The 56,733-nt window shown below is 64.9% G+C and carries 50 protein-coding genes, 2 tRNA genes and 2 pseudogenes (1 of these 54 cut by a window edge); 20 read left to right on the forward strand and 34 right to left on the reverse strand.

Annotated features, from left to right (window positions below; translation table 11 throughout):
• Positions 1-15: 15 nt before the first annotated feature.
• Positions 16-888 (forward strand): TIGR03619 family F420-dependent LLM class oxidoreductase, encoded by an 873-nt coding sequence (locus FJ039_00280; GenBank protein ID MBM4404613.1) that lies wholly within the window; start codon positions 16-18, stop codon positions 886-888.
• 366 nt (positions 889-1,254) lie between these two features.
• Here the strand turns inward: FJ039_00280 and FJ039_00285 are convergent, their stop codons facing one another.
• The 8 genes from FJ039_00285 to FJ039_00320 form a co-directional block, all read right to left on the reverse strand.
• Positions 1,255-2,022: a hypothetical protein gene (locus tag FJ039_00285; protein ID MBM4404614.1), complete on the reverse strand. Its 768-nt coding sequence runs from the start codon at positions 2,020-2,022 to the stop codon at positions 1,255-1,257.
• Between the two features lie 711 nt (positions 2,023-2,733).
• The gene (locus FJ039_00290; protein ID MBM4404615.1) at positions 2,734-3,966 is read right to left on the reverse strand and encodes an MFS transporter; all 1,233 of its coding nucleotides are present in this window, start codon (positions 3,964-3,966) and stop codon (positions 2,734-2,736) included.
• A gap of 12 nt (positions 3,967-3,978) precedes the next feature.
• Positions 3,979-5,379 carry a CoA transferase gene (locus FJ039_00295; protein MBM4404616.1) on the reverse strand — a complete coding sequence of 467 codons (1,401 nt, stop codon included), beginning with the start codon at positions 5,377-5,379 and terminating at the stop codon, positions 3,979-3,981.
• Positions 5,192-6,301, reverse strand: coding sequence for an amidohydrolase (locus FJ039_00300; protein ID MBM4404617.1), 1,110 nt, complete (start codon positions 6,299-6,301; stop codon positions 5,192-5,194). Before FJ039_00300 ends, FJ039_00295 begins: the two co-directional genes overlap by 188 nt.
• A 5-nt stretch (positions 6,302-6,306) precedes the next feature.
• Positions 6,307-6,864 (reverse strand): hypothetical protein, encoded by a 558-nt coding sequence (locus FJ039_00305; protein MBM4404618.1) that lies wholly within the window; start codon positions 6,862-6,864, stop codon positions 6,307-6,309.
• Between the two features lie 47 nt (positions 6,865-6,911).
• Entirely contained in the window at positions 6,912-7,568 is a 657-nt protein-coding gene (locus FJ039_00310; protein ID MBM4404619.1) for a TetR/AcrR family transcriptional regulator, read from the reverse strand.
• A 165-nt stretch (positions 7,569-7,733) separates the two neighbouring features.
• The gene (locus FJ039_00315; GenBank protein ID MBM4404620.1) at positions 7,734-8,969 is read right to left on the reverse strand and encodes an acyl-CoA dehydrogenase; all 1,236 of its coding nucleotides are present in this window, start codon (positions 8,967-8,969) and stop codon (positions 7,734-7,736) included.
• The gene (locus FJ039_00320) at positions 8,914-10,230 is read right to left on the reverse strand and encodes an acyl-CoA dehydrogenase (GenBank protein MBM4404621.1); all 1,317 of its coding nucleotides are present in this window, start codon (positions 10,228-10,230) and stop codon (positions 8,914-8,916) included. Before FJ039_00320 ends, FJ039_00315 begins: the two co-directional genes overlap by 56 nt.
• On the opposite strand from FJ039_00320, the gene FJ039_00325 reads away from it, so the two are divergent.
• Complete coding sequence (locus tag FJ039_00325) at positions 10,154-11,044, forward strand: SMP-30/gluconolactonase/LRE family protein (GenBank protein ID MBM4404622.1); 891 nt, start codon at positions 10,154-10,156, stop codon at positions 11,042-11,044. The two genes, FJ039_00320 and FJ039_00325, sit on opposite strands and share 77 nt — an antisense overlap.
• A gap of 265 nt (positions 11,045-11,309) precedes the next feature.
• On the opposite strand, the gene FJ039_00330 is transcribed toward FJ039_00325, so the two are convergent.
• Entirely contained in the window at positions 11,310-11,651 is a 342-nt protein-coding gene (locus FJ039_00330; GenBank protein ID MBM4404623.1) for a hypothetical protein, read from the reverse strand.
• Between FJ039_00330 and FJ039_00335 the strand changes: the two genes are divergently transcribed.
• Positions 11,607-13,118 (forward strand): ABC transporter substrate-binding protein, encoded by a 1,512-nt coding sequence (locus FJ039_00335; GenBank protein ID MBM4404624.1) that lies wholly within the window; start codon positions 11,607-11,609, stop codon positions 13,116-13,118. The two genes, FJ039_00330 and FJ039_00335, sit on opposite strands and share 45 nt — an antisense overlap.
• 234 nt (positions 13,119-13,352) lie before the next feature.
• Positions 13,353-15,179 carry an ABC transporter substrate-binding protein gene (locus FJ039_00340; GenBank protein MBM4404625.1) on the forward strand — a complete coding sequence of 609 codons (1,827 nt, stop codon included), beginning with the start codon at positions 13,353-13,355 and terminating at the stop codon, positions 15,177-15,179.
• Between the two features lie 641 nt (positions 15,180-15,820).
• Here FJ039_00340 and FJ039_00345 read toward each other — a convergent pair.
• Both FJ039_00345 and FJ039_00350 read right to left on the reverse strand, forming a co-directional pair.
• Positions 15,821-17,035: a CoA transferase gene (locus tag FJ039_00345; protein ID MBM4404626.1), complete on the reverse strand. Its 1,215-nt coding sequence runs from the start codon at positions 17,033-17,035 to the stop codon at positions 15,821-15,823.
• A complete protein-coding gene (locus FJ039_00350) occupies positions 17,032-18,276 on the reverse strand; it encodes a hypothetical protein (GenBank protein MBM4404627.1) in 1,245 nt (414 codons plus the stop codon). Before FJ039_00350 ends, FJ039_00345 begins: the two co-directional genes overlap by 4 nt.
• 121 nt (positions 18,277-18,397) lie before the next feature.
• On the opposite strand from FJ039_00350, the gene FJ039_00355 reads away from it, so the two are divergent.
• On the forward strand, positions 18,398-19,552 hold the full coding sequence (locus FJ039_00355; GenBank protein ID MBM4404628.1) for a hypothetical protein: 1,155 nt from the start codon (positions 18,398-18,400) through the stop codon (positions 19,550-19,552).
• Here the strand turns inward: FJ039_00355 and FJ039_00360 are convergent.
• The 4 genes from FJ039_00360 to FJ039_00375 form a co-directional block, all read right to left on the reverse strand.
• Positions 19,549-20,289, reverse strand: a complete 741-nt coding sequence (locus FJ039_00360; protein MBM4404629.1) for a tyrosine-protein phosphatase — start codon at positions 20,287-20,289, stop codon at positions 19,549-19,551. The genes FJ039_00355 and FJ039_00360 overlap by 4 nt on opposite strands.
• Complete coding sequence (gene hemH / locus FJ039_00365) at positions 20,286-21,239, reverse strand: ferrochelatase (GenBank protein MBM4404630.1); 954 nt, start codon at positions 21,237-21,239, stop codon at positions 20,286-20,288. Before hemH ends, FJ039_00360 begins: the two co-directional genes overlap by 4 nt.
• Before the next feature lie 12 nt (positions 21,240-21,251).
• Positions 21,252-22,304 carry a uroporphyrinogen decarboxylase gene (gene hemE, locus FJ039_00370; GenBank protein ID MBM4404631.1) on the reverse strand — a complete coding sequence of 351 codons (1,053 nt, stop codon included), beginning with the start codon at positions 22,302-22,304 and terminating at the stop codon, positions 21,252-21,254.
• Between the two features lie 142 nt (positions 22,305-22,446).
• Positions 22,447-24,054, reverse strand: a complete 1,608-nt coding sequence (locus FJ039_00375; protein MBM4404632.1) for an ABC transporter substrate-binding protein — start codon at positions 24,052-24,054, stop codon at positions 22,447-22,449.
• Between FJ039_00375 and FJ039_00380 the strand changes: the two genes are divergently transcribed.
• On the forward strand, positions 24,002-24,379 hold the full coding sequence (locus tag FJ039_00380) for a hypothetical protein (GenBank protein MBM4404633.1): 378 nt from the start codon (positions 24,002-24,004) through the stop codon (positions 24,377-24,379). The two genes, FJ039_00375 and FJ039_00380, sit on opposite strands and share 53 nt — an antisense overlap.
• A gap of 99 nt (positions 24,380-24,478) precedes the next feature.
• On the forward strand, positions 24,479-25,687 hold the full coding sequence (locus FJ039_00385) for a TCR/Tet family MFS transporter (protein ID MBM4404634.1): 1,209 nt from the start codon (positions 24,479-24,481) through the stop codon (positions 25,685-25,687).
• Here the strand turns inward: FJ039_00385 and FJ039_00390 are convergent.
• Entirely contained in the window at positions 25,684-26,451 is a 768-nt protein-coding gene (locus FJ039_00390; protein MBM4404635.1) for a glucose 1-dehydrogenase, read from the reverse strand. The genes FJ039_00385 and FJ039_00390 overlap by 4 nt on opposite strands.
• Positions 26,452-26,727: 276 nt before the next feature.
• Here FJ039_00390 and FJ039_00395 point away from each other — a divergent pair.
• The 4 genes and pseudogenes from FJ039_00395 (at position 26,728) to FJ039_00410 (ending at position 31,571) form a co-directional block, all read left to right on the forward strand.
• Positions 26,728-27,567 (forward strand): annotated as a pseudogene (locus FJ039_00395) (xanthine dehydrogenase family protein subunit M).
• A 13-nt stretch (positions 27,568-27,580) separates the two neighbouring features.
• Positions 27,581-28,054, forward strand: a complete 474-nt coding sequence (locus FJ039_00400) for a (2Fe-2S)-binding protein (protein ID MBM4404636.1) — start codon at positions 27,581-27,583, stop codon at positions 28,052-28,054.
• Positions 28,051-30,321, forward strand: a complete 2,271-nt coding sequence (locus tag FJ039_00405) for a xanthine dehydrogenase family protein molybdopterin-binding subunit (GenBank protein ID MBM4404637.1) — start codon at positions 28,051-28,053, stop codon at positions 30,319-30,321. The genes FJ039_00400 and FJ039_00405 overlap by 4 nt, the downstream gene beginning before the upstream one ends.
• A gap of 50 nt (positions 30,322-30,371) precedes the next feature.
• On the forward strand, positions 30,372-31,571 hold the full coding sequence (locus tag FJ039_00410; protein MBM4404638.1) for a hypothetical protein: 1,200 nt from the start codon (positions 30,372-30,374) through the stop codon (positions 31,569-31,571).
• Here the strand turns inward: FJ039_00410 and FJ039_00415 are convergent.
• From FJ039_00415 to FJ039_00425, 3 genes are read right to left on the reverse strand one after another with little or no spacing between them, the layout of a single operon-like run.
• On the reverse strand, positions 31,568-32,782 hold the full coding sequence (locus FJ039_00415) for a CoA transferase (GenBank protein MBM4404639.1): 1,215 nt from the start codon (positions 32,780-32,782) through the stop codon (positions 31,568-31,570). The two genes, FJ039_00410 and FJ039_00415, sit on opposite strands and share 4 nt — an antisense overlap.
• 1 nt (position 32,783) lies before the next feature.
• Entirely contained in the window at positions 32,784-34,001 is a 1,218-nt protein-coding gene (locus tag FJ039_00420) for a CoA transferase (GenBank protein MBM4404640.1), read from the reverse strand.
• Between the two features lie 4 nt (positions 34,002-34,005).
• Complete coding sequence (locus FJ039_00425; protein ID MBM4404641.1) at positions 34,006-34,821, reverse strand: SDR family oxidoreductase; 816 nt, start codon at positions 34,819-34,821, stop codon at positions 34,006-34,008.
• Positions 34,822-35,102: 281 nt separating this feature from the next.
• Between FJ039_00425 and FJ039_00430 the strand changes: the two genes are divergently transcribed.
• Positions 35,103-35,837 carry a hypothetical protein gene (locus FJ039_00430; protein MBM4404642.1) on the forward strand — a complete coding sequence of 245 codons (735 nt, stop codon included), beginning with the start codon at positions 35,103-35,105 and terminating at the stop codon, positions 35,835-35,837.
• A 10-nt stretch (positions 35,838-35,847) separates the two neighbouring features.
• Here the strand turns inward: FJ039_00430 and FJ039_00435 are convergent, their stop codons facing one another.
• From FJ039_00435 to FJ039_00475, 9 genes are all read right to left on the reverse strand, one after another.
• Entirely contained in the window at positions 35,848-36,600 is a 753-nt protein-coding gene (locus FJ039_00435) for an SDR family oxidoreductase (GenBank protein MBM4404643.1), read from the reverse strand.
• Between the two features lie 14 nt (positions 36,601-36,614).
• Positions 36,615-37,832 (reverse strand): CoA transferase, encoded by a 1,218-nt coding sequence (locus tag FJ039_00440; GenBank protein ID MBM4404644.1) that lies wholly within the window; start codon positions 37,830-37,832, stop codon positions 36,615-36,617.
• Positions 37,829-39,085: a CoA transferase gene (locus FJ039_00445; protein MBM4404645.1), complete on the reverse strand. Its 1,257-nt coding sequence runs from the start codon at positions 39,083-39,085 to the stop codon at positions 37,829-37,831. The genes FJ039_00440 and FJ039_00445 overlap by 4 nt, the downstream gene beginning before the upstream one ends.
• Complete coding sequence (locus tag FJ039_00450; protein ID MBM4404646.1) at positions 39,078-40,340, reverse strand: acyl dehydratase; 1,263 nt, start codon at positions 40,338-40,340, stop codon at positions 39,078-39,080. The genes FJ039_00445 and FJ039_00450 overlap by 8 nt, the downstream gene beginning before the upstream one ends.
• 100 nt (positions 40,341-40,440) lie before the next feature.
• A complete protein-coding gene (locus FJ039_00455; GenBank protein MBM4404647.1) occupies positions 40,441-42,528 on the reverse strand; it encodes a DUF4129 domain-containing protein in 2,088 nt (695 codons plus the stop codon).
• Positions 42,525-43,817 (reverse strand): DUF58 domain-containing protein, encoded by a 1,293-nt coding sequence (locus FJ039_00460; GenBank protein ID MBM4404648.1) that lies wholly within the window; start codon positions 43,815-43,817, stop codon positions 42,525-42,527. The genes FJ039_00455 and FJ039_00460 overlap by 4 nt, the downstream gene beginning before the upstream one ends.
• Positions 43,699-44,253: a MoxR family ATPase gene (locus tag FJ039_00465; protein MBM4404649.1), complete on the reverse strand. Its 555-nt coding sequence runs from the start codon at positions 44,251-44,253 to the stop codon at positions 43,699-43,701. Before FJ039_00465 ends, FJ039_00460 begins: the two co-directional genes overlap by 119 nt.
• 41 nt (positions 44,254-44,294) lie before the next feature.
• Positions 44,295-44,666: a hypothetical protein gene (locus tag FJ039_00470; GenBank protein MBM4404650.1), complete on the reverse strand. Its 372-nt coding sequence runs from the start codon at positions 44,664-44,666 to the stop codon at positions 44,295-44,297.
• Positions 44,667-44,839: 173 nt separating this feature from the next.
• Positions 44,840-45,562, reverse strand: a complete 723-nt coding sequence (locus tag FJ039_00475; protein MBM4404651.1) for a DNA repair exonuclease — start codon at positions 45,560-45,562, stop codon at positions 44,840-44,842.
• A gap of 119 nt (positions 45,563-45,681) precedes the next feature.
• On the opposite strand from FJ039_00475, the gene FJ039_00480 reads away from it, so the two are divergent.
• A complete protein-coding gene (locus FJ039_00480) occupies positions 45,682-46,461 on the forward strand; it encodes a dienelactone hydrolase family protein (GenBank protein ID MBM4404652.1) in 780 nt (259 codons plus the stop codon).
• Positions 46,462-46,518: 57 nt separating this feature from the next.
• Here FJ039_00480 and FJ039_00485 read toward each other — a convergent pair whose 3' ends face one another.
• The gene (locus FJ039_00485) at positions 46,519-47,451 is read right to left on the reverse strand and encodes a hypothetical protein (GenBank protein ID MBM4404653.1); all 933 of its coding nucleotides are present in this window, start codon (positions 47,449-47,451) and stop codon (positions 46,519-46,521) included.
• 154 nt (positions 47,452-47,605) lie between these two features.
• On the opposite strand from FJ039_00485, the gene FJ039_00490 reads away from it, so the two are divergent.
• The 4 genes from FJ039_00490 to FJ039_00505 all read left to right on the forward strand — a co-directional run bounded on the left by FJ039_00490 (position 47,606) and on the right by FJ039_00505 (position 51,335).
• Positions 47,606-47,682: transfer RNA gene (locus tag FJ039_00490), tRNA-Asp, on the forward strand.
• Positions 47,683-47,787: 105 nt separating this feature from the next.
• Entirely contained in the window at positions 47,788-48,738 is a 951-nt protein-coding gene (locus FJ039_00495; GenBank protein MBM4404654.1) for a TIGR03619 family F420-dependent LLM class oxidoreductase, read from the forward strand.
• 267 nt (positions 48,739-49,005) lie between these two features.
• Positions 49,006-50,214, forward strand: a complete 1,209-nt coding sequence (locus FJ039_00500) for a hypothetical protein (protein MBM4404655.1) — start codon at positions 49,006-49,008, stop codon at positions 50,212-50,214.
• A 23-nt stretch (positions 50,215-50,237) separates the two neighbouring features.
• A complete protein-coding gene (locus FJ039_00505) occupies positions 50,238-51,335 on the forward strand; it encodes a Zn-dependent alcohol dehydrogenase (protein MBM4404656.1) in 1,098 nt (365 codons plus the stop codon).
• Positions 51,336-51,401: 66 nt separating this feature from the next.
• On the opposite strand, the pseudogene FJ039_00510 reads toward FJ039_00505, so the two are convergent.
• A pseudogene (locus FJ039_00510) lies at positions 51,402-51,692 on the reverse strand (hypothetical protein).
• 6 nt (positions 51,693-51,698) lie between these two features.
• Positions 51,699-52,841, reverse strand: a complete 1,143-nt coding sequence (locus tag FJ039_00515; protein ID MBM4404657.1) for an amidohydrolase — start codon at positions 52,839-52,841, stop codon at positions 51,699-51,701.
• Between the two features lie 421 nt (positions 52,842-53,262).
• Here FJ039_00515 and rlmN point away from each other — a divergent pair, with 421 nt between their 5' ends.
• Positions 53,263-54,318 (forward strand): 23S rRNA (adenine(2503)-C(2))-methyltransferase RlmN, encoded by a 1,056-nt coding sequence (gene rlmN, locus FJ039_00520; GenBank protein ID MBM4404658.1) that lies wholly within the window; start codon positions 53,263-53,265, stop codon positions 54,316-54,318.
• Positions 54,319-54,416: 98 nt separating this feature from the next.
• Here rlmN and FJ039_00525 read toward each other — a convergent pair.
• The 3 genes from FJ039_00525 to FJ039_00535 all read right to left on the reverse strand — a co-directional run bounded on the left by FJ039_00525 (position 54,417) and on the right by FJ039_00535 (position 55,899).
• Positions 54,417-54,493, reverse strand: a tRNA-Ile gene (locus tag FJ039_00525).
• A 125-nt stretch (positions 54,494-54,618) separates the two neighbouring features.
• Positions 54,619-55,374: an HAD family hydrolase gene (locus tag FJ039_00530; protein ID MBM4404659.1), complete on the reverse strand. Its 756-nt coding sequence runs from the start codon at positions 55,372-55,374 to the stop codon at positions 54,619-54,621.
• A gap of 12 nt (positions 55,375-55,386) precedes the next feature.
• Entirely contained in the window at positions 55,387-55,899 is a 513-nt protein-coding gene (locus tag FJ039_00535) for an adenine phosphoribosyltransferase (GenBank protein MBM4404660.1), read from the reverse strand.
• A 127-nt stretch (positions 55,900-56,026) separates the two neighbouring features.
• On the opposite strand from FJ039_00535, the gene rsmD reads away from it, so the two are divergent.
• Together rsmD and coaD are read left to right on the forward strand one after the other, a co-directional pair.
• Complete coding sequence (gene rsmD, locus FJ039_00540; protein ID MBM4404661.1) at positions 56,027-56,581, forward strand: 16S rRNA (guanine(966)-N(2))-methyltransferase RsmD; 555 nt, start codon at positions 56,027-56,029, stop codon at positions 56,579-56,581.
• Positions 56,578-56,733, forward strand: partial view of a pantetheine-phosphate adenylyltransferase gene (gene coaD / locus FJ039_00545; protein MBM4404662.1) — the 5' end (the start) only. The gene runs 324 nt beyond the window's last position; only the first 156 of its 480 coding nucleotides appear in the window; its start codon is at positions 56,578-56,580; its stop codon lies beyond the right edge, outside the window. Before rsmD ends, coaD begins: the two co-directional genes overlap by 4 nt.

The following is a 56,733-nucleotide window of genomic DNA, read 5'->3' on the forward strand; positions in this document are numbered from 1 at the left end:
TCGGAGTAATTCTTTATGAAACTCGGCTTTTTCCTCGCAGGCGTCAACCCGCGGCACTACCTCACCATCGCCAAGCGGGCCGATGAGCTCGGCTACGAATCGGTCTGGATGCCGGAGCATCTCGTCTTCCCGGCCTCCATCGGCTCCAGCCATCCGTACGCAGGCCCCGGGGCGGAGAACTTCAACCCGGACACGCCGTCCTACGATCCCTTCGTGGTGATGGGGCATGTGGCCGCCGTGACCAAGCATGTGAAGCTCGGCACCGGCGTGTACATCCTGCCGCTGCGCAACCCCTTCGTCACCGCGCGCTCGGCCGTCACGGTGGACGTCCTTTCGGAGGGGCGCATGCTGCTGGGAGTCGGCATCGGCTGGCTCAAGAACGAGTTCCTGGCTGTAGGCGAAACGTGGGAGAACCGTGGCGCGCGCTCCGTGGAGATCGCGCAGATCCTCCGCAGGCTCTGGTCGGAGGAGACCATCGCCCACCAGGGGAAGTACTACAAGTTCGACGCGGTGAAGTTCCGCCCCAAGCCCAAGAACCCGAACGGCATCCCGCTCCTCTTCGGCGGCGTGACGCCCCCGGCCATCGAGCGCGCGGCGCAGGCCGGCGAAGGCTGGTTCGGCGTGCGCCACAGCCTGGAAGAGGCGACGGAGATCATCGGGCGGCTGAAGGCGCACCGGGCGAAGCTGGGCTTAGGCGATAGGCCCTTCGAGATCACGGTGGGCTGTCCGCCGCCCGTCACGGTGGAGCACATCCGCGCCTATGAGAAGGCGGGCGTGCACCGGATGATGGTGACGCCGTGGGGCCCGCCCCAGGGGCGGCTGACGCCGGAGCACTTGGTGAGCGGCCTGGAGCAGTTCGCCAACGACGTGCTGGCGAAGGTGAAGTAAACATCGGACGGGCGGGGCTTAGCCCTGGCGTCGCCATCCCGAGGACGGGCCGCCCGTACCTTGGTGGGAGATGGTTGCGGGGCAACCCGGAGGGCGTAGACCCGTTCGTCGTGGCGATGTGGCATCACCGCTTCTCAGGGTGACAGGGGGAGGGCGCGCGCCCCGCGTAGTTTTCAGGTTGGCGACCACCCTTCGCAGAGCCTCAGGGCGACAGAGGGAGGGCGCGTGCCCCGCGCCCCTACATGTATGTTGTCCTCAGCGGTTTGCTGAGGGGCGACTGAGCGGTCGCCGCAGCGTTTCGTTTTTTATTCTCCGTTGTTGTGTAGTTGTTGCATTTTGAGAAAAGAGGCGCAGACGGTCCCAGCGTTAGAAGCCCAGGGAGCGGTAGAGGCGCCACGTGGTGCGAGCTTCCTCGTCGGGGTCGTGGCGCTTCCTCTCCGGTTTGAATGCGTTCCATTCTTCTTCTTCGATCGTGCGACGGCGCACCTCATCGGCCAGTCGCTGCGCCTCGCGCTTGGCGAGGGACCCCAGGGCGCGGACCGCGGTGCGGAGTATCTCCGCGATGTCTTCCGCGAGCCACTCCTCGAAGAGGGGGTCGTGCGGGTCGTATCCAAGGGCGGCGACTTCCGTCTGCAGGAGCGTGATGAGGTTGTGGTGCAGCTCGTGCACTGGTGCGGACACGGAATCGGCGCCGTCCATGGCGTAACCGGCGAGCCCTTCCTGACCTGCAAGGCTTGACGCGCCGGGCGCGACGCGTTCCCTGGCACGCGCTGCTTTGTACCGATCTTCTGAACGCTTGATCTTTTCTTCAAGGAGGCGGACCGCTTGCGGAACGCCATCAGGCGGGAGGCGCTGCAGGAGCCTCTCCAGCTGGCGTTCGCGGAGCAGCCGGAGGAAGCGCTCCTGCTGCCAGAGGCGATGGCAGCGCGCCGCTTCGCGCCGCGCGTGGGCGGCGGGAGGGCGCGCTGTTGCGCCGGGCGAAGGAGCATGATCCGGCATAGGCAAGGAGGAGGCGCGATGGGGACGGGCTGCGCCTAGGTTGGAAGAAGCCGCCGTTCCAGGGGAAGGAACCGGGTTCTGACACTCAGCGTCTTGGGACGCCTGCGCCACGTTCGGCCCGAGGCCCGTATCCACCGCTCCACCTCCTCACATCCGCCTACCGAAGATTCCCGAAGCCGCGGTTGCTGGGACCGCTCCGGTGAAGCGCCGGAGTGCCTTCACCCCGCCTTTCGGCAGGCTGAAGGCATCTGCGCCTTGGGTCCAAAAAGAAGGGGAGACGCTAGGACGCAGGAGGCGCATGGCCATGCGCCGTCCGCACATCTTCGCGCCTCCCCGGCTCGTTGGTCCTGGCTGAGGCTTCTAAAGAAGATGATAATGGATGGTAGGCGGGAGTGTCAAGGCGGCGGGAAAGAGCGACCTAACCTCTAACCTCCCGATGCGGAATCGGGATCTCGGTAGACCTCGACCTTCATATCCTGAGCGGGAAGGGGCACTTCGCTGGACTGGGCGGAGGCGATTGTAGTGTTTAACGAAGCGTCCCTCGCCTCGCAGGAGAGGGATGAGAGGGAGAGGTCGAAGGGGCCGTGCCAAGTGCGGGGTAAGGTTGCACGGATGACCAGGGTCTGGATCCGAGCATCTGGGCGGTTCTTGAAGCGCGAGTGGTACGTTGTTCTTTGGCGATGGTGAGGGCGAGCCGCGCCATAGAGAATATAAAGGCTGGCTAGGCTCGCCCCTACGTACGTTAGGGCTGTGGGCAACCCAGGCCGCGTAGGCCCGTTCGTCCTCCGGTGCGGCACCAGAGCCTCAAGGCGAAATAGGGGCGCGCGTCTCCTGAAAAACGCCCTCCTACATCTCCCGCACGGCGCGGGAGCGCAGGGCGACGAAGGCGGCGCAGGCCGTCACGAGACAGCCCACCGTGAGGAAGGTGGTCTTGAGGGCGAACCATTCGGCTAATGTGCCGTTGAGAATGGCGCCGATGTTGGTGAAGCTGAAGCTCAGGAAATAGATGGAGAGGACGCGCCCGCGGATGTGGCCGGCCACGTGGCTCTGGATGAGGATGTTGTTCGTGATGAGCATCATCGCCGTCAGGACGCCCAGCGCCGCCATGATAAGGACGGCCAGGGCAAAGGCGCCCGTGAACCCCAGGAGCGCCAGCATGCCGCCATAGACGGCGACGGTGATGAGGAACATCCGCCCGCGCCGCTTCACCTGGCCGAAGAGCGACATCGCGACCGCGCCCAGGAGCGCGCCGAAGCCCAGGGATGAGTGGAGCCAGCCGAGCATCGTCCCGTCCGAAGAGCCCAGGACGCGATCGGCGTAGACGGGCAGAAGCTGGAGGGAGGCGGTGCCGAAGATGCCGGTGACGAAGGCGAGGGCGATGAGGGGGCCGATAGTCCCTTCGCGCCGCAGGTAGCCGATGGTCTCCTTCAAGCTGGTGAAGACGTTGTTCTGCCCGGTGCCCTGTCGCGCGCCGCCCAAGGGGAGGAGGAGCAGAGGCCACAGGGCCACGGTGTAGGCGACGAGCGGGAACCAGAAAGCGTACTCGGGGCCGAAGCCGATGAGCGTGCCGCCGATAGCGGGGCCGATGACCCGCATGACGTTGGTGGTGATGGAGTTGAGCGTGACGGCGCTGGCCAGCTCCTTGCCGCCCACCACATCGTGCACCAGGGCCATCCGCGTGGGGCCGCTCATGGAGAAGGAGCCGCCGTAGATGGGGCCGAGGACGAAGAAATGCCAGAGGCGGATCGCATCCGTTGTCACCAGGACGGCGAGGATCAGCGAGGCGCCGATGAGTATGCTCTGGGTGCCGATCATGATGAGCCGGCGCTTCCCTCTATCGGAGAGGTAGCCGCTCAAAGGCGTGGTGATGAGGATGAGGATGGAGGAGACGAAGGAGAAGAGTCCGACCTGGAAGGAAGAGTCGGAGAGGTGATAGACCATCCACCCTGAGGTGACGAGGGTGCTCCAGATGCCGAGCTGGAGGGTCCCGGTGCTCAGGATGAGGAGGCGGAAATCGCGGTAGCGGAGGGCCGCGAGCGCCAGACGGGGAGCGCGCGGGCGACGCTCAGGCTCTGCCATGGGCGCGCGCCCTTAGACGACGCCGGATGCGCGGAGGGCGGCGAGCCTCTTTGGAGTGAGGCCGAGCTCTTCGATGAAGACCTGGGCGTTGTCCTGCCCGGGCTCCGGGGCAACGCGGCGGACGGCGGTGGAGGTGCGCGAGAACTTGTAGGGCGCGCCGGCGAGCTTCACAGCGCCGAGCGTGGGGTGCTGGTGCTCCTGGAAGAGCCCCCTGGCCAGCATCTGCGGGTTCGTCAGCAGATCGCGGATGGTGTAGACGGGCCCGAGCGTGAGGTGGCGGCGCTGGCCTTCCTTATACATCTCTTCGCGCTCGAAGTTCATGGAGAACTCCGTGATGTACATGTTAATCAGGTCGGCGTAGGGCTCCCGCTCGTCTGACCGCCCCTGGTACTTGGGGTTCAGGATGTCCTTATTGCCCGTCACCTCGGCCACCCACTTGCTGAAGATGGCCCACTGCTCCGGGCGGCCGATGGCGATGATGATGTAGCCGTCCCTGCAGGGGTAGAGGCCGTGGTTGCCGCGGCGCGTGGGCGATCTCCCGGTGTCCAGCCAGAGCGTCACGCCCGCGATGGTGGTGAAGGCGACCATGGCCTGCTGCGCCGAGATTTCGATGTGCTGGCCGATGCCGTGGGTGTTGCGTCCCAGGATGGCCAGCAAGGTCCCGGCGGCCGCGTGGATGGAGGAGCAGACGTAGGTGAGCTGTCCGCTGATGACGACGGGCGGGCGCTCCGGCTCCCCGGAGCTGGCCATGAAGCCGCTCAGGGCGTAGTAGACGAGGTTCGCGCCCTGGTAGTCCTTGTACGGCCCCTCCGTCCCGAAGCCGGTGACGGTGGTGACGATGATCTGCGGGTTGATCTTGGCCAGGCGCTCGTAGGTGTAGCCAGCCTTCACCAGGGTGCTGGGAGGCCGCGTCTCGATGACGGCATCGGCCGTCTTGACCAGGCGCTCGAAGAGGCGGCGGCCCTCGGCCGTGCGGAGGTTGGGCGTCACCGAGCGCTTGTTGAGGTTCCACGCCTCGAAGTAGACGGAGGTGCGATGGGGATCATCGCCCACGAAGGGCGGGATGTAGCGCGCGCGATTATCATCCGGATCTTCGATCCGGATGACGTCCGCGCCGAGATCGCCCAGGACCTTGCCGCCGTATTGGCCCAGGGGGCCGGACAACTCCAGGATCCGGCGGCCCGTGAGGGAGCCGGGCGGCCCGAGCCGATAGGGAGCGGGGGCCTTACTTGCCAAGGTTGTAGAGGCGCTTGATGTTGCCGCCGATGATGAGGTCCATCTCGTGATCGGGGACGCCGGCGAACATCTCCTTGAGGGTCTTGCGGCTGTAGGGCCAATCGTTCCCGGCGTGTGGATAGTCCGTGGACCAGAGCATGTTCTCGACGCCGATGGAGGCGCGGTTCTGGATGCCATAGACGTCCTTGATGAAGGTGGCCGACCAGTTGCTCTTCCAGTACTCGCTGGGGAGGCGCTTGATCTGGCAGTTGGTCTGCTTGCGGTTGCGCCAGTAGCGGTCGTCCAGCTGCTCCATGAAGTACGGGATCCAGCCGCAGCCCGTTTCAATCATGCTCACCTGGAGTTTCGGGAAGCGGTCGAAGACGCCGCCGAGAATCATGTCGCCCATGGCGGCCGGCATGGCGGTCATGCCCTTGGAGGCGCTGCCGGCCATCTTCCAACTGCCGTCGGCATTGCCCATCTTGACCTGGCCGATGAGTGAGACGTGGATACTGACGGGGATGTTCATATCCTGGGCGGCGGCCCAGAACTTATCGTCCTCGGGGGAGATCTGGGGCTTGCCGCTGGGCCAGGTGGCGATGACGCAGCCCAGGTGGCCCTTCTTGCGGGCGCGCTGGAGCTCGGCCACCATGCCGTCCACGCCGACGTTGGGCATCTGGGCGATGCCGATCAGGCGCTTTTTATCCGTGGCGCAGAAATCCTCGGCGAGCCAATTGTTATAGGCCTGGATGCCGGCCAGTTGGAACTCAACGTCCTGCTTCATGAAGTACGACATCGTGGTCTGTGGCTGGTAGATAAGCTCAGCGTCCACGCCATCGAGATCCATTTCCTTGATGCGCTCCGGCCCCTTGAAAGCGCCCTGGACAATCCTGTCGTACGTGTAGCCCAGCCAGTTGATGTCCTCCAGGGCTTTGCCTGCGGTGGCGGACTGGCCGATAGGCTGCGTGGGACTGCCATCGTAGCTCCATCCGTCGCCGCCCATTTTGTCTTTGGCCATCTTGGGGGCGCGCTCCTGGAACTTGGCTGGCATCCACTTCTTCCAGATATCCGGCGGCTCTAGGATGTGGGAGTCTGCGGAGATGATCTTCATATCAACCATATGCCTTACCTTCCTTTGTGTCCGTTTTCGGACTCGCGCATTTGATCGACCATGACTTTGATGGTCTGCAGCATCTCTAAACGTCCGGCGTGATACGACTTTGCATCCTTGGCCTTGCCGCAGGAATCGGCGGCGCGGGCCACCACTTGCTCCAGCTCGCCCAGGCGGTTGCCCAGGACATCGAAGACGGCGGTCTTGCCCAGATCGGCGCGGCTGACTGGGCTTTCGAAGGGGTGCAGCGCTTCGCCCGCGCCGTGCATTCTACCATTCTCGCCGGGGGTTTGGCCGGGCTTCCAGCCGCGCCCGTGGAGGACCACGCCCCACCTGCGGAGGCGCAGGACCAGGGTGGAGGGCTTGATGCCGAACTGCTCGGCCGTCTGCACCAGGCCCGCCGTCTCATAGCTGCGGACGATGGCGTCCTTGACGCCGGGATCGAAGACGGCCGGGGGACGAGCGGCCACGGGCTTGGGGACGAGCTTGACGGCGGGCGTGGCGGAGAGCTTGGCCATGGCTTCTTCCGTGGGGAAGCCGCAGATGATGCAGGCTTGCTCGATAGTGGTCACAAGTCGGCTCCCGCACTTGCGACACCTGGGCTGAACGGCTTGAACTGTCATCGCTGTGCCTCCATGAGTCGTAGGCCGAGCTTGCTCGCAACGGCGCCAGAGTCCTTGCTTAAGAACATGCGGACGAGCAGGGCGGCGATGGCGTTGGTATCGAAGGCGCCGCCGGTGCGGTACCAGTTGGGCATCCAGGTGATGGCGCCCATGACCAGGCGGATGGCGGCCTTGCTTTCGGCCTCGCCGAAGAGCCCTTCGCGGACGCCTTCATCAATGATGGCGTCATAGATAGAGTGGAAGCGATCGCGCTCCTGGGTGAGGATGCGGCGGTACTTGGCCGGGAAGGTGGGCATGAGGATATTGGAGGCGGTGCGGGCGGCGACGAAGCCCATGGCGGCGCGCTGGACGACGTGCTCCACGTGGGCGGTGAATGCGGCCTCCAGCTTGACGAGGGGGCTGCCCTCCTTGGGAACGCGAGACTGGACATAGGCGTGGACGCTCTTCATGGCCTGGGAGTGCAGGTCGTAGAAGACATCGTCCTTGGACTTGTAGTAGTAGTAGATGAAGCCCTTGGTGACGCCCATCTGGCGGGCGATGTGCTCCATCGTGGTGCCGACATAGCCGCGCTCTTGGAAGACGGTGGCGGCGGCTTGTTGGATCCGCTCGCGCTCGTGCTCGGCCTTGATGTTTTTACTCGCCGCCAGGGTCATGAAACGTTTATTCCTACCAGTAGGTTTTTCGTACTTGCGAGTATAACGGCGGCAGGATACCGCAGGCGGCGCGAGGCCGTCAAGGGGGGATTCCCTCGGTTCGGGCCAGGGAGGAACGCCGATTCCCGTCAGCTTTCCGAAGGAAAGCGCGAGGCGCCGACGCGGTTAGCGGGGCAGGCCCAGGCCGCGGGTGGCAATGACGTTGCGCTGGATCTCCGAGGTGCCGCCGGTGATGGTGCCGACGGGGTTGCCGCGGTAGGCCTTCTCCAGCTCGCCGTCCAGGGGGGCGAGGTCGCTTTCCTTTCGGAGCTGGCCATAGAGGCCGAACATCTGGACGCCCAAGCGAGCGACGCGCTGGTTGTACTCGCGGAGGAAGAGCTTGAGGATGGAGGCTTCGATATTCGGCACGACGCCTTTGCCCTGCATCCAAGCGGTGCGAAAGGAGAGGCCACGAACGGCCTGGGCCTCGATGACAAGGGTCGCGAGGCGGTGGAGGAGGAGGGGGTCGTCCGCGGGGCGGCGGCCGGAAGGGCCGGGCTGGTGGGCGAGGGCGATCATCTTCTCCAGGCGGTGAAGGGTCTTGCTGATGGGGAAGAAGCGCTCGAGGTCTATGGCGGCGGCGAGGTAGTACCAGCCTTTGTTGGGCTCGCCGAGGAGGTGGCGCTTGGAGACGCGGACGTTATCGTAGAAGACGATGTTGGTGCGCTCGCCGCTGAGGGTGTAGATGCCCTGGGCGGTGATGCCCGGACTCTTGGCGTCCACCATGAAGAGGGAGACGCCCTTGTGCTTGGGGGCTTGGAAGTCCGTTCGCGCGGCGAGCCAAACATAGTCCACGACGTGGGTTTCGCTGTTGAAGATCTTCTGGCCGTTGAGCACATAATCGTCGCCGTCTTCCTTGGCGGCGAGCTTGAGGGAGGCGAGATCGGAGCCGGCCTCCGGCTCGGTGTAGCCGAGGCCGAAGAAGATCTCGCCCTTGGCGATCTTGGGGAGGAACTCCTTCTTCTGCCACTCGGTGCCGAAGAGCATGATGCAGGGGCCGACGACGCTGGCGCCGAAGCCGGGAGAGGGAGCATCGGCGTAGTCCATCTCCTCCGAGAGGATGAAGCGGTGCATGAAGCTCTTGCCGAGGCCGCCGTACTCCTTGGGCCAGGTGAGGCCCATCCAGCCCTTATCGCCCATCTTTTTGAGGAAGCGCCTGCCCAGGGGGCCCAGGCCGGTGCCAACTTCGCCGGAGGTGCGCTCCTTGCGTGTGGCCTCGTCCAGGTGTTCGCCGATGAAGGCGCGTACCTCGGCCTGGAAATCGCGGAGCTCGGGGGCGACGGGATATTCGAGGAGCTTGCCCATGCTAGGCCACCAGGTCCATAAGCCGCGCGCCGACGCGCTTGGTATGGAAATCGGCATCGCCCAGGAGGGTTTCCAGGGGCTTCATGCGCAGGAAGTACATCTGCATGGCGTGATCCGTGATGACACCGATACCGCCGTGCACCTGGTGGCCGGTCTGCATGACGCGCATGCAGGCGGGGGCGCACCAGGCCTTGGCGGCCGAGGCTTCGAAGGCGATATCGCCGCCTTGGACGATGCGCTCGGCGAGGCGATAGGCGGTGTTGCGGGAGATGTCCGCATCGGAGGCCATGTTGGCGAGGTGGTGCTGGACGGCCTGGAAGCTGCCGATGGGCCTGCCGAACTGGACGCGCACCTTGGCGTAATCGCGGGTGAACTCCAGGGCGCGCTGGGCCATGCCGCTCATGAAGAGGGATTGCATGGCGGCGCCGAGCTGGATGGCGCGCTCCAGGATGGCGGCCCCATCGCCGGGGAGGAGGTCGCCTTTCGCCACAGGGGTCGCGCGGAAGTCTACATTGGCCTGGTTATCCCAGCCGGTGGTGGCGAGGGCTTTGGCGGAGACGGAGGCCTGGACGCGCGGGACGATGGTGACGGCGACTTTGCCTTCGGGCGTCTTGGCGGCGACGAGGTAGTGGGTGGCATAGGAGCCGCAAGGGACGAAGTATTTGTTCCCGGTGAGGGCGTAGCCGCCAGCCGCAAGATGCAGGGTCGCGGCAAGGTGCTCGGCGGTGTACTCCCCGGCCTTTTCAGGCCAGGCGATGGTGAAGACGGCGACGCCATCGGCCACGGCGGGGAGATGCTTCCGCTTCTGCTCCTCGGACCCGTACTGCTGGAGGAGCATGGCGCTGAGGGCGGTCCAGAGGTAGGGGCCGGGGAAGGCAGCGCGGCCCAGCTCGTCCAGGAGGACGGCGACGTCGAGGAAGGAGCCGTCGCTGCCGCCATACTGGGCGGGCACGGGCAGGCTGGGCCAGCCCAGATCGGCGATCTTTTTCCACAGCTCAGCCGGGAAGGAGGCGGGGGCTTGCTCCAAGGAGCGGACGAAGGTGAGGGGCGCTTCCTTATTGAGGAAGGCTCGCGCGGAGGAGCGGAGCATCTCCTGCTCTTGGGTAAAGGTGATGCCGACGTTGAGTTCCATAGCCAACGCAGAATAGAGAGCGGCGGGGATCGAGTCAAGGCGAGACGCGGCGCGTTGACGGTTGCATACCCCTGTGCTAGCTTCGCCATCTGCACGAAAGGAGCACGCCATGACCAGCGCTGATTTCGAGATACGGTCGCCTGAGCTCCGGGCGATCCTGCGGCCCGATTCCAAGGTGGAGTGCATCGTGCCCAAGTTGACCTTTCTTGAAGGTCCGGTGTGGACGCCGAAGGAGAACTGCCTGATCTTCAGCGATATCCAGGCGAGCACGATGTACCGATGGTCGGAGAAGGGCGGCCTTTCGATCTTCCGCAAGCCTTCGGGCTATGCCAACGGGAACTACCTGGACCTGCAGGGGCGGCTGGTGACGGCGGGCCACAGCAGCCGGAATGTGACGCGGACGGAGGCGGACGGGCGCATCACGGTGCTGGCGGAGCGCTACCAGGGGAAGAAGCTGAACGCGCCGAACGACCTGGTGGTGAAGAGCGACGGCTCCATCTGGTTCACGGACCCGCAGTACGGGAGGCACACGGAGGAGCTGCGGCAGAAGGAGCCGTTCGAGATGGCGGAGCGGCACGTCTACCGCCTGGACCCGGAGACGGGCATCCTCACGTCCGTGGCGGCGGACTTCGAGGGGCCGAACGGCCTCTGCTTCTCTCCGGACGAATCGAAGCTGTACATCGCAGACACGGCGCGGAAGCATGTTCGCGTCTTTGACGTGACGGGCGGGCGCTCCCTGAGGAACAGCCGTCTGTTCGCGGAGATCTCTCCGGGGGTGCCGGACGGGATCCGGGCGGACACGGAGGGGCGGCTTTATTGCACAGCGGGCGACGGCATCCATGTCTTCAGCACGAGCGGCGAACTGCTGGGGAAGATCCGTTTGCCGGAGACGCCGGCGAACTGCGCCTTCGGCGGAGGCGACCGGCGGAGGCTGTTCATCACGGCCCGCACGTCGCTCTATGGGGTGACGCTGGCGGCAACGGGGGCGCAGAGGCCGTAGGCCCTGCTCCTAGACGGAGAGCAACGGGGAAAAAGCAAGCGCGGACGGCCCAAGGGCGGCCCCCAATCTTCATTACGTAAAGGCATCCGCCAAGCTGCCTACGGCGTACTTTCAAGAACACGGGCGAACGGCTTGACTTGGAGAAGAGCGGCCCCCTATAGTTTCCAGCAGTTTCCCGACACCGCAGGCAAGAGGCGTTTCCCTTTTGCCTAAGTTTCTGGAGAAGCCAGAACAGAGATATTGAGGAGGAACAATGACAGGAAAGCTATTGAAGGGCAGGCTGCTGGCGGCGCTCGCGCTCATGGCGGTTATCGTCATGGTCGTGACGGCGTGCGGCGGCGACGATGAAGAGAAGGCGACGGTTGCGCCGACGGCGGGACCGACGGCCGCAGGGCCGACGGCGACGCGCGCGCCGACGGCGACCGTTCCGGCACCGACGCAGCCGCCGGCCCCGACGCCGACGGCCGTCCCGACGCCCACCAGAGCGCCGCTCCCAACGCCCACAGCCGTGGGTCAGCAGATCACGCGCGGCGGCGTGTATAACATCCGCCTGCTGGCAGATGTGACGCAAGGCCTGGGCTGGGACAACCACCAGGTGAGCGGCCATACGCCCATCAAGGTCGTCACCGCGATGAGCAACGGCCTGCTGATGCTGGACGAGCTGAAACCGACGACGATCAAGGCGGACGCCGCCGAGAGCTGGTCCGCCAGCGCGGACGGCCTGACGTACACGGTGAAGCTGCGCAAGGACGTCTTCTTCCATGACGGCGCGCAGATGACCGTGAAGGACGTCATCTTCTCCTACAAGCGCATCATCGGCGAGATCAACACGGGCTACGTGAGCCACATCCGCGGCAACTTCTCTCCGTACATTGACGTGATGGAGGCGCCGGACGATCACACGCTGGTGGTGCGGCTCAAGGCCCCCGCCGCCGCGTTCGTGTACAGTCTCGCGAACCTCTTCGCGGTGATCCAGCAAGAGAAGCTGGGCTCCGATTACATGAAGCTGGCCGCGAATACGCCCATCGGCACCGGGCCCTACCGCTTCGTTGAGCGGAGACCGGGCCTCTCCATCACGCTCCGCAAGAACGACCGCTACTTCAAGAAGGATGCCCAGGGCCAGGCGCTCCCGTACCTGGACGGACTGGAATACCAGATCGTGCCGGACAGCACCACGGCACTGGCGGCCTTCCGCACCGCACGGTTCCTTGAGGCCGACTACCTTGACCCCGCCGCGCTGAACAGCCAGATCGAGACGTTCAAGCGCGAGCTGCCGACCTATACGTACTTGACGGGCTACGGCTCCTGGCAGCACCTGGGCTTCGGCAACAAGGCTCCGTACACGGACGTCCGCATCCGAACGGCGCTGAACAACCTGATTGACCGGCCCGGATTCGTCACGGTGAACTTCCCGGGCATCGGCCATTCGGGCGCATCGCCCCTCATGCCGCCCTCCATCGGCGGGTCATGGGGCCTGACGGACCAGGAGACGGCGACGCTCATCAACACCGGCCCGGTGACGGCTGACCACATCGCGCGGGCGAAGCAGCTGTTCCGGGAAGCGGGCGTGGACTACGACAAGTTCGAAATCAAGATCCTGACGCTGCCGATCCCGCAGTTCACGGACGCCACCGCGACGATCCAGGCGCAGTGGAAGAAGGCGGGCTTGAACGTGACGCTGGAAGTGCCAACGCAGCAGGTCTACACGAACCGGCGCCTGGCAGGAGACTATGAAATCTACTACATCCCGTCCACGGCAGCCGTTGACGATCCCGACGTCTGGCTGGGCAACTGGTATACTTCGACTTCACCCTTGAACACGGCGAAGTGGAGCAATGCGAGGATTGACCAGCTCTACACGCAGCAGAGCCAGGCCACCGACCCGGAGCGCCGCAAGGCGATCGTGGCCGACCTGCAACGGGCCATCCTGACGGAGGGCAACTGGATCACGAAGATCGCGCACACCGGCGGTTATGTAGGCTGGTCGCCGCGCCTGCGGAACTTCAATCTGCAGTGCCCCGGCGCCTACTGCTTCCGCGGCCGGAACGAGATCACCTGGATCGCGCCCGCCTAGGCAGGCGACGAACTTTCGAGGCCCTAAGAGAGGGGCGGCTGGAGCCGCCCCTCTCTTTTTTCGTGTCGAAATCAGGCATCCAGCCGAGGGGTTCTGGCGTACACTCCTTAAAGGCGACCCTTTAGACTGCAAGATATTGACAGTTTCCGGGGTATCGCCCTATAGTATGCCCCCTTTCGCGGAGATCGCCGTTTTGGGCGACCCGGGAGTTCGGGTCAATATAAGGAGGAACGCATGAGCATCCGTTGGAGGAATCGTTTATTCGCTGCCCTTGCCCTCATGGCGGTGGTGGTCATGGTGGTGACGGCGTGCGGCGGCGACGATGATGAAGATACGCCGCCTACGGCGACGTCGGGGCCCGCAGCCACGGCGACGCCGCGTCCCGCGGCGACGGCCGCACCAACGTCGGCGGCGCCGACGGCAACGGCAGCGGTGCTCCCGACGGCGACACCACGCCCGACGGTATTACCAACGGTGGCGCCGACGGCAACGCCCGCGGGCGCGCGGCCCGTACGCGGCGGCACGTATAGCGTGCGCCTGCAATCGGACGTCGTGCAGGGCCTGAGCTGGGACCCGCACCTTTCCAGCGGGCACGTCCAGATCAAGGCAATGCCGAACGTCTTCAGCACGCTGCTGATGCTTGACGAACTGGACCATCAGACGGTCAAGGGAGACTTAGCGGAGAGCTGGAGCATCGCGCCTGACGGGCAGACCTATACGGTGAAGCTCCTCAAAGGCGTCACGTACCACGACGGCTCACCGCTCACGGCCAAAGACGTCATCTTCTCCCACAAGCGCCTGACGGGCGAGATCGCACTCACACCCCCCTCGCCGCACGTCTCGGCCTTCCGACCGTACATTGACATCATGGAGATGCCGGATGATTTCACCGTCATCTTCAGGCTGAAGCAGCCTTCGGCGGCCTTCATCTACAGCCTGGCCTTCCTCTTCGCGGCGATCCACCCGGAGAAGATGGGCTCGCCCTATGCGATGAACCCCGCGAACACGCCGATCGGCACGGGGCCCTTCAAGTGGATCGAGCGCAAGCCGAACATCAGCATCACGATGCGCCGCAATGACAGCTACTTCAAGAAGGACAAGGACGGTCAGGCGCTCCCGTACTTGGCGGAGCTTGACTTCCAAGTAATCAACGACGGCACAACGGCCTTCGCGGCCTTCCGCACAGGGAAGTTCCTGGAGGCAGATTACCTGGACCCCGGGTTGCTGAACACGAGCATTGACCAGACGAAGCGAGAATTCCCGAACTACATCTTCGAGACAGGCTACGGCTCCTGGAGACAGATCGGCTTCCGGAACAAGCCGCCGTACGACAACGTGAAGATCCGCCAGGCGCTGGACCTTCTCGTAGATCGCCCCGGCTTCGTGACCGCTCGCTATCCCGGCTATGGCCATGCCGGGGCAAGCCCGCTGCTGCCGCCGAGCCTCCGGGGGCGCTGGGGGCTGACGGACCAGGAGACGAGCACGCTGATCAATACAGGCCCCGTGACGCCGCAGATCATCCAGAGGGCCCGACAGCTCTTCGTCGAGGCGGGCGTAGACTACGATAAGTTCGAAGTGAAGCTGATGACCCTACCCATCCCACTCTACACGGACGATGCCGCCTTCATCCAAAGCGCCTGGAAGAAGGCCGGATTGAACGTGACGCTGGAAGTGCCGGCGCAGGCGGACTACTCGGTGCGACGCATCGCCGGGAACTTCGACGTGTACTACGTGCCCGCGACGAGCAACACGGACGATCCCGACCTGGTGCTGGGCCAGTGGTACCCGACGGGAGCCTCGCAGAACTACGGCAAGTTCAGCAACGCGAAGATCGACCAGCTGTACAACGACCAGAGCCGCGCCGTTGACCCGGCCCGCCGCAAGACTCTGGCCCAGGACCTCCAGCGGGAGATCCTTGGGGCCGGCAACTTCACGCCGAAGGTGGCGTGGGCCGGTTCATGGGTAGCGTGGTCGCCGCGCATGCGCAATTACAATGCAGCGTGCCCCGGGGCGTACTGCTTCCGCGGCAAGCATGACATCCTGTGGCTGGCGCCTGCATAGGCCCAACGCGGGCTGACGGAGAATGAAACTGGCCCCCGGCGTAACGCCGGGGGCCAGTTTGTTTATCAGGGAGAGGCGTGGGAGGCCTCACCCCGATGCGGCATCGGGGTCTCGAAGACTCGACCTGGGCATGTCCCCTTGTAGCTCGAAGATGAGCTGTAGCTAGAGGACGAGCACAGCTCATAAGAATGAGCACAGGCCATCGGAATGGCGCGCCCGGACGAAGAAGAGGGATGCGAACTAGAGACCTCTCCCAGATGTGATGAATCACATCTGGGAGAGGGTAAGGGCGCAGTGGGGAGGGCTGGCCTCTCCGATGAGATCGGAGCCCTGCGGGTAGGCCAGCCCCTACGGGAGAGGATATGAGGGCTGCAAGGGCAACCGAGGAGAGAAGGGGCGTGCCGCGCCGCAGCCGGAAAGAGGTTGTCACGCCCCTACGGCAGATGAGGAATCGGGTTGCGGGGCACCCCCGAGGGCGTAGCCGCTCCTCAGACAGGGGGCGCGCGCTCCGGTGCGGCCCCGATGCAACATGCGCGGTGAGGACACACGCGGTCCGAGCAGTCCGGACTCATAAGAATGAGAGTCCTTCAGAAAGGACCGCGTTCGTCCGATGTAATCGAACCGCCCCTACAAGGTTGTGGTTAGCGGAGGCCTTTGGTTTCGACGAGGCGCTCGACATCGGCCGGGGACATGCCGAGGAGCTCTTTGGTAACGTAGTCGTTGTGGTGGCCCCAGAAGGGCGCGTGGCGCAGGAGGTCGCGGGAGAGGCCGTGGACGTAGAGGGGCGAGGCGTAGGCGGGCTGGGTGCCGACGATGGGATGCGGATTGTCCACGTAGGCGCGGCGGACCTTGGTCTGGGGCGTGTGGATGACTTCGCCGACAGAGAGGACTTCGGCGGCGACGAGGCCTTTGCTGCGCAGGGGGGTGATGACTTGCTCGGGCGAGCGCTGCTTGGTCCATTCACCAACATGTCGCTCAAGGGATTCGATGTTCGCGGCGCGCTGGAGGGCATCGGCAAGATCGGCGCGGCGGGTCCATTCGGGGTTGCCTAGCGCGTCGCAGAGTCGGAGCCACTCTTCTTCCGTTCGGACGGAGATGGCGACCCACTTGTCATCGCCGGCGCAGGGGAAGGCGCCTTGGAGGAAGACGAACTCATCGCGGTCCTCCACTTTCACGGGCACGGCGGCGTTGTTGGCGGCGGCGAGGAAAACATCGGCGACGATATTGACGGTGACTTCGATCTGGGAGAGGTCTATGTGGCAGCCGCGGCCCGTGGCAAGGCGGCCCTGGAGTGCGGCCATAACAAGGCCGACGCCGTACATGCCGGAGATATAGTCGGTATAGACCCAAGGCGAGGCGGTAGGCGGGGCATTTTTATAGCCGAAGAGGGCGGCCATGCCGCTGACGCCTTCCAGGAGGGGGCCATAGGCGATGTAGTGCTTAGTGGGGCCCGTTGCGCCGAAGCCGGACATGGAGAGAAGGACGATGGCGGGATTGGCGCGGCGAAGGAGGTGAAAGGGGAGGCCGAGGCGATCCATGGTGCCTGCGGAGAAGTTTTCGACGATGACATCGCTGACGGTGACGAGCTCGAGGAAGGCGTTGCGGCCGCCTTCCTGGGTGAGGTCCAGGGTCATGCCGAGCTTATCGCGGTTCATGATGGTGAAGTAGTAGCTTCGATCTTGCCCGGCGACGCCGTCTTTCATGGGGAAGTTGGCGCGGAGGGTCTCGGGGCGCTTTGCGGTCTCGACCTTGATAACTTCGGCGCCGGCGCCGGCGAGAAGGGAGCAGCAATAGGGCGCGGCAACGGCGGTGCCGAGCTCGAGGACGCGGAGGCCCGCGAGGGGGTAGGCTGTCATACGACACCCGCCGCCGAAAGGGCATCTACATCGGCTGCAGAGAGGCCGAGCCAGGCCATGAGCAGATCGCGCGTGTGCTCGCCGAGGGCGGGAGCGCGTCGGCCATCGGGCGTCATTTCGCCGTCCACGCGATAGGGGGCGCGCAGGCCGATGAAGGGGCCGCCATCGGCGCGCTTGCCAGGGGCGAAGGCGCGGCGGGCGATGAGCTGCTCATCCTTCATGACGTTGTCCATAGTGCGCGCCGGGCCGATGGGGACATCGGCGGCCTGGGAGCGGACGTAGAGGTCTTCGGCCTCCTGCTCGTCGAGCCAGGGGGCCATGAGGGCCTCCAAGTCTTCCTTATATTGCGCGCGGGTGCGGCGGACCTGGAACATCTCGGCCTTGGTCCATTCCGGGTCGCCCATCATGCGGACGAAGCGCTGCCACTGGGCCTCCTGGATGATGAAGAGGCTGGCATAGCCGTCTTTCACCGGGAAGAAGCCGAAGGGGGCCATGCCCTTGACGCGCTTGTTGCGCCGCTCGACGACGCCGGAGAAGTTGTAGTTGTTGGTCTGATCGGCGACGACGGGGAAGAGGGTTTCAACTTCGGAGACGTCTACGAGGGTCCCGCCGCCGTTGTGGCGGCGGGCCATGAGGGCCAGGAGACATGCGGCGGCGCCCATGAGGCCGCCGGTGACGGCGGCGGGGCGCCCGGGAAGGACGAGGGGCGGGCTCTCCGGGCCGGGGACGTAGAAGGGGCTGGTGTGGCCGGCGCCGCTGGCTTGATAGGAGACGAATGGCGAGCCTGGGGCATCGCGGTCAGGGCCGGTGAGGCCAAAGGGCGTGACAGAAGCGATGACGAGTCGTGGGAGGTCCCGCTGGAGGTTTTCCAGGGAGAGGCCGAAGGAGGCGAGGACGGCAGGAGTATAGCCGCAGAGGAGGGCATCGGCTTCGCGGAGGAGGCTCTTGAAGAGGGCGCGGCCCGTCGGGGTGGAGAGGCGAAGGGCGATACTGCGCTTGGCGGCGTTGAGATGGGCGAAGAGGAGGCTATTCCCTGGCCCGGGACGTTCACCGGCAAAAGGAGGGGCTTCCCGGCCGCGATCGCCGAAGGGAAGAGGCTCGACCTTGAGGACGTCAGCGCCGAGATCGGCCAGGAGTTTCCCGGCGAAGGGAGTGGTGACCTCTTCGCCGAGCTCTATGATGCGGAGGCCAGTGAGAAGGGGCATGCACCCGAGTGTATCAGAGTCGCCAGACGCAATCATGCCCGTTTTAGGGGCCGGTCTGCACGGCTTTTTCACGCCACGCGCAGGGAAATTCACGCCTCCGGCGCGCCGGCTCAGGATGCTGTATCTGTTACGTCCACGAAGGTGAAAGGGGTTCCCTATGTTCCTGGAAGAGACGGTTGCGACGATCCTGGCAAAGGCGAAGAAGGGCCCACAGACGCTCTCCGTCTATCTGGACACGGACGCGGCGACGGGCCTATGGAAGGACAAGGTGTACAAGCTGGAGATGTCCCTGGCGAAGTTAGGGGAAAAGGCGGCAGGCACCGGGGATGCACGGTCGTTCGAGGCCGATAGGGGGAAGGTAACGGCCTTCCTGAAGAAATACAAGGCGAAGGGCGACGGCCTGGTGATCTTCGCCAGCGACGGGCAGGGGCTATGGTGGACGACATCGCTGCCGGTGCGAGTCCCGAACGAGGCGCGGTACGAGGCGAAGCCGCACGTGGCGCCGCTGGCAGCGATCTTCGACGAGTACCAGCGGTACTGCATCGCGGTGGTGGACAACCAGAATGCGCGGCTGCTGCTGGCGCACCTTGGCCAGATCGAGGAGCAGCAGGTGGTCGAGAGCGCGGTGCCGAAGCGGCATAAGCAGACGGAGCACGGCATCAAGGCAGAGAAGCGCCATGCAATCAGCGTGGCGCGGCACCTGGAGAAGGCGGTGGAGGCGCTGGACGCGCTGCACAAGAAGGCGCGCTTCAACCGCATCATCATCACGGGGGCGGCGGAGGCCGGGCCGAAGTTCGAAAAGGCGCTGCCGAAGCACCTGCAGCGGCTGGTCATCGCGCGGACGCGCTCGCCGCTCTACACGTCCAACGGGCAGATCCTGAACGAGGTGGCGAAGATCGAGGAGGCGTTTGAGCGGGAGAAGGAAGCGAAGCTGGTGGACGACCTCATCGCGCGGGCGGGGAAGCATGCGCGCGCGACCATCGGCGCGGACGCGACGCTGCTGGCGCTGCACGAGGGGCAGGTCTTTGAGCTCATCGTGGCGGAGGGGGCGAAGCTGGAGGGCGTGGTGTGCCAGAGCTGCGGCTTCGCCAGCGGCACAATCGTGAGGCAGTGCCCGCGGTGCCAGGCTGAGATGGAGCGGACGGAGGACCTGGCCGGGGTGGCGCTGAAGAAGGCGCTTGCCTCCGAGACGATACGAGCGGAAATGGTATCGGAAGCGGCGCGTGAAAAGCTGCTGGCCGAGGGCGGGATGGGCGCGCTGCTGACGGACGTGCCGTATTCGCGGGACGGGGTGCGACAGCGCAGGGCCTAGTCCAGGAGGAGCTGGCGGAGTCGGGCGACGGTCTCGTCCGGGACGCCGATGCTACGGAGGTAGCCGCCCATGTCCCTGTACTTAGCTTTGACCCACTGGAGAAGGCGCTCCATGGTCTCCGGCTTGGCTGTGAACATGGCCGGGGAGAAGCGCTCGGCGGTCTTTTCATAGCCGGGCGTGCCCTTGAGGCGCTGGAGGAAATCGCCGAGGTAGACCTCCGTGAGGGCATAATCGCTGATGATTTCTTCTTCGTTTACGTCCAGCGCGCCGAGGACGACGGCGGTGAGGATGCCGGTGCGGTCCTTGCCGCCCATGCAGTGGATGACGGCGGGGTGATTCTCGTCGTCGGCAAGGGTTGTGACGGCTGCGGCGATCTTATCGGCCGCGCCGACCATCATGTGGGCGTAGTGCTTGGCGACATCGCCGGTGACGCGAGGGTCGTTCTGGTTGACGAGCATGGCGGAGGTGAGAAAGGGCAAGTGGTGGTAGGCGGCCTGCTTCTCCGTCAGGGGGCTTTTGCCGTACTTGGCGAGCTCATCGTTGCTGCGCAGGTCAATGATGGTGCGGATCTTCAGGTCATCGGCGGCGAAGGCGATATCTTCGGGCTTCATGGGGTGATGGGCGTCGCTACGGAAGATGCGCCTCCATTTGACGGCCCGCCCACCCCTGGTGCGATAGCCGCCGATATCACGGAAGTTCTGCAGGCCTTTCATGGGATAGTGGCGCTGGCCGCTCATCGCAGTTCGCTCCGTTCACGCCGGACGACTTCGGCGAGGGCGGTGATCAGCTCGGGGGCGGTGTTGAGGGCTTCGATGCGGTGGAGCTTCAGGCCCACGGCTTCGGCATCTCTCCTCGCGGCGATGTCTACATCATAGAGAATCTCCAGGTGGTCGGCGAGGAACTGGATGGGCGCGATGAGGACGGACTTGCGGCCTTCTTTCGCGATCTGGGGCAGGACTTCCTTCAGGTCAGGCTTCAGCCATTCCTCCGTCGACTGCCCCGCGCTCTGATAGGAGAAGCGCCAGCGCTCCTTAGGCAGTCCAACACGGGAGGCGACGGCGGCGGCGGTATCGTGGAGCATCCGGGTATAGGCGGGTTCCAGGGCGACGACGCTCTTGGGAAGGCTGTGAGCGGACATGACGACAGGGATCGCGGCGCGCTCGGCGGCGGGGAGGCGGTCGAGGGCTTCCCGCACGCGGCGGGAGAGGCCATCCAGGAAGACGGGGACGGTGTGCCAGGCCTTTGCTATCCATAGCCTGCCCTGGGGACCGAGGACGGGCTTTGCGGCCTCAGCGGCTGCATAGTAGCCGGCCATGACGCCGGGGGTTTGCTGCGGGGCCATGATGATGCCGACGACGTCCGTGATGCGGTCCACAGCGGCGAGGTGGGCCATCGCCTCGTCAATCATAGGCGGGGCGTGCCGCATGCCGACAACGACGCTGTAGCGCTCGCCCGGTGTGGCGGCGGCGTTCAACAACTCTTGCAAGGCCTTGGCCTGGGCGAGGGTGATTTTCAGAAGCGGCGAGCCACCGATCATGCGGAAGCGGCCCTTGAACTCTTCCACGAAGGCAGGCGGGAAGGGGCGTCCGCCGCGAACGCGCGTGAGGTAATCGGGCACGTCATCCACGGTCGCGGGCGTGCCGAAGCTCATGAGGATAACGCCGATGGGCCGTGAGGGTTCCAGCATAGCGGGCATGGGTTATCGGCTCGGTTCGTTGTGAACAAGGTCCACGAGCCGAGCGAGGTTTTCGGGGTCCGCCTGGGGAAGGACGCCGTGGCCAAGGTTAAAGATGTGGCCGGGACGACCCTGGGCCATGCGGAGAATCTTTCGGGCCTCGGCGGCGATGACATCATAGGGGGCGAGGAGGATGGAGGGATCCAAGTTGCCCTGGATGCCCTTGCCGTGGCCGGTGCGCGCCCAGCCCTGATCGAGAGGGACGCGCCAATCCAGGCTCATGACGTCCGCCCCGGCGGAGGCCATGACTTCCAAGAGGTGCGCAGTGCCGGTGCCGAAGTGGATGGAGGGAAGGCCGATGGTGCGCATCTCCGTAAAGATGCGCTTGGAGTAGGGGAGGACGAAGCGCGCGTACTGCTCACGGCTGAGGACACCGACCCAGCTATCGAAGAGCTGGGCGACGTGGACGCCGCTGTTGGCTTGCTCCCGGAGGTAGCGCACGACGACCTCCGTGACCTTCTCCATGAGCCTGTGCCAGAGCTGCGGATCGCGGTACATGAGGCCGCGAACGAGATCGTAGGTGCGGGAGGGGCCGCCTTCGATGAGGTAGCAACACAGCGTGAAGGGTGAGCCGGAGAAGCCGATGACGGCGGTCTGCTCGCCGATCTCCTTGCGCACCAAGCGGAGGGCTTCGAAGAGATAGGGTGTGGCGCTAGCGGCTTCGACGATCCGGATGGCGTCCACATCGGCGGCGGTGCGCACCGGCTTTCCGATGACGGGGCCGACTTCGGGCTCTATGGTGAAGGGGACGCCCATGCCCTCCAAGGGGAGCATGATATCGGCGAAGATGACGGCGCCGTCCACGCCGAGGCGCTTGACGGGCATGAGGGTGACCTGGGCGCAGAGCTCGGGGTTCTTGGCCATGGTGAGCAAGTCATACTTCTTCCGCAATTCCCGGTATTCAGGAAGGGAGCGTCCGGCCTGGCGCATGAACCAGACGGGAGTAGCATCGGCCTGCTGGAGGCGCAGGGTCTTGAGAAAGCGATCAAGGCCTGTGGACTGTTTCGTGGAGGGCATGTCTCTTGTGCCGGACAAATAGGGATGCGGTACGGGAGACGGTGAGGCCCATTGTAGCACAGCACCCCGGGTCATTCAGAAAAAAGACCCGCCCCGATGGGGTCGGGGCGGGTCTGCGCTACTTCCGTTCCGCTAGCTACTGCTATTTGTTCAGCCAGATGGTGTCCATACGCAGTCCCATGTGGACGGCGAAGCGGCCCTGGCGGAAGCCCTCTACGGGCTTCTGGAGGGGCCAGGTGGAGAAGCTGTTCACAAAGGGGACGAAGATGGACTGGTCTATGAGGCGGCGCTGGAGGTTTTGCACGAGAAGCTTGCGCCGGTTGGGATCCAGGGCGCCTTCTTGATCAGCGGCGAGGCGGTCAACTTCGGCATCAGACCATTTGCCGTAGTTGCGCGGGCGTCCCGTAACCGTGTAATCGAGCACTGTGTCCGAGATGTCATCTATCACACGGCCACCGAAGAGGCCGGAGAAATCGAAGTCGCCGGCCATGAGGGAGGAGGAGAGCTGGCCACCGGTGGCGGTGAGGATCAGGTTGGTCTGGAAGCCCATCTTTCGGAACTGGGCCTCTAGGCCTTGGGAGACATCCGGGAAGTTGGCGGTGGACTGTATCTTAACGGTCACCTTGGAGGGGTCTACGCCAGCCGCGGTGAGGATACGCCGGCCCTCGGCGCGGTCGGCCTCGGTCACGCCTTTGAAGCCAGGAAGGGCAAGCATCTCCGAGGCGGGAAGGCCCCAGCGGCCGCCGCTCTCCGGGCCGAGCATGATGGAGGGCGGGTAGAAGGAGAGGCCGCCGCGATCCAGGGTGTGGACCTCCTTGAAGTCCATCATCATCATGACGGCTTTGCGCACCTGGAGGTTATCCCAAGGCGCTCTGTTGTTAAGGTAGTAGGCGAAGGAGTCGCGGCTAAAAGTGAGGATCTTGGCATCGGGCACAGAGGACTTCAGCTCGTTGCCGAACTGGAAGGTGAAGTCGAAGCCGCAACCGCAGTCCAGGCGACCGGTGCGGAAGGCGGCGCGGGCGGTGTTGACATCGGTGATGAACTGGAACTCCACGCCGTCAAGGAAAGGCAGGGCGCGGCCCCGCTCGTCCTTGCGGTGGTACGACTCGAAGCGCTTGGTGGTGAGGGTGTTCTGCGCCTTGTAATCGGTGACGACGAAGGGCCCGGTGCCGATGGGATTCTTGATGGCGTTGCTTGAATCTTTACCCAGGGACGGGTGATACATGAGGAGGAAGGGAGCGGCGAAGTTCGCCAGGAAAGAGGCGCTAGGCTTTTCGATGGTGAGGCGCAAGGTGCTGGCATCCACGGCCTCCATCTTAGTAATGGGGCGGACGCGGCTGAGGTTCACATTCAAGATGGCCGTGGGCGGACTGGGCGGCGGTGGATTTTTTGCACGATCAAGATTGAACAAGGCATCCTGTGCGGTGAAGGGCTGGCCGTTATGCCATTTGGCAGTCTTCACCAAGAAGATGGTGAGGACGGTGCCATCGGAACTCAGCTCCCAGCGCTCGGCCAGATCGGCCTCCAGGGTGCCGGGCTCTTCGGCCTTGAGGGCGATGAGGTTGCTCCAGATGTTGAGGGTGTGCTCGACGCTGAACTGGCTCGTGACGGCGTAGGTATCCCACGGCTCGAAATCGCGGAGGGAGCGAGCGCGAAGGACGCCGCCGCGCTTAGGCTCGACGCCCTGTGGAGTGGGCGTGGGCGTAGGCGGCGCGATGGGGACGGGCGTGGCGGTTGCGGGCGGCGGCACGGGGGTGCGGGTGGCGGTTGGTGCGGGCGCGGTGGTGGCCGTGGGCGGCGCGGCGGTTGGGCCCCGGGTGGGAGTGGGCTCGTCCTCATCGCCGCCGCAGGCAGTGACGACCAAGGCGGCTATGAGAGCGAGCACGGCAGCGACCCAGACGATGCGGAATCGTGGTCTCATCAGCGCATCCTCCACATTCTTTTCGCTAGGGATGAACGTCACCAAGGCCAAAGGAGTGGGCGAGGTGATGTTGCGAGATTCTATGGAGACGCTCCCGCCAGAGTCAAGGCATTTTGGCGTGCATTCTTTCGGTATACTCGACTCCCGCGCATGATTACGACAAACGCACGCGGATTCGGGGCCGCGAGGCAGGTGCAACGGCTTGTGGTATGCTTCCCCGGTTGTCTACCTCAGGAAGAAGCCTCTACCTTTGATGCGCCGCTCGCCCCTCACAGTCATTTATCTCACGGTCTTCATTGACCTGCTAGGTTTCGGCATCATCCTGCCGCTCCTTCCTCTCTATGCAGAGGAGCTTGGCGCCGGCGGCGTTTGGGTGGGCGGCATCCTGACGGCCTACTCCGGCCTGCAATTCCTGAGCGCGCCGTTCCTGGGGCGCTTGAGCGACCGCATCGGCCGGAGGCCGGTGATCCTCGCGAGCCTGGCGGGATCAGTCGCAGGCTTTCTCATCACCGGCTTCGCGGGGAGCCTGTGGGCGCTGCTTGCGGGGCGCGCGGTGGCGGGAGCCTCGGGCGGGAGCATCGCGCCTGCGCAGGCGTACATCGCGGATGTGACGACGCCAGGGCAACGGACGAAGGCGATGGGTCTCTTGGGGGCGTGCATCGGCCTTGGGTTCGTGCTTGGGCCCGCGCTGGGCGCGGGGCTGAGCCATTTCGGCTTCGGCGCGGCATCGTTCACGGCGGCGGGACTTGCGGGAGCGAATCTGCTCCTGGGGTATTTCATCCTGACGGAGCCGAGGCGGGAGCAAGCGGCTTCAACAGATCGGCGGCCGACCCTGGCGAGTCTCCTCACTGCGTTCACAAAGCCGGTGACGCGGCGGCTGCTTCTGGCGACGTTTCTCACGACGTTCGCCTTTGTGGCGATGGAGGCGACGTTCGCGCTGCTGGGCGAGAGACGTTATGACCTGAGCGAGGCTCGGCTCGGACTCATCTTCGCGTTCGGGGGCGTGGTCATCATCATCGTGCAGGGCGGGCTAGTCGGACGGCTGAGCGCGCAGATCGGCGAGCGGGCGACCGCGGCATGCGGCGCGGCGATCCTGACTGGAGGGCTCCTGCTGCTCCCGCTCGCACCGGGGCTGGGAGTCGCGGCGCTGCTGCTGGGGCTCATCGCCGCTGGGCAGGGACTCGTTTCGCCGGCGCTGTCCAGCATGCTTTCGCTGCATGCGGAATCGGGAAAGCAGGGAGGCCTGCTGGGCTTAGGGCAGGCGCACGCCGCGGCGGCGCGGGCGATCGGGCCAATCGTCGCGGGTGCGCTTTTTGACGCGGACGATGCGCTGCCGTATCTAGTGGCGGGGTTGATCGCGGCAGGAGTTGTGGTTGCGCTGCTGGGGGTATCGGCGAAGGGGCGCGCGGGCAAGTCGCGCACTTTTTCCCCGGTCACACATGGCGAGGAGAAGGGCTCTTAATGCGCCGTATAGCCGCCGTCTATAACGAGCTCACTGCCGGTGACGAACTTGGATTCGTCAGAAGCTAGATAGAGGATGCCGTAAGCGATATCGTCCGGCTCGCCGATGTGGCCGAGGGGGTGGAGGGCGCCGGCGGCCTTCTTGCCTTGTTCCACATTGCCCATCTGATTGAGGAAGTTCTCCACCATAGGCGTCCAAATGTAGCCTGGGTGGATTGAGTTCACACGGATCTGGTCGGAGGCGTAGAGCATGGCGTCCGTCTTGGTCATGAGGCGCACTGCGCCCTTAGAGGCGTGATAGGGAGGGACATCGGGGCCGCCGACGAGGCCATAGATGGAGGAGAGGTTGATGATGCTGGCCCTGCCCGCCTTCTTCATATAAGGGATAGCGTGCTTGGTGCAGAAGAAGAGACCCTTCACGTTGACGGCCATCACTTTGTCCCACTCTTCCGACGTCACCTCATGAGTCGGCTTGTTGACACCGGAGATGCCCGCGTTGTTCACGAGGACGTGCAGGCCGCCGAAGGCCGCGACGACTTCGGCGAAGACCGTTTTCACTTGGGGCTCATCGGCGACATCAAGCCGCCAGCCCTTCGCGACGCCGCCAGCCTTGGTAATCTCGCCGACGGTCTGCTCAAGCTGCTTTCCTAGCACGTCCGTGACGGCGACTTTCGCGCCTTCTTTCGCGAGCATCTTGGCGGCGGCCTTCCCGATCCCCAGAGCACCACCGGTCACGATCGCGACCTTTCCAGAGACACGCCCCATGACTTCCTCCTTGAATCGTCTCATCGGCTTGCTTTTCAAAAGTAACCTTCATCCGTGAAGGGGCCGTGAAGGAGCGCCGATGGGACGTGAAGCTGGTGTGAAGGCTCCCGCAGAGCGCGCACCAGTGATAGAGCCTCTTTATGCCTGTATGGGGCTCCCCAAAATCCGGCTTGTGGCACCCCAGGGCGCGGCTATAATACGAACCCTGCGGAGAGACCCGCTCCAACCCCCAGGAAAGGCGCACGTTTGAAGCTCTTTGCATACGCATCGCCCGCCACGCTGCACGAGGCGCTGGCTATCCTTGGGCGCAACGGCGTCCAGGCGCGGCCCTTGGCCGGCGGGACGGACCTCATCACGCAGATGAAGGAGCGCCGCCGGGAGCCGGACGTGGTGCTGGATATCAAGCGCATCCCGGAGTGCTCGCAGCTCTCTCACGAGCGGGACGGCCTGCACATCGGAGCGGCGGTGACGTGCACGGCGCTCATCAGCGACCCGACGGTGCGGGAGCGCTATCTGATCCTTGCGCAAGGAGCTTCGCTCATCGGCTCCGTGCAGATCCAGAACCGGGCAGGACTGGGCGGGAATCTGTGCAACGCCGCGCCATCGGCAGACGGCATACCGGGGCTCATCTGCCTGGGGGCGGAGGCGGTGATCGCCGGGCCGAAGGGACGCCGCGCGGTGCCGGTGGAGCATTTCTGCACCGGGCCGGGCAAGACGGTACTGGGGCGGGACGAGATGCTCCTGGAACTAGTCGTTCCGCCGCCGCCTGCGCAGAGCGCGGGGGCGTATATGCGCTTCATCCCGCGGGCGGAGATGGACATCGCGGTTGCGGGCGTCGGGAGCTTCATCACCCTCGAAGGCGCCCTCTGCAAAGAGGCGCGGATCGCGCTGGCGGCGGTGGCGCCGACACCGGTGCGGGCGCGGGCGGCGGAGCAATCGCTGGCGGGGCAGGCGCTGACGCGAGCGGCGATCGAGCGGGCGGGTGCACTTGCGATGGAAGCGGCGAGCCCCATAAGCGACGTACGGGGGTCCAAGGAATATCGCATGGAGCTGGTCCGCGTCCTCACGCGACGGACGCTGACGGAATGCGCGAAGCGTCTTCGCGTCCCACTGTAGGACCTTTTCCATCATGAACAAGCAAGCGATCACGTGCACGGTGAACAGCGAGCCGAAGGAGCTGCTGGTTGACCCGCGGCTGACGCTCCTGGACATGCTGCGCGACGAGCTGCAGCTGACGGGGGCGAAGGAAGGGTGCGGCAACGGCAACTGCGGCGCGTGCACGGTGCATCTGGACGGCGTCTCCGTGGACTCGTGCCTTGTCCTGGCGGTGGAGACGGACGGGCGCGCGGTGACGACCATCGAAGGGCTGGCGAAGGGCGGCGCGCTGGACCCGGTGCAAGAGGCATTCCTGAAGAACAGCGGGATGCAGTGCGGCATCTGCACCCCCGGCTTTATCATGGCGACGAAGGCCTTGCTGGCGAAGCACCCGCACCCGACGGAGCAGGAGATCAGGGCGAACCTGGCGGGGAACCTGTGCCGGTGCACGGGCTATGACAAGATTGTGCGGTCGGTGCTGGCGATCGCGAAGGACAAGCGGCAATGACGACCACGGAAGAGCGACGTGCAGCTATCGGCCAGCGGCTGCCGAAGGTGGACGGCCTGGACCGGGTCACCGGGAAGGCGGCCTACGGCGCGGATATCCACCTGCCGGGGATGCTCCACGGGAAGCTGCTGCACAGCCCGCATGCGCACGCCGTTATCAAAAGCATTGACGCCTCGCAGGCGCTGAAGCTGCCGGGCGTGATGGCCGTGATCACGGCGACCGATTTCCCGGAGCTTGGGAAAGAGGCGGCGATCTCCGGAAGCAGCGAATATTCGATCGGCGCGGCGAACCTGCGCAGATTGTGGATGGCGAAAGAGAAGGCGCTCTTCAGCGGGCATCCGGTGGCGGCGGTGGCGGCAACGGACCCGAACATCGCAGAGCAGGCGCTGGCGCTTATCAAGGTGGACTACGAAGTGTTGCCGTGGGTGCGGGACATTGACGAGGCTATCAAGCCGACATCGCCGCTGATCCACGAGGACCTCTATACACACACGCTCGGTGAGCTGCCGAAGCAGCCGAGCAATATCGCGCAGCATGTGGAGATCGGCAACGGGGACGCGGAGGCGGCTTTCCGGGATTCGGACGTGGTCATCGAGAACGAGTACGAGACGCAGCGCGTGCACCAGGGATATATCGAGCCGCAGGCCTCCGCCGCGCTGGTGGATCCTTCGGGCCAGGTGACGGTGTGGACGACGATCCAGGGCGTCCACTGGGCGCGCTTCGACCTAGCCTCCGTCCTGAACATCCCGCTAGGCAAGCTGCGCGTCATCCCGATGGAGATCGGCGGAGCGTTCGGCGGGAAGGTATACCCGACGCTGGAGCCGCTGTGCATCCTCCTCTCCAAAAAGACGGGACGCCCGGTGAAGATGGTGCTTTCACGCGAAGAGGTGCTCCGCATGACGGGCCCGACTTCGGGCTCCATCGTGAAGATCAAGACGGGGTGCATGCGCGACGGCACGCTGACGGGCTTTGCGGTAAAGCTCTGGATGGACTCCGGGTCGTTCCCCGGATCGCCGGTGGCGGGAGCGACGCTGGCGGGATTCTCCGTCTATCAATGGAAGGCCTTCCACATCGACGGGTACGACGTGCTGACGAACAAGGTGCGCGTGCAGGCCTACCGAGGCCCGGGCGCGCCGCAAGCCTGCTTCGCGATGGAGCAGCAGATGGAGCTGATGGCGGCGAAGATCGGCATGAACCCCCTGGAGATGCGCATCAAGAACATCTCCAAGGAGGGGGACCCGATGACACACGGCCGCCCGCACCTGAAGGTGGGTTTCAAAGAGGTGCTGGAGCAGGTGCAGCGGCATCCGGCCTGGACATCGCCGATGAAGGGGCCATGGCGCGGACGCGGGGTGTCCTGCGGCATGTGGATGGGCGGCACCGGCAATTCGAGCGCGCACCTGACGGTCAACGCCGACGGCTCGGTCGCGGTCGTGGTGGGCTCTGTTGACCTGACAGGGACGAGGACGGCATTCGCGCAGATCGCGGCGGACGAATTCAGGATCCCGGTGGAGAAGGTCCATGTCACCGTGGGAGACACGGACCAGACTGGCTATACGGACACGAGCGGCGGGAGCCGCATCACGTACAGCATGGGGACGGCGGTCCATCGCGCGTGCATGGAGGCCATCGAGAAGCTGAAGGTTGTGGCGGCGGCGCAACTGAAAGTTTCGGCGGCTGACGTCACGTACAAGGACGGCCTCTTCCGCACTTCAAGCGGGCAATCGCTGACGTTCGAACAGGCGGCGCAGACGAGCATGCGCCGGGGCGAGGGGCCGATCTCTTCCACGGGCGTCGCCCGGCGGCTGAAGCATGCGCCGACGTTCGGCGCGCACGTGGCGGATGTGGAGGTGGACCCGGAGACGGGGAAGGTGACGCTGCTGAACTACACGGTCTTCCAAGATGTGGGCCGCGCGGTGAATCCAACACAGGTGGAGGGCCAGATGCAGGGCGGCGCAGTGCAGGGCATCGGCTGGGCGCTGTTCGAGGACTACGTGTACGACGAGAAGGGAAATATCCGCAACGCCAGCCTGCTGGACTACCGGATGCCGACGGCGCTGGACCTGCCGATGATCGGCGCAGAGATCGTGGAGGTGCCCGCGGGCGACGGCCCGTTCGGCGTACGCGGCTGTGGGGAAGTGCCCATCATCCCGCCGATCTCCGCCATCGCGAACGCCATCGCCAATGCAACGGGCGTTCGCATCAAGGAGACGCCGTTCACGCCTGAACGAGTCTTCTGGGCGCTGAAGAAGGCCAGGAAGATCTGAGCTAATCTCTGCCCCTTCCCTAAGGGAAGAGTGAAGAACGGAGACGGGACGTGGATTTCCGATGGTCGAAAGAGGACGACGCCTTCCGCCGGGAGGTGCGGGGCTTTCTGGCGCAGGAGCTGCCGCCGAACTGGGACGATGATGCGGGCGACGGCGAGGGGCTGGACGCGGAAGAGAAGATCCAATTCGCGAAGCGCTTCTCCAAGAAGCTGGGCGAGCGGAAGTGGCTGTGCGCCAGCTGGCCCGAGGAGTACGGCGGCCTGAGCTGGTCGCCGATGAAGCAGTTCATCTTCAATGAAGAGCTGGGCAAGCGGCGCATCGATCTTTCGCGACTCTCCATGGGCGCGGGCGTGCTCATCGTGGGGCCTTCGATCATCGCGCACGGGACGCCGGAGCAGAAAGCGCGCTTCCTGCCGCCGATCGCTCGGGGAGAGGCGCAGTGGGCGCAACTGTACAGCGAGCCGAACGCCGGCTCCGACCTGGCGAGCATCGAGACGACGGCGGACGACATGGGCGACTATTTCCTGGTGAACGGGTGGAAGACGTGGAGCTCCATGGCAGAGAAGGCGCAGTGGGCGGCGATGCTGGCGCGGACGGATCGGAAGGCGCCGAAGCACCGAGGCATCAGCTATCTCTTGTTAGACCTGAAATCGCCGGGCATCCACTTCTTCCCCCTGGTGAATATGTGCGATGTGGCGCACTTCAACACGATCCACCTAGAGAACGTGGTGGTGCCGAAGAACTGCCTGCTGGGCGAGCAGAACAACGGCTGGCGCGCGGCGACTTCGACGCTCAACCTGGAGCGCTCGTTCATCCGGCACGTCTGCAACGGCCTGCAATATTTCGACGAGCTGATGAAGACGGCGAAGCAGGGGACGGGAGGCCGCAAACCGCTTGAGGAGAATGTCCTGCTGCGCCAGCGCCTGGCGCAGCTTGCCATCGAGACGCATATCTCGCAGCTCTTCGCCTACCGCATCGCGTGGATGCAGGAGCGGGGCAACAAGCCGACGTACGAGACATCCATCCAGAAGCTGTTCAACAGTGAGATGACGCAGCGGATGGTGCAGGTTGGGATGGAGATCGCGGGCCTGCACGGCCAACTGACGCTAGGTTCGCCGCACCAGGTGATGAAAGGGAAGGCGCAGCTGCTCTACCGGGCGCAGCGGGCGATCACCATCGGCGGCGGAACGTCAGAGATCCAGCGGAACCTCATCGGCCAGCGCGGGCTGGGGCTACCGAAGGGCTCTTAGTAGAGGACCTTCTGCTCGACCAGCCTATCGGTCTCCGCCTCGGGGATGCCTAAGACGTCCTGCAGGTAGCGTTGGGTGTCCATGCCAAAGAGAGGCCCGGGGCGCCGGACGCGGGGCTGGGTAGCGCTCATCTTCCAAGGCACGGTGTAGAGGACGGCGTTGCCGAAGGGGTGATGCGCCTCCATCCAGCTCTGCCTATCGGCATAGTGGGGATCGCCGGCGACCTGGGGGATATTGCGGACAGGCCCGGAGGCGATGCCGTGAGCCTGGAGCAGCTCCACGATTTCCGCAGGGTCCCTCTCACGGGTCCACTCAGTGATGGAAACATCCAGCTCATCTTGGTTGCGGAGGCGCAGATAGCCATCGGCGAAGCGAGGGTCGTCGGCCCATGACGGATGCTCCGTCGCATCGCAGAACCGCCGCCATTCGTCCTCTGTGGCGATGGCAATGCCGACCCAAGCATCTTCGCCCTTGCAGCGATAGAGGTTGTGGGGCGCCTGCGCGAGGTCGCGGTTGGCGATGGCGTGGTGGATGCGCCCGTTGAAGACGGCGTCCAGGAGGGGCGCGCCGAACATATTGATGGCGGCCTCGGCTTGGGCGATATCAATGTATTGCCCCCGGCCAGTGCGTTCCCGGTGGCGCAGGGCGGCGAGGGCGGCATAGGCGCCGAGGACGCCGTTCATGGGGTCGAGGATGGCGATGTTGAAGGGCCGGGGCTCGCTCTTATCATAGCCTTGAAGGGTGTCCATCCCTGTGACACAGGCGAGATTCGTGCCGAAGCCGCTAGCCGTTCGCAAGGGGCCGTGCTGGCCGTAGGCAGAGGCGGAGACCATGATGATATCGGGCCGTATCTTGCGGAGGTCGGCGTAGCTGAGGCCGAGCCTCTCCATGACGCCCGGGCGATAGTTTTCGATAACGACGTCGCTCTGGCGAACGAGCTCTTTGGCAATCTCAACGCCTCGCGCGGCGCTGAGATTGAGCTGGATGCTTTTGAGGCTGTGCTGCACGTTGATAGTGAAGAGGCCTTCGCCCTGGCTCCCGGCAAGGCCGATGGTGGTGGCGCGGGCATTATCGAAGCTGACGCGGCTTTCGACCTTGACGACCTCGGCTCCCAAATCGGCGAAGATCTGACCCATGATGGTGGCGACCCAGAACCAGCCGAAGTTGGTGATGCGGAGGCCACCGAAGATGTTTTCATCACGGTGGGGCATGCTAGATCACCCCCGCGCGATGAAGATCGGCAAGCTCGGCCTTCGAGAGGCCCAGGAGGCCGCAATAGACGGACTCGTTGTGCTGTCCGAGAAGAGGCGCAGGGCGCTCCAAGGCCCAAGGGGTAGCGGAGAGGCGGTATGGGGGGCCGGGCAGGGTCAGGTCGCCAGCGACGGGATGGCGCTGCGCCCTGAAGAAATCCCGCTCTCGAAAGTTGCTGTCCAAAAGCAAGTCGGCCATGTTGTTCAAGGGCGCGCACGGGGCACGGTGCTCTTGAAAGGTATCGAAGATTTCTTTTTTCGTGCGGCTCATCAGCCAGTCGTTCATGAGAGCGTAGAGCTCATCGCGGTACTGCCCGCGGTGCATGAAGGTGCCGCTGAACATCGGCTCCTTGGCCCAATCCGGGTCGCCGAGGGCCTTCACAACGCCTTCCCATTGACGGCCTTCGTAGGCGTGGATGTAGACGAAGCCGTCCTTGCAGGGGAGCAGGGCCGCAGGCGCGCCGCCGGCATGGAGTTTCCCCTGGCGCGTGAGGAAGGTGCCGACGGAGTGATAGACGCCGATGCGGGTGGGACCCGCGCACAACATGGCCATCAGATCGGCCTCGGCGATGTCTATGTGCTGGCCCGCGCCCGTGGTATCCCGGGCGGCCAGCGCGAGGAGGGAGGCGGTGGCGGCGCAGATGCCCGAGAAATGGTCGTTGAAGTGCCAGGCGCCGCGAAGGGGCTCACGGTCAAGATCGCCGAGATAGCCCTGGCCCGCGCCGGAGGCGTGCCAGGCGACCATATCGCCGCCGCGATACAGGCTATCCCTGCCGCGCATGCCGAAGGGACGCACCGAGGTGACGATGAGGCGCGGATTATGGGCGCGCAAGCGCGAGGAGGTGAGTTCAAGGCCCTCCAACTCGCCAGGCTCGCAACCATCCAGGAGGAGATCGGCCCAGGTGAGGAGGGCGTACAGGAGGCGCCCGCCGGAAGGCGTCCCGATATCAAGAGTTATAGACTGTTTATTAGCGTTGAGATGGAGAAAGAGGCCGCTCGCTTCGCCGGAGGGCTCGTCCTCAGGGAATGGGCCGTAGCGGCGGGAGCGGTCGCCTTCGGGCGGCTCGATCTTGATCACCGTCGCGCCGAGATCGGCCAGCATACGCCCGGCGAAGGGGACGGCGATGAAGGGACCGTACTCAAGGACGCGCAGGCCGGTGAGCGCCTTGGGTGCCACGATGTGCCTACGCCAAGTATCCGCCGTCTATATAGACGGTCTGCCCGGTGATATAGGCGGCGGCGGGCGAGGCAAGGAAGACGGCGAGGAGGCCCATCTCCCGAGCGGTGCCGAGGCGGCGCATGGGGATCTCGCTCAAGATGCGCTTGCCCATCCGCTCATCTTGCAGCTGGGACTTGGTGAGCTCGGTCTCCACATAGCCGGGGCCGATGGCGTTCACCGTGATGTTGTGGCGAGCCCATTCAACGGCCATGGAGCGCGTGAAGGCGGCCAGGGCGGCTTTGGAGGCGTCATAGGAGACGCGGAAGCGGGCGGACTTGGCGGCGTTGACGGAGGTGATGTTGATGACGCGGCCTTGCTTACGCTCGAGGAAATGTGGGCCGAAGGCGCGCATGGCCATCATGGCGGCGGTGAGGTTCACATCCATGACGCGATGCCATTCTTGGTTGGACATCGGCTCAAAGAAGCCGGGCAAATCGTCCCCGGTGGGCGGGTTGAAGCCGGGGATTGGCACCAGCGGCTTAGGCACCATGGCGCCCGCGTTGTTCACGAGGATGTCCACACGGCCAAGGCCGGCGAGGGCGGTCTTCGCCATGCGCTCGATGTCCTCCTGCTTCGAAACATCGGTCACAGCGACGAGGCACTTGCGCCCGAGTTTTTGAATCTCGGCGGCAAGGGATTCCAACTCCTGTTTACTGCGGGCGGCGATGCACAGATCAACGCCCGCCTCAGCCAGCGTCAAGGCGATCCCCTGTCCGATACCGCGACTCGCCCCAGTGACGACGGCGGTCTTACCAGTGATAGAAAACTCTGCTAGCTCCATGGGCTCCTCTGCCAGCCTCTCTTGATGCACAGAGACGATACGCCCGGCTCTCAGGAGGCGTCAAGCTGTAATCCGCATCCCGACAGGATGAGCGCGCATATCGCGGCATCCCCGGATATCGGGGCCAGCCATAAACCGTGCTTACGTCCTGCGCCTTCCCCGCAGCGCCTCCCTTCGCGGTGGTACCCGCGTTTCATTGACACCCTTTTCCCTGGTGAATACAATCCGCCCATGCGCATGCAGAAGCCTTCGTGCTCTCTTTTTAGGCATAAGGAGGACTGATGAATCGAAGCCGATTCTTTTCCCGACTGCTTATCCCATTGAGCCTCTTCACCGCTCTGGCGATGGTCATCACCGCCTGCGGCGGCGACGAGGACGAGCCCACGGCGACGCCGACGCGTCCTCCAGCGCCGACGGCCACAAGCGCTCCGGCAGCGCCCACAGCCACCCGCCCACCGACGGCAGTGCCCACGGTGACGCCGGTGCCGCCCACTCCGACACCCTCAGTGAAGCGCGGCGGCATCCTGCGTCTGCGCCTGAACAACGATCCTTCCGCCTTGACGCAGGACAGTTGGAACTCAGCCGGCGGCTCGTCCATCTCCTGGATGATGCCGCTGATGAGCAACTTTGTAATGGAGAACCCATACAAAGCGGGTGAGATCATCGGCGATATCGCGACGTCCTGGACAACGTCCGCCGACGGGACGACCTGGACATTCAAGATGCGGACGGCCTACGACCTGGCGAACAACCCGAACCGGGAGGACGAGATCCTCTACCTCCACGCCCTGTGCGATCGCACAGAGGCGGAGATGTTCATCTGGGACTTCCTCAACCCGCACTTCATGGAGGCAGGCGCGATCCTGGCGGCAGGCTCCGTGGATAGGATAGACAAGGGGTATGACTCGATCCGCTTGCTCTACAGGAAGATACGCGAGGAGTACCTGAAGCGATGCGACCGCATCGGCTTCAACCGCCGCTCGCGGTGCATGGTGCCGGAAGAGCCGCCGTTCTAGAGATGCCCGCCTAGAAGCCCATAAAACTCGCGCCGCAGGTGTGGAAGGTCTGTCCCGCGAGCATGTGAGCGGTCGTATCGTCCGCCAGGAAGGCCACCAGCTCCGCGATCTCCTCGGCCTTCACGGCCCTGCCGAACTTGAGCCTGCGCTGCATGCGGGCCAAATCCTCTTCCGTGCGGCCCCTGCGCCAGAGCGGCGTATCCGTCGCCCCCGGGGCAACGACGAAGATCATGATGTTGTGCTTCGCCAGCTCATTCTGCATGCCTTTGCTAAGGGTCACGACGCCCGCCTTCGCCGCCGAATAGGCGGGAAGGTCGGCGCCGCCCGTGGCGGCGACGGTGGAGGCGAAGTTGATGATGCGCCCGCCGCCCTGCTTCACCATCACCCGTGCCGTCTCCTGGTTCACGTAGAACGTGCCATAGAGATTGATCTTCACCGTCCTGTCCCAGAGCTCGTCGTCTATCTCAAGGAAGGATTTGTGGAATGCGTTGCCTGCGACGTTAGCCAGGATGTCAATCCTGCCGTACCTTTTCACTGTCTCAGCAACAAGGGCCTGCACTTCTTTCCGGGAGGTGAGGTCTGTCTTTTGGAAGAAGGCGGTGCCGCCTGCCGCCTGAATCTCCTTGACGACTTCGGCGCCCTTATCGGCCTGGATATCGGCGATGACGACCTTTGCACCGTGTGAGGCAATCAGCAACGCCGAGGCCCGCCCCATCCCGCTTGCGCCGCCTGTGACGATGACGGACTTTCCCTTGAGTGCCATGGCGCTCTTTCTCCTTAGCTGAAGATGCCTGCATTGGTCAGATCTTGGTACTCGCTCTCCGGCATCCTCAAAAGCTCGCGGCAGACAAATTCGTTGTGCTCGCCGAGCAGCGGCGCGGGGCGGACGTCCGGCTCCAGGCCGGAGATGCGGAAGGCGGGAGCATCTACGGGGTAGCGGCCCATGCGCTGATGGTCAACCGTGATGAAGTGCCCCCGGTGGTGAAGCTGCGGGTCTTCATGCAGGTCACGCCCATTGGCGACGACGCTCGCGGGGACGCCCGCCGCCTGCAGCTGCTCCATCACCTGGCGCGCATCGCGGCGGCTGGTCCATTCCGTGATGACGGCATCCAGGGCGGCGCTGTGCTGCATCCGCTTTAACAGCGTATCGAAGCGCGCATCTTGCCTCAGCTCTGAACGCCCGATGGCGTCGCAGAGAGCGTGCCATTCGGCGTCGCTCCGCACAGAGATGGCGCACCACCGGTCGCCTCCCTGGCAGCGGTAGGCGTTGTGCGGCGCAGCATGGTCGGAGGCGTTGCCCCTGCGCTCGCCCTCGCGGCCATTCACTGTGTAGTCCAGCAGGCCCGGCGCGAGGAATTGCAGCCCGGCTTCGAGCTGCGAGAGATCTATATATTGTCCCTGACCGGTCCGCTGCCGCTGCTCCAGCGCGGCGATGATGGCGATGATGGAGAACCACGGCGCGATCATGTCCGGGAGCGGCAACGCCGGGCCGAGCGGTTCGCGATCGGGCCAGCCGGTGAAGTGGTTGAAGCCGGTGAGGGCCTGGAGCATGCCGCCGAGCCCCGGATGGCCGGCGTGGGGGCCGGTCTGCCCCTGCTGGCTGGAGCTGAGCATTATGGCTTTGGGGTTGATGGCGCGAACGCGCTCATAATCGAGGCCCCATTCGCCCATCTGGCCGACGCTGAAGTTTTCCGTGACCACGTCCGCCCAGGCGATGAGACGTCTCGCGATCTCCTGGGCGCGCGGCTCCTTGAGGTTCAGGCTCAAGCTAAGCTTTGACGGGGCGAGGATGCCGAAGTGGAGGCTCGAGTTGCGGCTGGGCTTCCCGGCGAAGGGCGGCGAGATGCGCGTGCTATCCGGGCGGGAATGGGTCTCCACCTTGACGACCTGCGCGCCGTAGATGGCAAGATACTTCGTCGTTGTGGGGCCGGCTATGGCCCAGCAGAAGTCGGCTACTTTGACGCCCGCCAGGGGAAGCCGCTTCGCGACGCTCATATGACGCCCGCCTCGGCAAGGCAGATAAGCTCGTCACGCGAATAGCCTAGCTCGTCCACATAGACTTCGCTGTTGTGCTCGCCGATGAGCGGCGGGCGGCGGCGGATAGACTGCGCAGCGCCGTGATAGCGAAGGAAGGCGCCCGGATAGATAACGTCCGCCTTCATCTCGGGGTGATTCACCGGCTCGAAGAAGCCGCGGGCTTTGAGCTGCTCATTCTCGAGCAGGTCCCTGGGCGAACTGACCGGGAAGAGGAAGGCTCGGCGTCTGAGCGCCTCACGATAGATCTCGTCCTTGGTGAAGCGCGAGAAGAAGGCCGCCATCTCGCCTTCCCAGGCATCCACCTGCCCTTGAGTGATGGCGCCGCCGGTGACCTTGTTGAAGTCCGTGTTTTTGATAGTCGTCTCAAAGCCTTTGTCCTGCATCCACTGGGCCAGGCCGCGCATGCGCCCGCCGGGACCGGGGCCCCAGAAGATGTGGGAGGCGATGTAGCCGTCCTTGGCAGGGAAGACGCCTCGAGTCAGACGGCCGCCGTACAAATGCTTCTCGCCCCGATGCTCCACTTCCTTCTCGGCGAACCAATGCTGCTGGGTGTTCGTCAGCATGTTGGCGACGGCCTCTTGCATCGAGACGTCCACGGAGCTTCCCTCGCCGGTGGCGAGGCGCTTCGCGTGGGCGATCATCGCGCCGACGGCCGCCTGCGCCCCGACGAAGGCGTGAGACTGCGGGATGCCCATGCGCAAGGGCGGGCGGTCCTCCGTGCCGCAGAGGTTCATCATGCCGCCTGCCGCCATCGCCACGATGTCATCTCCCGTATAGGCGCTATAGGGGCCTTCGCGGCCGAAGGGCGTGATGGCGATCTCGATAAGGCCGGGGTTGAGCTTCGCAAGCTCACTGTAGCCAAGGCCGAGAGACGGCATGTAGTTCGGAGGGAAGGTCGTGATGAAGAAGTGGGCCGTGGCGACGAGCTTTTTGAGGATCACCTTGCCATCCGCAGCGGCGATATCGAGGGTGATGCCGCGCTTGTTGCAGTTGTAGGCCCACCAAGAAAGGCTCTTCTCCGGGTGCGCCTCATCGTGATAGAAGGGCGCGCGGTTTCGCGAGGGGTCGCCGCCGGGCGGCTCCACCTTGAGCACGTCGGCGCCGAGATCGCCGAGGAGACGTCCGCAGAGCGCGCCCGTTTCATCGGAGAGATCGAGGACGCGGTATCGGCCCAGGGGCAGGAACGTCGCGGCGGGCGAAGGGCTACTCATCCGTCGTCTTCTCAGGCGCAGGCCGCGCCCCTTCGACGCCGGGAGGAGGCGCCGGCAGTTGCACCGGGCCGTTCACGCGCGAAGGGAGGATAACCGTGGCCTGGCCTGGGGCTGTGATGACGCCGCGCTGGTTTTCACAGGCAAGCTCAAGCTCAACGATGTGGGAGCCCTGCGGGGTCACAGCTTTCTTTTTTACAGTACCTTTCACCCAGGTAGTGTCCCCGTAGTAGTTGAAGGCGCGATACTGGTCGGACATCTTCCAGAGCCAGCCTTCATCGCCCATCCAGCTGGTGACGGCCTGGGCCAGGAAGGCGCCGCGCAGTTTCCCGAAATCGTAGGCGTAGGGGTTGCCGATCGTCTGCGCCCAAACGTCGTCCCAATGGACGCGCTCGACGATGTCCGGGTAGCCCCACTCATTGGCGGTGTAGAACTTCGGGTGGCGCTTGCGGTGGAAGTAGGCGAGCTTGAAGGCTTGCATCCCGCCGCCGAAGCCGCGCACCCAGGCGAGAAGATCGGTGACCTTCATCGCGCCCTTGACGATGGGCGGGAGGACCTGCCCGGGCTCCACGTCTTCCCAGTAGAGCGTCGCGCCGCCGCGCCGGAACTCGCGCTCGTAGGCCTCGTCAATCTCCTTCACCATCTCTTCGGTGTACTGGGGCCGTTTAATCTCCACATATTTCTTCTGTTTGACCGCGGCATCTCGTTCAGCGCGGACGTAACTCTCCCAATAGAAGGCGACGAGTGCGCCGCGCTGGTTCAGCCAGTCCGTCCGGTAGCGGATAATGACGGAGCGTTCGCCGGTGAACTGGCTCGCCTCCTTGACCCATACGTCGCGCAGGGCTTTGCGCTTGACCAGGCGGTCGCCTGGGTAGATGGGGCGGAACCACTCCCACTCGTCGCCGGAGAAGAACTCATGAACGCCTGCCAGGGCGTGGGCACCCCTCGCGCGGACCTCCGGGGGAATCTCGCGCACTTCGCTGACGCCGATGGTGACAAGGAAGGTGGGCGGGGCGATCACGTGCCGCCAGCGTGTCTTCTTCGCGTAGGCCTCATTCGTGAAGAGCGGGTTGTCGTCGCCGTAGCCGCGCGCGAAGTGCCGGATGGAGTCGGTCGTCGCGTACTCGTTGTACGGCTCGGTCTGGGGGATCTCGACACCGATGCGGGCGCGCATCCGTTCGATCCCCTCTTCGGTAATCTTGCCGAAGCTCTCATCGCGCGGTGGTCGGTTTTTCGGGTCAGCCGCCTCGCCGGACATGGCGCTCCTTACAGGCAAACGGAAAGTCGTGGCGGGATCGGGACGAGGCGATGATAGGTGCGGCCCTTCCCCAAGTCAACGCCTCAGCGATAGGAGGCGCTTATGCGGAAGCAGCGATGCGGGCCAGGGCCGCCTTTGCCTGCCGCCCTTCGCCCGGGCCAAGGGGCGCAGGCGAGTAGGCGGCCCGCGCGATCTGCGCCTGCAGGCCTTCGAGCGCGGGGCGCGCATCAGGAGCGGCGGCAGAGGCGCGGGTAACGTAGGCGGTGAGCGTCTCCGCGCGGCCCATGGGCGCGACGCCGCGCCTGCGCAGGTGGCGCTGGAGCCTGCGCCAGGCCTCCAAAACCTCCTTGCGCTCTGCATCGCGAAGGAGGGTATGGGACGCTTCCCGAACGCGCAAACGCCGCTTACGCTGCAGGAAATACCAGAGGCCGATGGCGGAGAAGAGGACGGAGCAGGCTCCGGCAACGGCGGCGATGCGCCCGAGGGTCATGCTGCTGAAAAAGGCTCCGAGATCGCCGCGCACGTCATCGCCAAACTGGACATCGAAGAGCTTGCCGAAGAACTGCGCCCCTGCGCCCGGCTTGGCCTGCCGACGCTGCACATCCGGCGACGGGCTCGGGTCGAAGGGCACCCAGCCCACGCCTGGGTAGCGAATCTCTACCCAGGCGTGGGCGTCCCGCTCACGCACGATGTATGCGCCGGAGAGCGGATCAAACTGCCCCGGCAGGTAGCCCGTGGCGACGCGGGCATCCAACCCCGCGCCTAGGGCGAGGAGCGTTTCGGCGGCTGCGAAATCGAAGCTGCCGCCGGACCGAGCGCCATCGAAGAGGAAGTCTTCCGTAGACTTGGAAGGCCGGTCCTTCGGCGCATCCCTAGCCAAGGTGAAGTTCCGGCTCAGGTAGGTGGTAATGGCCTGACTGCGTTCGTGGACATCCTGGCTGCCGCCGCTGATCTCCCGCGCAAGCGCCGCGATCCTAGGCGGCAGGCGGGAGACGCGCTGGCTCCTGATAAAGGCGCGCCCCGAGTAGAATCGCAGCGTCTCCGGATCATAAGAGCGTCTCTCCGACTGCACCTGGTAGATCGCGCCCCTGTTCAGAGTGTCGGCGCCGCCTTTCTCTGTGAGCATCGCCCAGTCCACCGGGGCATAGCCCAGCGCCGGGGCAGATTGCCCCTGAGCCACATAGACCGTCTGCGTATAGGTGTTCACTCTCCCCTGTGAGGAGACTTCCACAGGCGCGCTCTGGACGGACCAGTTTAGGCCGTCCTGGGTCACGTGGATGCGCGTCCGCCAATAGCTCGCCACAGGACTGCGCACGCGCAGCACCTCATCGGAGGCGGCGGGGTTCCCGGCGGTCGGCCTGGGAGGCGCGGCGTTGGCGGCACTCGAGCCGGCGGCCGTTCCCTCCCGGCCTTCGGTCGTCGCGTTCGCTCCCGCGCCGTCCGCCGGCTCACCCGTTTGAGCGCCTTGGCCGCTCTCTTCGGAGCTCTCGCCGAACTTGTCCTCTTCGCTCATATCGCCGGTCACCGGCAGCATGGCGGAAAAGGCGACGTTCGCCTTCACATGGACCGTGCCCCAGGGCAGGACGAGGAAGAGGACGACGCCGAGGCCGACGAGGGCGGCGGTCCACCCGGCCCAGGCCATCACCTGGGAGCGCCGCGACCAGGCGAGGGCGGTGATCGTCCCACTCCGGCCATCAATGGCAGCGCTGGCGGCGAGATAGGCGAAAAGGAGGCCCAAGTAGGCGGCGAGCGGCAGGATGAAGAGGCTCGTGAAGGCGAGCTGGCTGGCGAGGATGAGGATGATGGCGCTGACAAGGAAGCTCGTGGAGACGTTGCTTCGCGTGCGGATATCGAAGGAGGCGATGGACTGGACGAGGACGAGGGCGACCGTGGGTGGAAGCCAATTGCCGTGGAGGGCTCCTTGCACCTGCGTCGCCATGATGGCCATAAGGATGATGACGCCGACCATCAGTCCAACGCGCCAGAGGCCAAGCTTGCGGTTGCGCGTCTTCCAGCTCCAGTAGTGGCCGATGGTCGCCAGCGCAGGGCCGCCGACGCCGACCCAGGCCGAAGCGCCGACGACGGCCAGCGCAAAGCCGGTGGACCACGTCGCCCCTAGGGCCAGGTAGCGAAGGGCAGCGGAGTCTTCAGGCTTTTCGTTGAAAAGCGTCTTGAAGGAAAATTTCATGCCGCCCGCCTCTCGCCCTGCCCGATAACATCCGTGGCGGCACGCTGAAGTGGCTCATAGACGGCAACAGCGACGCCCAGACGCGCGAGGAGGCTCCGCGCCTCTTCGTTTTCCTGTGTCGATAGAGCGCCGAGCACGAGCGCGGTCAGCCTGGCGGCCAGTCTGGGCGCGGCGGCGGCGATCTGCCGCAGGCTTGCCGCATCGCCGCCGGAGACGACCACCGTTGCTGCGGCGTTGGGCCCGAGCCACCGTAGCGATTCGTCCACGAGGGCGCCGTTCTCCCAGGAGGCCAGCGCAAGGGCGCGCAGCATCTCATCGCGGCTCTGCTGCAGCTCCACCGCGCCGTTCTGCAACCGTACGCGCTCGCCGTGCCGCGTCCATCTCTCCACCGCTCCCGCCGCGAGTCTCGCCACGCCGTCGAAGGCTTCCACCGTCCCCGGCGGCGCGATGATAAGCACCGGCGTATCGCCCACGGAAATCGTATAGGCCTTGGTCATCAGGCGGCCGGTGCGGGCATAGTTACGCCAGTGCAGTGCGCGGGAGGGATCGCCCGGGACGTAGGGCCGCGAGCCGGCCGTATCGTCCCCCGTTTGCGCCGGCCGGTTCTTCAGCACCGTGCCTTCGGCGGGACGGCTCGTCTCGGCGGAGAAGACGGCGTAGGCGGCGGGAAGAACAAGGAGTTGCGCCTCCGCGAGGATACGCTTACGGCGGCGGAGAACGCCCACAGGGGCAGACGATTCAACCTTCGCCTGCTGGAGGCGGTAGAGCCCGCGCTCGCTCATGACAACGCTCCCACGCAGGGTGAGATCGGCACCGGGCGCGACGAAGGGCACGTAGAAGGCGATGGGCTTGGGCGGGCGACCCGCGCTTTGCAGCTCCACGGTGACGCGCAGTCCAAAGCGGGGCCAGGGCCGCCGATTGCGGATGCGCAGGCTCACCGCCGCGGCATCGCCTTCTCGCATCCCCTCGCGCTTCACCGGCGGCTCAAGAACCACCGAGAAATCGAGGGCGGGAAGGGCGAGCAGCGGCAAGGCGACGCCGAGCACGATGATGGCCCAGAGGAGGGAATCGGCGAATTGGATCCAGCCGGTGCGCGTGAGATCGGCGAGGAGGAAGAGGATAACCGCCGCCGCGATGAGACCGATGCCCCGGCGCGTCACAGCGTTCTCCTTAAAGCGGCACAGGGACGCTTTCGAGCGCCTCGCGAACGACCGCCTGGGTGTGGCCGTTCGCCTCATCGCCTGCGCCGATGCGGTGGGCGATGACGCTTGCCGCGACGGCCTGCACATCGTCCGGCGTGACGAAGTCGCGCCCGCCGATGGCGGCCCAGCCCTGGGCCGCGCGCTGGAGGGCGACGGTGCCGCGCGGGCTGACGCCGCGCCGCACCTGCGGGTGGCTGCGGACGAAGCCAGCCAGCCGGATGAGGTATTCCTTGACCGGGACGGCCACCTGCGCCTGGCGGACAAAGGCCTGCATCGCACGTACCTGGGCGCAGGTCAGCACCGGCTCGACGACGGGCTGCTCATGCTCGGCGCGGCGCAGAATCTCCAACTCGTCCTTGGGCGTAGGCATGCCGATGCTGATGCGGACGAGGAAGCGATCGAGCTCCGTGTCTGGAAGGGGGAAGGTCCCGCTGCTATCGAGGGAGTTCTGCGTGGCGATGACCATGAATGGCTGGGGGAGAGGCCGCGTCACGCCATCGGCAGTCACCTGGTATTCGGCCATGGCCTCCAGCAGGGCCGATTGCGTGCGCGGGTTGCTGCGATTCAGCTCATCGGCCAGAGAATGTTGGTGAAGATGGGACCGAGGATGAAATCGAACTTATTCTCCTTCGGGTTGAAGATGCTGCTGCCGGTGATGTCCGAGGGCAGAAGATCGGGCGTGAACTGTACGCGGGTGAAGGAGCCTTCTATGGACTGGGCCAGGGTCTTGGCCAGCAGGGTCTTGCCCACGCCGGGCCGGTCTTCCAGGAGTACGTGGCCGCCGCTGAAGAGGCCGAGGAGCGCGAGTCGGATCGTCGCCTCCGAGGCCACCACGACGTTCGCGATGTTGCGAAAGGAGGCATCGAACCGGCGCTGAAAGCCCGCCGAGTCCAGCCGCTCTTCCTTGCCGCGAAACGATTCCAGCGCCAGGGCCATAGCCCTCCTCCGCTTCTAGTCCCGCCTTCCGGGCAAGCCGGTAGAGGGCCTATCTCAGCATACGCTCTCTCCACACTATCAGTTCCAGCCTCCCTAGAGGGAGGAGGCGGCCCCGCAAGCCAGGATAGGGAAAACCCCCAGGAATGAGAAGGGGCAGGCGCGCAAGAGAACGGTTAGAACTGGATCGGGATGCGCTCCACGGAAGCGCCGGAGGCGGGGTCCAACGTGACCAGGTTGACGCTGGCAAAGGAGCCACCCGCCTCAGCAGGGGAGCCGGGGTAGTAGGCGGGCGTGGCGGCGCTGCTGACATCCAGGTAGCGATGCCAGTGGCCTAAGGCCAGGTAATCGCAGGTGAGGGAGGCGATCTCAGTCGCCAGGATTGGGGACGAGCGGTCAACGCGCTCATCGGCGGGGACGTAGTGCCCGTGGGCCATGACGATGCGCCAGGAGCCGCTCACATCGGGGCTATAGCCGGCCAGGGGCTTGTTCTGGGGCGAGTGCTCTACCATGGCGCGGGACCAGATGGAGAGGCGCAGCTTCTCGAGGACGGCGTGCTGGCCCTCCGGGTCGCTGAGGAAGATGATGTGGCTGCCTGCGCCGGCAAGGGGAACGCGCTGGTAGATGGATGTTTGATCGAGAACGTCATGGTTGCCGTTGGAGATGACGACGGGGATAGAGAGGCGAGCGAGGAGGTCCACCGCGGCATCTATATCCGGCTGTTTGACGCGCGCGTTATCGAAGAGATCGCCTGCGATGAGGAAGGCGTCCGCGCTCTGCTTCTTGACCGCTTCGACGACGGAGGTGAAGGCGGCCAGGCGGCGCTTGGGGTCGTACTCATCGCCGATGTGGACGTCCGCCGTGTGGAGGAGCCGGAGCGGGGGCCGGTCAATGCTCACGAAGGAGTCACTGCCTTTCTAGCGTGGGGACTAGCATCCATCGTACTCAGGGAAGCGGCGGTTCGTCAACGAAGAGAGGGCGTTGCAGTTGCGTCCCTGGTGTACCATACCTACCGCCGATGGCGAAGACGCCATCGCGCTTTGCCAAGGAGGAAGTCATGGAAATCGCCACACGAACTGAACAGATCTCCGGCGACGGCGCGCCGATGACGCTGTACATCGCCGAGCCGAAGGCCGCGGGCAAGCATCCCGTCGTCATCGTCTTCTTCGAGGCCTTCGGGCTCAACGGCCACATCAAGCATGTGACAGACCGCTTCGCCCAGGAGGGGTACCTGGCCGTCTGCCCGGATATGTACTACCGCATGGGCCCCAACAACGTCATGGCCTACAACGAAATCCCCAAAATCATGCCTATCATGCAGGCCATGTACGATACGAACAGCAACGCCGATACGCGCATCGTCATTGACCATATCAAGGGGATGAGGAACGCCAACGCCGCGAAGCTCGGCACGACGGGCTACTGTATGGGCGGGACGCTCTCCTGGCTGGCGGCCTGTCTGAACCGCGATGTGAAGGCCGCCGCCTGCTACTACTCGGGCGGGCTCATCACCCGGCAGACGAACAAGCGCCGCCCGGTCTCTCCCCATGACTATGCCGAGCTGACCACCGCGGCCATCCTGGGCCTGTACGGCGAGAACGACCAGAACCCGCCGGCAGCGGACGTGCGGGAGGTCTACGAGAACCTGAAGAAGCTCGGCAAGACGAGCGAGTACCACATCTACCCAGGCGCGGGCCACGGCTTCACGTGCGATGAGCGCCCCAGCTTCCAGAAGGCGTCATCGGACGATGCGTGGAAGAAGACCTTCGCCTGGTTCGACAAGTACCTGAAGCACTAGGCCGAGGCGGCAGCAGACGACGAAAGCCCTCCGGGAAGCCGGAGGGCTTTCTTTTTGCTAGTTACGGGCGATAACCCGCAAGAAGTTCTGGCTGCTGATCTGTTCCCGCTCGGCCTTGGCCAGGGGCAGGGAGCGGTAGACCTCAGCGGCCTCGGCGGAGCTGGCCAGCGGGAAGTTGGTGCCGAAGAGGATACGGTGGGCGCCCAGGCGGCGGATGAGGGCGACCATGTCTTCCCGGGTGCGCTCGCCATTGGCGATGGGCCCGAACTGGAGTGAGAGATCGGCGACGGTGTTGGGGCAGGCAGCGAAGACTTCGGCCAGGGCATCGGCGCCGCCATTGGGCATCCAATCGAAGTGGGCCATGTGGGCGAAGATAAACTTGAGCTTGGGGAACTTGCGCAGGGTTTCACCGAGCTTATCGGTCACGGCATAGGCGATGCCGAGGGAGGGGGCCCGCCCTCCGGACTGGCTCAGTACGGGGATGCCCTTGGCCTGGCAGTAATCGAAGAGAGGCAGGAGGCGCGGGTCGTTCCCGTAGATTTGCATGCCCTGAGGGACGATCTTCACGCCCTTGGCGCCGCCGGCAACCCACCGTTCGATGCCCTTCAGCATCTCCTCTTCCGACATGAAGGTGACATCCACGCCGCAGAAGAAGGTGAAACGCGGGTGCTCCTTGATGAGCTTCACGCACCAATCGTTGTTACCTTCGATGCGGCGGACGACGCTCCGGCGGATGTTGGCGATGGCCTCATCGCGGTTGGTCTTGGAGGGCAGGGCGGCGACGGCATCTTCGTAATAGAGACGGGCGGGCGTGTACATGAGGATGTTGGCCCGGCTGATGCCGGCCTTCTTGTGCATCTCCACGACTTGATCGAGAGTGCCGACCCAGGGGTGCTGTTCCCAGCGCACCATGCGATCCATGAAGAAGCGCCCGTCTTCGTGCGAGGGGAAGCAGTGGATGTGACAATCAAGGAGCTCGTCGTTCGCCATGGCGGGGCCTCCCGGTGGACGTTGGGCGGATTATACGCGCGAGGCTCAGCGCAGGAAACGCTGCCGCCACGGGTCTCCACAGAAGGAAATCATTGACACTTCAAGAGAGGAGCGGCTAGAATGACCCTTGTCCCCTCTCTCGTGTTGTCCCCGTGCGCCCGTGGTGTAGCGGCCTAACATGCTTCCCTGTCACGGAAGAGATCGACGGTTCGAATCCGTTCGGGCGCGCCAGTTTCTCCCGAGTCATCGAAGTTCTGTCGTTCGCATTTCGCTCGCGGACTTGTTCCTTCCCGAACGCACCGCCACGCCGGCTAGCGATATACAGCAGAAGGGGACGTGACGGCCATGGCGAAGGAAGCGCCTATGCGATTCATCGCGCCGCTTTCGCCGTATGACCGGTTCAAGAACATCGGCGAGATCGGCGAGGTGGCGCGCCTTGCCGAGGGGCTCGGTTTCTATGGGGTGGCGCTCCCCGAGCACGTCATCATGCCGCAAAAAGGCGACGGCCTGCCGACGCGCACGATGTGGTATGACAACTTCGCGCTGGGCGCGCATCTGGCGACGCTGACGGAACGCCTGCGCATCATCTTCACGGTGATGATCGTGCCCTATCGCCCACCAATCCAAGCGGCGAAGCTGATCTCCACGCTGGACGTTGTCTCCAAGGGGAGGCTCATCTGCGGCGTGGGTGCCGGGTGGCTGCGCGGAGAGTTCCGGACGCTGGGCGTGCCCCATGCCGAACGCGGCGCCATGACGGACGAATACCTTCGCGCGATGCGGGCGCTGTGGACGCAGGAGCGGCCCTCGTTTGAGGGGAAGTACGCGCGGTTCAGTAACATCGCCTTTGAGCCGAAGTGCCACCAGAAGCCGCACGTGCGGCTCTGGATGGGCGGCAGCGGCGAACGGGTAATACGGCGGATCGCCGAGCTGGGAGACGGCTGGATGCCGATGTCGGGCACGCTGAAGGAGATCGGGGCCGACATCGGGACGATTAAGCGGGCGACGGCGGAGGCGGGCCGGGACCCGGAGGCGCTGGATTTCTGCTATTCGATGATCGTGGGCGAGCGGGACGAGGAAAGCGAGCGCTCCCGCGCGCACCCGACGGGCGGGCGGACGACGGTGCGGCGGGATTACCTGACGGCCCAGGATGCCATCGCAGGCGTGAGGGAGCACCAGGCGGTGGGGCTGAACCATCTGCTCCTCTCCTTCAACTGGCGGACGGCGGACGAACTCCAGGAGCATATGTGCCGTTTTTCCAAAGAGGTTATGCCTGCTTTTTGCCAGTAGCTTTCGGGCAGAGAACCACTGTCTCTGGGCAGGGGTAGGCTAGGCATCCGACAGTGAGAAATTACCCCATCCGCCGGAGCAGTTTCGGTCATTTTCCCTTACCGATGGCGGCCTGGGTGCCTCTTTCCGCCACATCGCTGGAGATGAGCCCTCCCTTCTGCCAGTTTTTGCTACACGCCAAGGAAGCGTGTATTATTACGCTCCCTTCCACGTAAACCGCAGGCCGTTCAGCCTGTCCGTAACGCTTTTGCCTTTTAGAGGTAGGTCATGACGAATGCACGAACGAGCCGGAAGCTTGGGGCGCTGCTCCGAAAACACGGCCTCAATCGAGCCTCTGTCGCGGAGGGTCTCTTCGTTTCAGAGGACACAATAGACAACTGGTGCACGGGCCGATCGGCGCTGCGCCCGCACATGCTTTCAGCGCTTGCCCAGTTCTTGCGCGACAACGGCGTTCCAGCAGAAGAACTCGGCGAGATCATTCGCGAAGAGGCGCTTGCCGCCGGGCTCGACCTCAACATCATCGCCGAATATGCGCTCCGGCCTCCGGGCGTCTGGCGCGACGTGGTGGTGCTCCTGATCAGCGAGCCGCGGTACATCTCGCAGACGATCCTTCAGAGCGGCGTGTGGGATGAACTGGCTGCGGCGAAGCGCTTCCAGGTCGTAGTGCTCTGCGACTGGACATCCAAGGAGCAGCTGGCGGCAAACCTGCGCCAGGTGAAGGAACAGCGTCCGGCGGCAGTAGTCTTCGTCACGCAGACGGAAATGACCGACGAGACCCAGGCCCTGCGAGCCTCGCTCCTGCAGGACGGCATCAAGGTAATCGCCTGCGGGCCGACGGCGCGGCCTGGAGAGGTCTCCATCGTGATGAACGAGCGCCACATGGTCAAGGTTGCCGTGGAGCATCTGCTGGCCCTAGGGCACCGGAAGATCGGCGCGCTGTTCGTGCAGGACTACCCAACGCAGGAAGAGCGCTACAAAGGATTCCTGGACGCGCTGCAGGCCCACGGTGTGAGCCCCGAGGACTGCCCCATCCGCTGGGCGCCGCTCAAGACCTCCGAGCGCGTCATCGCGGAGGCCTCCGAGCAGACGGCCCTCACGCGGGTAGCGACCTACTTCGCCCAGCGGGAGGACATCACGGCGCTTATCATCCCGTCGGACACGGCCACGGCGAGCGTCCTCCTGGCGCTGAACGCCGAAGGGCGCCGCTGCCCGGACGATGTCTCACTCATCGCCATCAAGGCGACCTCATGGGTGGACGCGGTCCTTTCGCCGCCGCTGACGCACATCAGCCCGCCCTATTTCCAGGCGGGGAAGCTGGCCGGCCGATCGGTGCTCGAGGCGCTCGGCGCGGCCCGTCCCACCGATATCAAGGGGGCGCGCGTCACGGAACTGAACGATTATGTGATCTCCGCGCGGACGGGCGGCACGATCGGGCGGCCGCGGGCGCGAACGCACCTGGCGAGCCGAGGGGCGTAGCGGAGTCTCCGTAGAGTCGCCCTGTGAAGACGCAGGCCGCGGTCCTCCACAAGCCGCACACGACGCTCACGATCGAAGAGGTTGAGCTGCCGCCGCTCAAGGGCGAAGACGTACTCATCGAGATCGCGGCGTGCGGCGTCTGCCACAGCGACCTCCATGTTGTGAACGGGCAGCCCGGCAGGCCGTTCCCCATCGTTCTGGGGCATGAGGCCGCAGGCGTGGTGCTGGAAACCGGCGCGGCGGTGACGGGCCTTTCACCCGGCGACCACGCGGCGCTGAGCTTCCACCCATACTGCGGCCAGTGCCACGACTGCACGACGGGCCGGACGTACCGATGCACCAAGCGGAAGGGGCCTCCCGGGCATGCGTGGGACGGCGGTGTGCGCATGACGCTGCGGGGCCAGCCGCTTTATCAGATGACCCCTGTTCCCGGTTTCGCGCGGCATGCCATCGTCCATCACAGCAGCGCCATCAAAATCGCCAAGGAGGCGCCGCTGGAGAAGGCCTGCCTGCTGGGCTGCGCGGTAGCCACGGGGGTGGGCGCGGCGCTCAACACGGCGCAGGTGAAGCCGGGCAGCTCGGTTGTCGTCATCGGCTGCGGGGGCATCGGGCTGAACGCAATCCAGGGTGCGCGCATCGCGGGAGCGGCGACGATCATCGCGGTGGACATGCTGCCGCACAAGCTGGAGCGCGCCCTGGCGTTCGGGGCGACGGCGACGGTCAACGCAGGCAGCGAGCAGGTGGTGAAGCGCGTGCGCGAACTCACGGGGCGGGGCGCTGATTATGCCTTTGAGGCGATCGGCAAGCCGGAGACGATCCAGCAGTCGTACGATTGCCTGGGGGCGGGCGGCACAGCGGTGGTTGCGGGCATCGTGCCGGACGCGGCGGCTCGGGTGCAGATCGCGCCGGGCTCGCTGCTGGGCGAGCGGGCCCTGACGGGAACGACCACGGGCTCGACGCGGCCGCTACGGGACTTCCCCCGGTACTTGCATCTCTACCAGGACGGGCGCCTCAAACTCGATGAACTGGTGACGGCGACGGCTCCCCTGGAAGCGGTGAACGAGGCCTTCCGCTCGCTGGAGCGGGGCGAAGGCGTGCGCACGGTGCTGGTGATGCGGTAGCGGTCATTCGCCGACGATGGGCAGGGAGAGGGCGACGCGCTCTTCCCCGCCGATGACGCGCACAATGTGGCCTTCGCCGGTGGTGTCTTCGGCCAGCAGGACGTCGCCGGGCCCGAACCTCCGGGTATCGCCGCTGCCCACTTCGATCTCGATCTCGCCCGCCAGGGTGATGACGTAGTGCCTTCGCGGAGCGCGCTGGAACTTGTTGAGGCTCTTGATGCCGCGCCGGAAGAAGGCGCCGCTAACGGGCTTGAGGGGGATGCCGTAAGGCGGGTCCTTGGCCGGGTCGTAGGCCATGGGCAGGTCTTCGAAGTGGGAGCGCCCATCCGGGCCGGTATACATGCGGACGAACTTCATGGCGCGTCAGCCCCCGACGCCGTAGAGGCTCTTGGCATTTTCGCTGAGGATGCGCTTCTGGGTCTTCGGCGCAAGGGCCCGCAAGTTATCGCGCACATCCCGACCGATGCAATCGGAGGTCACGTCCAGGTGCGGGAAGTCCGAGGCCCAGATGATGCGGTCGCCGCCGACGATGTCAGCAACGGCCGGAAGGGAGCGCTCGTCCGGATCGAATGAGACGCAGCCCTGCCGCTTGAAGTATTCGCTCGGCTTCAACGAAAGGTGCTTGGTGGTCCAGCGCCAGACCTCATGGAAGTGGTCCATGCGGTCGAACCAGTGGGGTATCCAGCCGCCGCCGGATTCGAGGATGGCTACCTTGAGGCGGGGGAAGCGCTCAAGGACGCCCGAGCCGACGAGGAGGGAGAAGGCGAACTCGTTATCGAAGGAGAAGTTCATGGAGTGTTGCAGGGCGTGGATGGGACGGCTGTACTCGCGGAAGAGGGAGCACGTGACCCAGAGATCGGGCGTGTCGGAGGGATGGAGGGCGAGGGGAACATCCATCTCCTGCAGAGCGTCCCACAGGGGATCGAAGTCGCGGCTGTCCAGGTGGCGCCCGTTGCACGGGTTGGGCCTGACGAAGGCGCCGCGTAGGCCGAGCTCGCCCACGGCGCGCTTGATCTCCTTCACCGCTTCATCCACGTCCTGCATGGGGACGGCGGCGACTCCGATGAGGCGCATTGGGTCGTAGCGGCAGTAGTCGGCGAGCCAATCGTTGTAGACGCGGCAGTGGGCCGCGGCGAGCTGGGGGCTGTGGATGGCCTCCAGGAAGAGGCCGACGGACGGGTAGAGGACGGCGGCGTCTATCCGATGCTTGGCGTGCTCTTTGATGCGCGCGCCCGGCTCGAAGCCGGCCTTGGTGAGGGAGGTGTAGTGGATCCCCTTGCCGAACTCCTTGAAGTCTTCGAAGGCGCGGCCCGCCAGGCCCAGGCCGACGACGCCCCGGTGGAGGATGGTGCGCCCTTCCGCTTCAAGCTCGTCGCGGTGGTGTTCGTCCTTCCAGACGACGCGCATGGCCTGGTCTTTGAACTTCCGCGGGAGGTTCTTCTCCCAGAGGTCGGGCGGCTCCAGCACATGACCATCGGCATCAATCGCTAGAGTTCTAGGCGGCATTAGACTCCCCTGAACCACCGTTCCACGGGACGCGGAATGCGCCCTGCGGCGGCGTTTTGCCCATCTAGTATGCGTACCGGGTCAAGATGGGGCCGCCGTTCGGCAGGGAAGAACGCTCCACTGCAGGTCCGCCCCCTGGAGTGAACAACCAGCGGCCTCCCCTGGACGCGGACCGGCAGCGAGGAAGCTATCAAGAAGAGTGAAGGGAGCCCGGGCTGAGCGCCTTTTCTGGGCGAAAGAGCGCCAGGACGCAGGCATCCGGCCACGGAGAGCACACTGCTGCTGATAGGACGCGGTCGCAGGACAAGGGCGCCTGTGGCGTAGCGACCAAGAACGGCACCGGGTGCGTGGAGCGGCGGCGAGTAGTTACGGGCTCGCTCGATCCAGTTCCCTCTGTGATAATGGTCAGGAGGAGCCCGCCATGCCTCTAACGCTTACTGCCCCCATCACCCTCTTTGACCTGAACGAGAGCGAGCTTGAAGCGTTCGTCGTCGCTCACGGCGGGAAGGCCTATTGGGCGCGTCAGCTCTGGCACAACCTCTATCGTAAGCGGGTCACCTCGTGGAAGGAAATGCCGGAGGTCCCTTCGGAGCTGCGCCGCCGGCTCGCGGAAGAGGCGGCTTTCGGGGTACCGAGCTTCGGTCGCGAGCAGGTCTCGGCTGACGGCACAACGCGCAAGCTGCGCATGAAGCTGCATGACGGCGCCAGCATCGAGACGGTGTTGATGGAATACCGTTCCGGGCGCAAGACGGTCTGCGTCTCAAGCCAGGTCGGTTGCGCCGTGGGCTGTCCCTTCTGCGCCACGGGCGAGATGGGCCTTTTCCGAAATTTGACGCCGGGGGAGATCATCGCGCAGGTGCTGCACTTCGCCCGCCAACACCCGATCAACAACCTCGTCTTCATGGGCATGGGCGAGCCCTTCCTCAACTATGACAACACCTGGAAGGCTATCACCATCCTGAACTCCCCCAACGGCTTCGGCATGGGCCCGCGGCGGTTCACCCTTTCCACTTCAGGCATCATCCCCGGCATCATGCGCCTGGCTGAAGAGCGCCTCCCGGTCAATCTCGCCGTGAGCTTGCATGCCCCCAACGACGATCTCCGCCGCAAACTGGTGCCTGTCAGCGCCAAGTACCCGCTCGCGGACCTGCTGGCAGCCTGCGACGCCTACACGGAGAAAGCGGGGCGACACATCATCTATGAGTACGTCCTCCTCGCGGACGTTAACGACTCGGACGACATCGCCCATCGCGTGGGGCGTCTTTTGCAGGGCAAGCCCGCCCATGTCAATCTGATTCCGGTGAACCCTTCTTCCGGTGGTTTCTATCGCCCCTCGCGCGCTCGACAGATTGCCTTCCAGGATATCGTCCGTCGTTACGGCGTGCGCACGACTATCCGCGCCGAGAAGGGCATCGAAATAGGCGCGGCGTGCGGACAGCTGGCTACAGCGAGAGGTGTTCCGAAAGAGCCCCGTTAGGCACTGGTTTCGAGCCCGCCAAGACACCGTCGTTGAGCACCTGTACCGCCAGCCCGCGCAATAGGGTTGCCGCGCCACGTACGAAGGGGGAGGAGAACTGGTGGGCGATGGTAGACTCGAACTACCGACCCCGGTCTTATCAGGACCGTGCTCTAACCACCTGAGCTAATCGCCCGTGCACAGCGCGCCTGAACGGGTTCCCCCCAACAAGTCAATCACACAGAGCAAATCGGCGGGGGAATATATCCACTCTACCCTGCTGGCCCTCCGGGAGTCAAGGCGAAACGGAGCTTCGTAAGACTACCCCCACAGCCGGTCGAGGGCATCCAGGAGCTGGTTGAGGGAGGCGATCTGGGCGTCCGGTTCGACCTCAACGGCCCCCTCTTTTCGCTTGAGCCAGACAGCCTTGAGCCCTGCGCGCTTGGCGCCGAGGACGTCGTTCCGCGGGTGATCGCCGACGTGGACCGCTTCGTGGGGCGCGCCGCCGATGCGCTCCAGGGTGCGGTGGAAGATGGCCGCCGCCGGCTTGGAGAGCCGCTCCTCATCGGAGAAGGTGAGGGTATCGAAGAAGCGAGCGAGGCCGACCTGCTCCATGAAGACGCGCTGGGTCTTCCCCGGCGTGGAGCCAGTGTTGCAGATGAGGGCCATGCTATAGCCGCGCGCTCTCACGCCCTCCAACGCCGCCAGGGCATGCTCATCAATGCGCGGCGGATGCTCGTGGTACGAATCGGCATAGCGCGCGGCGATCTGCTCGCGGGCGCTGCGTGGCAGGCGCGCGGGGAGCCCCGGAGCGATCTCCTCGAGGAACCGGTCCACCTGCTCGTCGAAGGGGGCATCGCCTTCGCGCTTACGGAGGTCGTTCAATGCGGCCTGGCAGCGACGGTAGGCTTCGGCGATGCCCTCAGAGGAGAAGGCGAGGCCCGATTCGCGAAGGATGCGCAGGGTCTCGTTCAAGCGGACCTGCATCCGGGGCGCGCCTACCTCCATGGAGTCGCGGATAAGCGTCTCCCAGAGATCGAAGGTGACAGTGCGAAGGGGCCTCTTGCGGGAGGACATGGCAGGAGGCGGCTAATACCGGACGAGGGAGAAGACGTCCACGCCGGCAAGCTTCTCGCGGCCATTAAGAAAGCCGAGCTCGATGAGGACGGCAAGGCCCGCGACGTGCCCGCCGAGCTGTTCGATGAGGGACTTGGCGGCCAGGGCCGTCCCGCCGGTGGCCAGGACGTCATCCACGATGAGAACGCGCTTACCCGGAGGAACGCCATCCCGGTGGATCTCCACAGCGGCGGTGCCGTACTCCAAGGCGTATTCGACAGAGGCGGTTTTGTGCGGCAGCTTTCCTTTTTTCCGCACCGGCACGAAGGGCGCGCCGAGCTCGAGCGCCAGGGGTGCGCCGATGATGAAGCCGCGCGCTTCGATGGCGACGACGCTATCAATCTTCTTCCCCTTGTAATGGCGGGCGAAGCCGCGGATGGCCGAGCTGAAAACGGCGGGGTCCTGCAAGAGCGGCGTGATGTCCTTGAAGACAATGCCCTTTTTGGGAAAGTCGGGCACATCGCGTATATATTTCGTGAATTCCATTTCGTGTGTATCCAGGCCTGGACGGCGCGCCGGAGCCTGCTCCTTCCCTTGACGCCAGATAGCGATGCCAGTAGTATCATGATACATTCTCAGAAGTGCCTCCGCTACGGAAGGGAGCAAGGGTTCGGTGCGAGTCATCACCGGCCAGGCAAAAGGGGCGCGGCTCAAGTCCTTGCGCCAGACGGGCCTCCGGCCCACCTCATCCCTCGTCCGCAACGCGATCTTCTCGGCCCTCCAAGCGCGCATTGATCCAGGCGCGCGCGTCCTGGACCTCTACGCAGGCACCGGGGCGCTGGGCATCGAGGCGTTGAGTCGCGGCGCTGGGCATTGCGACTTCGTGGAGCAGGACCGGCGCACGGCGAAGCTCATCGAGGAGAACATCGCAACGCTTGCGCTCTCATCCCAGAGCCGCGTCATCTGCGCGCCCGCCCTCCGGGCCATTGGGATCCTGGAGGGACCGTACGACCTGGTGCTGATGGACCCGCCCTACAGCTCAAAGGACACTCCCGAGGCGTTACGCCTCCTGGTGGAGTGGGGCCTAGTGGCCCCAGGCGGCATCGTAGTGGTGGAGCACGCCTGGCGCGATGGCGCCCCCGCCGCGCCCGCAGGCCTTTCGCTCGATAAGACACGTCGTTACGGCGATACCGCCATCAGCTACTACACCAGGATGGCTTCCCAGTGACAACCGCCGTCTACCCAGGCAGTTTCGATCCCGTTACCCTCGGACACCTCGATATCGCCCGTCGCGCCTCCGCCGTTTTTGACAAGCTGATCGTGGCGGTCTACGATGCGCCGCCGAAGAAGCTCCTTTTCGATACAAAAGAGCGCGTCGCG

This window comes from Chloroflexota bacterium, from assembly GCA_016875535.1.
Classification (GTDB): domain Bacteria; phylum Chloroflexota; class Dehalococcoidia; order SHYB01; family SHYB01; genus VGPF01.

Excerpts from the sequence above, each read along its gene's own strand:
- FJ039_00360 (MBM4404629.1), bottom strand. The coding sequence starts at position 20,289 with ATGAGCGGCCAGCGCCACTATCCCATGAAAGGCCTGCAGAACTTCCGT.
- hemH (MBM4404630.1), bottom strand. The coding sequence starts at position 21,239 with ATGCTGGAACCCTCACGGCCCATCGGCGTTATCCTCATGAGCTTCGGC.
- FJ039_00355 (MBM4404628.1), top strand. The coding sequence starts at position 18,398 with ATGTTCCTGGAAGAGACGGTTGCGACGATCCTGGCAAAGGCGAAGAAG.
- FJ039_00330 (MBM4404623.1), bottom strand. The coding sequence starts at position 11,651 with ATGGCCGCTCACCTGGTGGTTGTCCCAGCCCAGGCCTTGCGTCACATC.
- FJ039_00455 (MBM4404647.1), bottom strand. The coding sequence starts at position 42,528 with ATGAAATTTTCCTTCAAGACGCTTTTCAACGAAAAGCCTGAAGACTCC.
- FJ039_00465 (MBM4404649.1), bottom strand. The coding sequence starts at position 44,253 with ATGGCCGAATACCAGGTGACTGCCGATGGCGTGACGCGGCCTCTCCCC.
- FJ039_00450 (MBM4404646.1), bottom strand. The coding sequence starts at position 40,340 with ATGTCCGGCGAGGCGGCTGACCCGAAAAACCGACCACCGCGCGATGAG.
- FJ039_00530 (MBM4404659.1), bottom strand. The coding sequence starts at position 55,374 with ATGTCCTCCCGCAAGAGGCCCCTTCGCACTGTCACCTTCGATCTCTGG.
- FJ039_00445 (MBM4404645.1), bottom strand. The coding sequence starts at position 39,085 with ATGAGTAGCCCTTCGCCCGCCGCGACGTTCCTGCCCCTGGGCCGATAC.
- FJ039_00485 (MBM4404653.1), bottom strand. The coding sequence starts at position 47,451 with ATGGCGAACGACGAGCTCCTTGATTGTCACATCCACTGCTTCCCCTCG.
- FJ039_00480 (MBM4404652.1), top strand. The coding sequence starts at position 45,682 with ATGGCGAAGACGCCATCGCGCTTTGCCAAGGAGGAAGTCATGGAAATC.
- FJ039_00405 (MBM4404637.1), top strand. The coding sequence starts at position 28,051 with ATGACGACCACGGAAGAGCGACGTGCAGCTATCGGCCAGCGGCTGCCG.
- FJ039_00470 (MBM4404650.1), bottom strand. The coding sequence starts at position 44,666 with ATGGCCCTGGCGCTGGAATCGTTTCGCGGCAAGGAAGAGCGGCTGGAC.
- FJ039_00515 (MBM4404657.1), bottom strand. The coding sequence starts at position 52,841 with ATGCCGCCTAGAACTCTAGCGATTGATGCCGATGGTCATGTGCTGGAG.
- FJ039_00390 (MBM4404635.1), bottom strand. The coding sequence starts at position 26,451 with ATGGGGCGTGTCTCTGGAAAGGTCGCGATCGTGACCGGTGGTGCTCTG.
- hemE (MBM4404631.1), bottom strand. The coding sequence starts at position 22,304 with ATGCCCTCCACGAAACAGTCCACAGGCCTTGATCGCTTTCTCAAGACC.
- FJ039_00535 (MBM4404660.1), bottom strand. The coding sequence starts at position 55,899 with ATGGAATTCACGAAATATATACGCGATGTGCCCGACTTTCCCAAAAAG.
- FJ039_00500 (MBM4404655.1), top strand. The coding sequence starts at position 49,006 with ATGACGAATGCACGAACGAGCCGGAAGCTTGGGGCGCTGCTCCGAAAA.
- FJ039_00300 (MBM4404617.1), bottom strand. The coding sequence starts at position 6,301 with ATGGTTGATATGAAGATCATCTCCGCAGACTCCCACATCCTAGAGCCG.
- FJ039_00425 (MBM4404641.1), bottom strand. The coding sequence starts at position 34,821 with ATGGAGCTAGCAGAGTTTTCTATCACTGGTAAGACCGCCGTCGTCACT.
- FJ039_00415 (MBM4404639.1), bottom strand. The coding sequence starts at position 32,782 with ATGCCCCACCGTGATGAAAACATCTTCGGTGGCCTCCGCATCACCAAC.
- FJ039_00340 (MBM4404625.1), top strand. The coding sequence starts at position 13,353 with ATGAGCATCCGTTGGAGGAATCGTTTATTCGCTGCCCTTGCCCTCATG.
- FJ039_00345 (MBM4404626.1), bottom strand. The coding sequence starts at position 17,035 with ATGACAGCCTACCCCCTCGCGGGCCTCCGCGTCCTCGAGCTCGGCACC.
- FJ039_00325 (MBM4404622.1), top strand. The coding sequence starts at position 10,154 with ATGACCAGCGCTGATTTCGAGATACGGTCGCCTGAGCTCCGGGCGATC.
- FJ039_00295 (MBM4404616.1), bottom strand. The coding sequence starts at position 5,379 with ATGGCATCCAGAACCGCGCCTCCATCGGCGTCGAGAACATGCTCTGGT.
- FJ039_00290 (MBM4404615.1), bottom strand. The coding sequence starts at position 3,966 with ATGGCAGAGCCTGAGCGTCGCCCGCGCGCTCCCCGTCTGGCGCTCGCG.
- FJ039_00385 (MBM4404634.1), top strand. The coding sequence starts at position 24,479 with ATGCGCCGCTCGCCCCTCACAGTCATTTATCTCACGGTCTTCATTGAC.
- FJ039_00350 (MBM4404627.1), bottom strand. The coding sequence starts at position 18,276 with ATGATTGCGTCTGGCGACTCTGATACACTCGGGTGCATGCCCCTTCTC.
- FJ039_00400 (MBM4404636.1), top strand. The coding sequence starts at position 27,581 with ATGAACAAGCAAGCGATCACGTGCACGGTGAACAGCGAGCCGAAGGAG.
- FJ039_00280 (MBM4404613.1), top strand. The coding sequence starts at position 16 with ATGAAACTCGGCTTTTTCCTCGCAGGCGTCAACCCGCGGCACTACCTC.
- FJ039_00435 (MBM4404643.1), bottom strand. The coding sequence starts at position 36,600 with ATGGCACTCAAGGGAAAGTCCGTCATCGTCACAGGCGGCGCAAGCGGG.
- FJ039_00310 (MBM4404619.1), bottom strand. The coding sequence starts at position 7,568 with ATGACCCTGGCGGCGAGTAAAAACATCAAGGCCGAGCACGAGCGCGAG.
- FJ039_00440 (MBM4404644.1), bottom strand. The coding sequence starts at position 37,832 with ATGAGCGTCGCGAAGCGGCTTCCCCTGGCGGGCGTCAAAGTAGCCGAC.
- FJ039_00320 (MBM4404621.1), bottom strand. The coding sequence starts at position 10,230 with ATGCACTCCACCTTGGAATCGGGCCGCAGGATCGCCCGGAGCTCAGGC.
- FJ039_00460 (MBM4404648.1), bottom strand. The coding sequence starts at position 43,817 with ATGTGCAGGCCGTCGCGGCAAGCGTCATCGCCCACCGCATCGGCGCAG.
- rlmN (MBM4404658.1), top strand. The coding sequence starts at position 53,263 with ATGCCTCTAACGCTTACTGCCCCCATCACCCTCTTTGACCTGAACGAG.
- FJ039_00315 (MBM4404620.1), bottom strand. The coding sequence starts at position 8,969 with ATGCCGATTTCCATACCAAGCGCGTCGGCGCGCGGCTTATGGACCTGG.
- FJ039_00430 (MBM4404642.1), top strand. The coding sequence starts at position 35,103 with ATGAATCGAAGCCGATTCTTTTCCCGACTGCTTATCCCATTGAGCCTC.